General features: G+C 70.7%; 49 protein-coding genes (2 of these 49 cut by a window edge). 21 read left to right on the top strand and 28 right to left on the bottom strand.

Annotated elements, in window-relative coordinates; translation table 11 throughout:
- Positions 1-903 carry the 3' portion of a glycosyltransferase gene (locus AC3ENX_RS06855; RefSeq protein ID WP_434811146.1) on the top strand. Its footprint begins 198 nt before the window's first position, so the window shows 903 of its 1,101 coding nt (coding positions 199-1,101); its start codon lies off the left edge, out of view; its stop codon occupies positions 901-903.
- 9 nt (positions 904-912) lie between these two features.
- Here AC3ENX_RS06855 and AC3ENX_RS06850 read toward each other — a convergent pair whose 3' ends face one another.
- Positions 913-1,350, bottom strand: coding sequence for a hypothetical protein (locus AC3ENX_RS06850; RefSeq protein WP_434811119.1), 438 nt, complete (start codon positions 1,348-1,350; stop codon positions 913-915).
- A 196-nt stretch (positions 1,351-1,546) separates the two neighbouring features.
- Between AC3ENX_RS06850 and AC3ENX_RS06845 the strand changes: the two genes are divergently transcribed.
- Together AC3ENX_RS06845 and AC3ENX_RS06840 are read left to right on the top strand one after the other, a co-directional pair.
- A complete protein-coding gene (locus AC3ENX_RS06845; RefSeq protein WP_434811118.1) occupies positions 1,547-2,530 on the top strand; it encodes a GlxA family transcriptional regulator in 984 nt (327 codons plus the stop codon).
- Positions 2,531-2,620: 90 nt separating this feature from the next.
- A complete protein-coding gene (locus tag AC3ENX_RS06840; RefSeq protein ID WP_434811117.1) occupies positions 2,621-4,765 on the top strand; it encodes an ATP-dependent Clp protease ATP-binding subunit in 2,145 nt (714 codons plus the stop codon).
- On the opposite strand, the gene AC3ENX_RS06835 is transcribed toward AC3ENX_RS06840, so the two are convergent.
- Positions 4,762-6,069 carry an MFS transporter gene (locus tag AC3ENX_RS06835; RefSeq protein ID WP_434811116.1) on the bottom strand — a complete coding sequence of 436 codons (1,308 nt, stop codon included), beginning with the start codon at positions 6,067-6,069 and terminating at the stop codon, positions 4,762-4,764. The genes AC3ENX_RS06840 and AC3ENX_RS06835 overlap by 4 nt on opposite strands.
- A 58-nt stretch (positions 6,070-6,127) precedes the next feature.
- On the opposite strand from AC3ENX_RS06835, the gene AC3ENX_RS06830 reads away from it, so the two are divergent.
- Complete coding sequence (locus AC3ENX_RS06830; RefSeq protein ID WP_434811115.1) at positions 6,128-6,625, top strand: ArsR/SmtB family transcription factor; 498 nt, start codon at positions 6,128-6,130, stop codon at positions 6,623-6,625.
- A 161-nt stretch (positions 6,626-6,786) separates the two neighbouring features.
- On the opposite strand, the gene AC3ENX_RS06825 is transcribed toward AC3ENX_RS06830, so the two are convergent.
- Positions 6,787-7,368: a nitroreductase family protein gene (locus AC3ENX_RS06825; protein WP_434811114.1), complete on the bottom strand. Its 582-nt coding sequence runs from the start codon at positions 7,366-7,368 to the stop codon at positions 6,787-6,789.
- 171 nt (positions 7,369-7,539) lie between these two features.
- Here AC3ENX_RS06825 and rraA point away from each other — a divergent pair, with 171 nt between their 5' ends.
- Positions 7,540-8,007, top strand: a complete 468-nt coding sequence (rraA, locus tag AC3ENX_RS06820; RefSeq protein ID WP_434811113.1) for a ribonuclease E activity regulator RraA — start codon at positions 7,540-7,542, stop codon at positions 8,005-8,007.
- A gap of 105 nt (positions 8,008-8,112) precedes the next feature.
- Here rraA and AC3ENX_RS06815 read toward each other — a convergent pair whose 3' ends face one another.
- The 8 genes from AC3ENX_RS06815 to AC3ENX_RS06780 form a co-directional block, all read right to left on the bottom strand.
- A complete protein-coding gene (locus tag AC3ENX_RS06815) occupies positions 8,113-9,204 on the bottom strand; it encodes an ABC transporter permease (protein WP_434811112.1) in 1,092 nt (363 codons plus the stop codon).
- Positions 9,201-10,085, bottom strand: coding sequence for an ABC transporter ATP-binding protein (locus AC3ENX_RS06810; RefSeq protein ID WP_434811111.1), 885 nt, complete (start codon positions 10,083-10,085; stop codon positions 9,201-9,203). The genes AC3ENX_RS06815 and AC3ENX_RS06810 overlap by 4 nt, the downstream gene beginning before the upstream one ends.
- Before the next feature lie 246 nt (positions 10,086-10,331).
- Complete coding sequence (locus AC3ENX_RS06805; protein ID WP_434811110.1) at positions 10,332-10,997, bottom strand: response regulator; 666 nt, start codon at positions 10,995-10,997, stop codon at positions 10,332-10,334.
- On the bottom strand, positions 10,994-12,271 hold the full coding sequence (locus AC3ENX_RS06800) for a sensor histidine kinase (RefSeq protein ID WP_434811109.1): 1,278 nt from the start codon (positions 12,269-12,271) through the stop codon (positions 10,994-10,996). The genes AC3ENX_RS06805 and AC3ENX_RS06800 overlap by 4 nt, the downstream gene beginning before the upstream one ends.
- Before the next feature lie 81 nt (positions 12,272-12,352).
- A complete protein-coding gene (locus AC3ENX_RS06795) occupies positions 12,353-12,586 on the bottom strand; it encodes a PLDc N-terminal domain-containing protein (protein WP_434811108.1) in 234 nt (77 codons plus the stop codon).
- 31 nt (positions 12,587-12,617) lie between these two features.
- On the bottom strand, positions 12,618-13,457 hold the full coding sequence (locus tag AC3ENX_RS06790; protein WP_434811107.1) for an exodeoxyribonuclease III: 840 nt from the start codon (positions 13,455-13,457) through the stop codon (positions 12,618-12,620).
- A 40-nt stretch (positions 13,458-13,497) separates the two neighbouring features.
- Positions 13,498-14,901, bottom strand: a complete 1,404-nt coding sequence (pntB, locus tag AC3ENX_RS06785) for a Re/Si-specific NAD(P)(+) transhydrogenase subunit beta (RefSeq protein ID WP_434811106.1) — start codon at positions 14,899-14,901, stop codon at positions 13,498-13,500.
- Positions 14,898-16,445 carry a Re/Si-specific NAD(P)(+) transhydrogenase subunit alpha gene (locus AC3ENX_RS06780; protein ID WP_434811105.1) on the bottom strand — a complete coding sequence of 516 codons (1,548 nt, stop codon included), beginning with the start codon at positions 16,443-16,445 and terminating at the stop codon, positions 14,898-14,900. The genes pntB and AC3ENX_RS06780 overlap by 4 nt, the downstream gene beginning before the upstream one ends.
- Before the next feature lie 165 nt (positions 16,446-16,610).
- Between AC3ENX_RS06780 and pyrE the strand changes: the two genes are divergently transcribed.
- Together pyrE and AC3ENX_RS06770 are read left to right on the top strand one after the other, a co-directional pair.
- Positions 16,611-17,189 (top strand): orotate phosphoribosyltransferase, encoded by a 579-nt coding sequence (gene pyrE / locus AC3ENX_RS06775; protein WP_434811104.1) that lies wholly within the window; start codon positions 16,611-16,613, stop codon positions 17,187-17,189.
- Between the two features lie 144 nt (positions 17,190-17,333).
- Entirely contained in the window at positions 17,334-20,186 is a 2,853-nt protein-coding gene (locus AC3ENX_RS06770) for a glycosyl hydrolase (RefSeq protein ID WP_434811103.1), read from the top strand.
- A 128-nt stretch (positions 20,187-20,314) separates the two neighbouring features.
- On the opposite strand, the gene AC3ENX_RS06765 is transcribed toward AC3ENX_RS06770, so the two are convergent.
- Positions 20,315-21,133 carry an HAD-IIA family hydrolase gene (locus tag AC3ENX_RS06765; protein WP_434811102.1) on the bottom strand — a complete coding sequence of 273 codons (819 nt, stop codon included), beginning with the start codon at positions 21,131-21,133 and terminating at the stop codon, positions 20,315-20,317.
- Between the two features lie 41 nt (positions 21,134-21,174).
- On the opposite strand from AC3ENX_RS06765, the gene AC3ENX_RS06760 reads away from it, so the two are divergent.
- The gene (locus AC3ENX_RS06760) at positions 21,175-22,128 is read left to right on the top strand and encodes an SDR family NAD(P)-dependent oxidoreductase (protein ID WP_434811101.1); all 954 of its coding nucleotides are present in this window, start codon (positions 21,175-21,177) and stop codon (positions 22,126-22,128) included.
- Positions 22,129-22,140: 12 nt separating this feature from the next.
- Here AC3ENX_RS06760 and AC3ENX_RS06755 read toward each other — a convergent pair whose 3' ends face one another.
- From AC3ENX_RS06755 to AC3ENX_RS06740, 4 genes are all read right to left on the bottom strand, one after another.
- Positions 22,141-22,779 (bottom strand): metal-dependent transcriptional regulator, encoded by a 639-nt coding sequence (locus AC3ENX_RS06755; RefSeq protein ID WP_434811100.1) that lies wholly within the window; start codon positions 22,777-22,779, stop codon positions 22,141-22,143.
- Between the two features lie 8 nt (positions 22,780-22,787).
- Complete coding sequence (locus tag AC3ENX_RS06750) at positions 22,788-24,131, bottom strand: Nramp family divalent metal transporter (RefSeq protein ID WP_434811099.1); 1,344 nt, start codon at positions 24,129-24,131, stop codon at positions 22,788-22,790.
- Between the two features lie 131 nt (positions 24,132-24,262).
- A complete protein-coding gene (locus AC3ENX_RS06745; RefSeq protein WP_434811098.1) occupies positions 24,263-25,270 on the bottom strand; it encodes a DUF2332 domain-containing protein in 1,008 nt (335 codons plus the stop codon).
- Between the two features lie 10 nt (positions 25,271-25,280).
- Positions 25,281-25,550 carry a hypothetical protein gene (locus tag AC3ENX_RS06740; RefSeq protein ID WP_434811097.1) on the bottom strand — a complete coding sequence of 90 codons (270 nt, stop codon included), beginning with the start codon at positions 25,548-25,550 and terminating at the stop codon, positions 25,281-25,283.
- Between the two features lie 218 nt (positions 25,551-25,768).
- Here AC3ENX_RS06740 and AC3ENX_RS06735 point away from each other — a divergent pair, with 218 nt between their 5' ends.
- Genes AC3ENX_RS06735 through AC3ENX_RS06715 form a run of 5 tightly spaced genes read left to right on the top strand, consistent with a single transcriptional unit; the run spans position 25,769 to position 38,088 of the window.
- On the top strand, positions 25,769-28,528 hold the full coding sequence (locus AC3ENX_RS06735) for a DUF6603 domain-containing protein (protein WP_434811096.1): 2,760 nt from the start codon (positions 25,769-25,771) through the stop codon (positions 28,526-28,528).
- A complete protein-coding gene (locus AC3ENX_RS06730) occupies positions 28,525-31,632 on the top strand; it encodes a hypothetical protein (protein WP_434811095.1) in 3,108 nt (1,035 codons plus the stop codon). Before AC3ENX_RS06735 ends, AC3ENX_RS06730 begins: the two co-directional genes overlap by 4 nt.
- A complete protein-coding gene (locus AC3ENX_RS06725) occupies positions 31,625-35,701 on the top strand; it encodes a hypothetical protein (RefSeq protein ID WP_434811094.1) in 4,077 nt (1,358 codons plus the stop codon). The genes AC3ENX_RS06730 and AC3ENX_RS06725 overlap by 8 nt, the downstream gene beginning before the upstream one ends.
- Positions 35,698-37,440, top strand: coding sequence for a hypothetical protein (locus tag AC3ENX_RS06720; protein WP_434811093.1), 1,743 nt, complete (start codon positions 35,698-35,700; stop codon positions 37,438-37,440). Before AC3ENX_RS06725 ends, AC3ENX_RS06720 begins: the two co-directional genes overlap by 4 nt.
- Before the next feature lie 9 nt (positions 37,441-37,449).
- Entirely contained in the window at positions 37,450-38,088 is a 639-nt protein-coding gene (locus AC3ENX_RS06715) for a TrmH family RNA methyltransferase (RefSeq protein WP_434811092.1), read from the top strand.
- A gap of 108 nt (positions 38,089-38,196) precedes the next feature.
- Here AC3ENX_RS06715 and AC3ENX_RS06710 read toward each other — a convergent pair whose 3' ends face one another.
- Positions 38,197-39,516: an MATE family efflux transporter gene (locus tag AC3ENX_RS06710; RefSeq protein ID WP_434811091.1), complete on the bottom strand. Its 1,320-nt coding sequence runs from the start codon at positions 39,514-39,516 to the stop codon at positions 38,197-38,199.
- A gap of 53 nt (positions 39,517-39,569) precedes the next feature.
- Here AC3ENX_RS06710 and AC3ENX_RS06705 point away from each other — a divergent pair, with 53 nt between their 5' ends.
- From AC3ENX_RS06705 to AC3ENX_RS06685, 5 genes are all read left to right on the top strand, one after another.
- The gene (locus AC3ENX_RS06705; protein ID WP_434811090.1) at positions 39,570-41,360 is read left to right on the top strand and encodes a DUF308 domain-containing protein; all 1,791 of its coding nucleotides are present in this window, start codon (positions 39,570-39,572) and stop codon (positions 41,358-41,360) included.
- 20 nt (positions 41,361-41,380) lie between these two features.
- The gene (locus AC3ENX_RS06700) at positions 41,381-43,366 is read left to right on the top strand and encodes a M13 family metallopeptidase (protein WP_434811089.1); all 1,986 of its coding nucleotides are present in this window, start codon (positions 41,381-41,383) and stop codon (positions 43,364-43,366) included.
- 42 nt (positions 43,367-43,408) lie between these two features.
- Positions 43,409-44,329, top strand: a complete 921-nt coding sequence (locus AC3ENX_RS06695; protein WP_434811088.1) for a serine hydrolase — start codon at positions 43,409-43,411, stop codon at positions 44,327-44,329.
- A 312-nt stretch (positions 44,330-44,641) separates the two neighbouring features.
- Positions 44,642-45,445: a MerR family transcriptional regulator gene (locus tag AC3ENX_RS06690; protein WP_434811087.1), complete on the top strand. Its 804-nt coding sequence runs from the start codon at positions 44,642-44,644 to the stop codon at positions 45,443-45,445.
- Positions 45,446-45,560: 115 nt separating this feature from the next.
- Complete coding sequence (locus tag AC3ENX_RS06685; RefSeq protein ID WP_434811086.1) at positions 45,561-47,447, top strand: BCCT family transporter; 1,887 nt, start codon at positions 45,561-45,563, stop codon at positions 47,445-47,447.
- Positions 47,448-47,581: 134 nt separating this feature from the next.
- Here AC3ENX_RS06685 and purU read toward each other — a convergent pair whose 3' ends face one another.
- A complete protein-coding gene (purU, locus tag AC3ENX_RS06680; protein ID WP_434811085.1) occupies positions 47,582-48,460 on the bottom strand; it encodes a formyltetrahydrofolate deformylase in 879 nt (292 codons plus the stop codon).
- Between the two features lie 207 nt (positions 48,461-48,667).
- Between purU and AC3ENX_RS06675 the strand changes: the two genes are divergently transcribed.
- Positions 48,668-49,078: an NAD-dependent epimerase/dehydratase family protein gene (locus AC3ENX_RS06675; RefSeq protein ID WP_434811084.1), complete on the top strand. Its 411-nt coding sequence runs from the start codon at positions 48,668-48,670 to the stop codon at positions 49,076-49,078.
- Positions 49,079-49,160: 82 nt separating this feature from the next.
- Here the strand turns inward: AC3ENX_RS06675 and AC3ENX_RS06670 are convergent, their stop codons facing one another.
- Genes AC3ENX_RS06670 through AC3ENX_RS06630 form a run of 9 tightly spaced genes read right to left on the bottom strand, consistent with a single transcriptional unit; the run spans position 49,161 to position 56,013 of the window.
- A complete protein-coding gene (locus AC3ENX_RS06670) occupies positions 49,161-49,565 on the bottom strand; it encodes a PIN domain-containing protein (protein WP_434811083.1) in 405 nt (134 codons plus the stop codon).
- Positions 49,562-49,783 (bottom strand): type II toxin-antitoxin system VapB family antitoxin, encoded by a 222-nt coding sequence (locus tag AC3ENX_RS06665; RefSeq protein ID WP_434811082.1) that lies wholly within the window; start codon positions 49,781-49,783, stop codon positions 49,562-49,564. The genes AC3ENX_RS06670 and AC3ENX_RS06665 overlap by 4 nt, the downstream gene beginning before the upstream one ends.
- Positions 49,784-49,834: 51 nt before the next feature.
- Positions 49,835-50,914, bottom strand: coding sequence for a hypothetical protein (locus tag AC3ENX_RS06660; RefSeq protein ID WP_434811081.1), 1,080 nt, complete (start codon positions 50,912-50,914; stop codon positions 49,835-49,837).
- On the bottom strand, positions 50,908-51,693 hold the full coding sequence (locus AC3ENX_RS06655) for a hypothetical protein (RefSeq protein ID WP_434811080.1): 786 nt from the start codon (positions 51,691-51,693) through the stop codon (positions 50,908-50,910). Before AC3ENX_RS06655 ends, AC3ENX_RS06660 begins: the two co-directional genes overlap by 7 nt.
- A complete protein-coding gene (locus AC3ENX_RS06650) occupies positions 51,690-52,676 on the bottom strand; it encodes a vWA domain-containing protein (RefSeq protein ID WP_434811079.1) in 987 nt (328 codons plus the stop codon). Before AC3ENX_RS06650 ends, AC3ENX_RS06655 begins: the two co-directional genes overlap by 4 nt.
- Positions 52,673-53,650 carry a vWA domain-containing protein gene (locus AC3ENX_RS06645; RefSeq protein WP_434811078.1) on the bottom strand — a complete coding sequence of 326 codons (978 nt, stop codon included), beginning with the start codon at positions 53,648-53,650 and terminating at the stop codon, positions 52,673-52,675. The genes AC3ENX_RS06650 and AC3ENX_RS06645 overlap by 4 nt, the downstream gene beginning before the upstream one ends.
- A 2-nt stretch (positions 53,651-53,652) precedes the next feature.
- Positions 53,653-54,135: a hypothetical protein gene (locus AC3ENX_RS06640; RefSeq protein WP_434811077.1), complete on the bottom strand. Its 483-nt coding sequence runs from the start codon at positions 54,133-54,135 to the stop codon at positions 53,653-53,655.
- Positions 54,125-55,009 (bottom strand): DUF58 domain-containing protein, encoded by an 885-nt coding sequence (locus AC3ENX_RS06635; RefSeq protein ID WP_434811076.1) that lies wholly within the window; start codon positions 55,007-55,009, stop codon positions 54,125-54,127. Before AC3ENX_RS06635 ends, AC3ENX_RS06640 begins: the two co-directional genes overlap by 11 nt.
- A 2-nt stretch (positions 55,010-55,011) precedes the next feature.
- On the bottom strand, positions 55,012-56,013 hold the full coding sequence (locus AC3ENX_RS06630) for an AAA family ATPase (protein ID WP_434811075.1): 1,002 nt from the start codon (positions 56,011-56,013) through the stop codon (positions 55,012-55,014).
- A 120-nt stretch (positions 56,014-56,133) separates the two neighbouring features.
- Between AC3ENX_RS06630 and AC3ENX_RS06625 the strand changes: the two genes are divergently transcribed.
- Both AC3ENX_RS06625 and AC3ENX_RS06620 read left to right on the top strand, forming a co-directional pair.
- Positions 56,134-56,418 carry a type II toxin-antitoxin system VapB family antitoxin gene (locus tag AC3ENX_RS06625; RefSeq protein WP_434811074.1) on the top strand — a complete coding sequence of 95 codons (285 nt, stop codon included), beginning with the start codon at positions 56,134-56,136 and terminating at the stop codon, positions 56,416-56,418.
- Positions 56,415-56,819: a type II toxin-antitoxin system VapC family toxin gene (locus tag AC3ENX_RS06620; RefSeq protein WP_434811073.1), complete on the top strand. Its 405-nt coding sequence runs from the start codon at positions 56,415-56,417 to the stop codon at positions 56,817-56,819. Before AC3ENX_RS06625 ends, AC3ENX_RS06620 begins: the two co-directional genes overlap by 4 nt.
- Positions 56,820-56,847: 28 nt before the next feature.
- On the opposite strand, the gene AC3ENX_RS06615 is transcribed toward AC3ENX_RS06620, so the two are convergent.
- Positions 56,848-57,671: the 3' portion of an MFS transporter gene (locus tag AC3ENX_RS06615; protein WP_434811072.1), read on the bottom strand. It continues 610 nt past the right edge of the window; 824 of the gene's 1,434 nt are visible here — the last part of the coding sequence; its start codon lies beyond the right edge, outside the window; the stop codon is at positions 56,848-56,850.

The raw sequence follows: 57,671 nt of genomic DNA, 5'->3' as shown, positions 1-57,671 counted from the left end.
GCGGTGCGGGAGCCCTTCACGGCGTTCGTGCTGAACCGGCACCGACCCGACGTCGTGTTCTCGCCGATGCAGACGATCGGCGCACTCGGTCGCCGGTACCGCCTCATCCTGACGCTGCACGACATGATCTACTACCGGCACCGCACGCCGCCGAAGGACCTGCCCTGGTACGTGCGCGTCGGGTGGCGGCTGTTCCACCTCAGTTATGTGCCGCAGCGGCTCACGCTGAACGCCGCCGACCTCGTCGCGACGGTGAGCGAGGAGAGCAAGCGGCAGTTCGACGAAGTGCGCCTCACGAAACGCCCCGTCGTCGTCGTGCCCAACGCGCCGCAGCGGCTCGCCGACCTGCTGCCGGACGGCGTGTCGGTGCGGCGCGACGGCGAGGTGCGAAACCTCGTCTACATGGGCTCGTTCATGCCCTACAAGAACGTCGCGACGCTCGTGCGCGCCATGGCGACGCTGCCCGGCCGCACGCTGCACCTGCTCAGCCGCATCTCGCGCGAGCGCCGTGCCGAGCTCGAAGACCTCGTGCCGCACGGCGTCGAGGTGCGGTTCCACGGCGGCGTCACCGACGCCGAGTACGCCGCGGCGCTCGCCGACGATGCCGTGCTCGTCACCGCCAGCCGCGACGAGGGGTACGGGCTGCCGGTCGCCGAAGCGCTCGCGCTCGGGGTGCCCGCCGTCGTCACCGACATGCCGATCTTCCGCGAGGTCGCCGGTGACGGCGCGCGCTACGCAGACCCCGACGACCCGGCAGCGTTCGCCGCAGCCGTGCGCAGCCTCGACGACCCGTCCGAGCGCGCCCGCGTGATCGCCGCGGGCTCGGCCCACATCGCGCAGTTCACCTGGACGCGGTCGGCCGGCATCCTGCTCGACGCCGTGGCCGGGCTCGCGCGCCGCTGATCGAAGGCGTCAGAAGGCCGAGGCGATCAGGCTGGAGACGGTGTTCACGAGGAAGCCGAGCACCGTCGCCCCGCCCAGGCCGATGGCGATGCCGGCCCAGAGCCGATTGGCGCTCTTGCGGGCGGCGGCGATCCAGCCGAGGACGAGCGCCCCGATGCCGAAGATGAGCGAGACGATGTTGGCGACGCCGTAGACCAGGCTGTACACCTCGAAGCCGTTGCTGCTCACGAGTGCCGGAATGATGAACCCGAGCGCGAAGCTGACGACGAGCGGCACGAGTCCGAGTACCACGCCGATGCGGGCGAGGGCATCCGACTGGGCCGGCGCCGCAGGGGACTGCGCCTGGTAGTGGCCGGGGTACTCCGGCGCCTGTCCCGGCTGTGCCGGCGCGCCCGCGTACGGCGGCTGCGGTGCGGGCTGGGCGGTGGCGTCATCCGGCGTCGTCATGGCGCCCAGCCTCTCACGAATCAGGGGTGGGTTGGGATGCGGCGGTAGCCGTCGCGGGCGACGGTGACGATGGAGCAGACGACTGCGGTCGCGGCGAGGGCTGCGAAGAAGATGAGCGTGATCATGGCAGTAACGCTACGATTGATGTGATCCTGCCATGAGTGGCAGGAGAGTCACTCAACAAAGGAAAACTGCCATGAAGACGGTCGCCTGTGTCGTGCAGGACGGATTCGCACCGTTCGAGTTCGGGCTCGCCTGTGAGGCCTTCGGTCTGGATCGCAGCGACGAAGACATTCCGAACTTCGATTTCCGTATCGTCGCGCCCGACCCGGGCGCCGTGTCCAGCAACATCGGCTTCACGCTGAACGTCGACGCGGACCTCGCCTTCGCCGACGAGGCCGACCTCGTCGTCATCACCCCGATCCCGCGCGAGGGCTGGACGCACGTCGACGCCCGCGTCACCGACGTCGTCCGACGAGCCGTCGAACGCGGCGCGTGGGTGCTGACGGTCTGCAGCGGCGCGTTCGTCGTCGCCGCCGCCGGCGTGCTCGACGGGCGCCGCGCGACGACGCACTGGCGGTATGCGGCCGACATGATGCGCATGTACCCGAAGATCGACGTCGACCCCGACGTGCTCTACGTGCAGGACGGCCGCATCATCACGAGCGCGGGCACCGCCGCGGGCCTCGATGCGTGCCTCCACCTGCTGCGCATCGAGCTCGGGGCCGAGACCGCGAACAAGATCGCCCGCCGCATGGTGGTGCCGCCGCAGCGCGACGGTGGCCAGGCGCAGTTCATCGACCGGCCCCTGCCGATCACCGTGTCGCAGTCGCTGTCGCCCGTCACCGACTGGATGATCGAGAACCTCCGCGACGACCTCTCGGTCGACCAACTCGCCGCACGGGCCCACATGTCGCCGCGCACGTTTGCCCGCCGCTTCAAGGCCGACTACGGCACGACGCCCGCCGCCTGGCTCGGCCGTCAACGGCTCATCCAGGCGCAGCGGCTGCTCGAACAGACCGAGCTGGGCCTCGACGCGATCGCGTACGAATGCGGATTCGGGTCGGCCGCCGTGCTGCGCCAGAACTTCGCGCGGTCGCTCGGCATCACCCCCACCGCTTACCGCGCGCGCTTCTCGTGCGCCGACGCCGAGCGAATGCCGGACGCCGTCGCCTCGTGACGCGAGAGCCTGGGCCACGTGCCCTCGACGTGGTAAAGTTGAGCGCAAGCGACTCAAGTTTGAATTGCGCCATGGATTTCAGGAGTACACATGAACGCACAACCCACACCCGCGCAGGAGGAGCAGCAGAGCGCCCTCGAACAGTTCGGGATCAACCTCACCGACCGCGCACGGCAGGGCAAGCTCGACCCGGTCATTGGACGCGACAGTGAGATCCGCCGCGTGAGCCAGGTGCTCACCCGCCGCACCAAGAACAACCCCGTGCTGATCGGCGAGCCCGGCGTCGGCAAGACCGCCGTCGTTGAAGGCCTCGCGCAGCGCATCGTCGCAGGCGACGTCGCCGAGTCGCTCAAGAACAAAGAACTCGTCACCCTCGACATCTCGGCGCTCGTCGCCGGTGCCATGTACCGGGGGCAGTTCGAAGAGCGCCTCAAGAACGTGCTGAAGGAGATCACCGAGTCCGAAGGTCGCATCATCACCTTCATCGACGAACTGCACGTGCTCATGGGCGCGGGTGGTGGCGAGGGATCGGTCGCTGCATCCAACATGCTCAAGCCGATGCTCGCGCGCGGTGAGCTGCGCCTCATCGGCGCGACCACGCTCAACGAGTACCGAGAGTTCATCGAAAAGGATGCCGCCCTCGAACGGCGCTTCCAGCAGGTGTACGTCGGCGAGCCGAGCGTCGAAGACACCGTCGCGATTCTGCGCGGACTCAAGGGTCGCTACGAGGCGCACCATGGTGTCATCATCAGCGACGGTGCGCTCGTCGCGGCCGCAGCGCTCAGCAACCGCTACCTGCCGAGCCGTCAGCTGCCCGACAAGGCGATCGACCTGATCGACGAGGCCATGAGCCGCCTCAAGATGGAGATCGATTCGAGCCCCGTCGAGATCGACGAGCTGCGCCGGTCGGTCGACCGCATGAAGCTCGAAGAGCTCGCGCTGAAGAAGGAGAAGGATGCCGCCTCGAAGGAACGCCTCGTCGCCCTGCGCGAGCAGATGGCCGCGGCATCCGACGAGCTGGCCGCCCTCGAGGCGCGCTGGGAGCGGGAGCGCGCCGGCCTGAACCGGGTCGGCGAGCTCAAGAAGCAGCTCGACCAGGCCTACACCGAGCGCGACCGCGCGCTGCGCGAAGCCGACTACGCGCGCGCGTCGAAGCTCGAGTACGAGACCATCAAGCGCCTCGAGCAGGAGGTCGCCGACGCCGAACGCGCCGAGGCCGACCCGGCCGAGGAGCGCATGGTCAACGAGCAGGTCACCGATGAAGACATCGCCGCCGTCATCGCGGCGTGGACCGGCATCCCCGTCGGGCGACTGCTGCAGGGCGAATCCGAGAAGCTGCTGCACCTCGAGGCCGAGCTCGGCAAGCGCCTCATCGGGCAGAAGGAGGCGGTCGGGGCCGTATCGGATGCGGTGCGCCGTTCGCGCGCGGGCATCAGCGACCCCCACCGGCCCACCGGCTCGTTCCTGTTCCTCGGGCCGACCGGTGTCGGCAAGACCGAGCTCGCCAAGGCGCTCGCCGAGTTCCTCTTCGACGATGAGCACGCGATGGTGCGCATCGACATGAGCGAGTACGGCGAGAAGCACTCCGTCGCCCGGCTCGTCGGCGCCCCTCCCGGGTACATCGGCTACGAGCAGGGCGGGCAGCTCACCGAGGCGGTGCGGCGTCGCCCATACTCAGTCGTGCTGCTCGACGAGGTCGAGAAGGCGCACCCCGAGGTCTTCGACGTGCTGCTGCAGGTCATGGACGACGGGCGGCTCACCGATGGCCAGGGCCGCACGGTCGACTTCACGAACGTCATCCTGATCCTCACCTCGAACCTCGGCTCGCCGATCCTCATCGACCCGACCCTGTCCATGGATGACAAGCGCGAGCAGGTGCTGGCGCTCGTGCGGCAGGCCTTCCGCCCCGAGTTCGTGAACCGGCTCGACGACGTCGTGGTGTTCCAGCCGCTGTCGGAGGCCGACCTCGCCCAGATCGTCGAACTGTCGGTCGACGCGCTGCAGCGCCGGCTGGGGTCGCGACGGCTGACCCTGGCCGTCACGCCGGATGCCAGGGCGTGGCTTGCCGAGCGCGGCTACGACCCGATCTACGGCGCCCGGCCGCTGCGCCGCCTCATCCAGACCGAGGTGCAGGACCGCCTGGCCCGCGCGCTGCTGGCCGGCGGCATCCATGACGGCGACATCGTGCGCGTCGACGTCGCCCCGGACGGCTCCGCGCTGGTGCTCACGACCTAAGCCTCCCGGGCGTCGGGGAGGTTGCGGAGGCGCCAGAACGGGCCGATGACGACGGGGAGCGCTGACAGGAGCGCGCCGACGGTGCCGATCCAGAGGGTCGGGACCGTGCCGAGCCACGTGCCGAGCCAGCCGGCGGCGAGCGCCGAGAGCGGCATGACGCCCCAGACGCAGAAGCGGATGCTGGCGTTCATCCGCCCGAGCAGGCGCGGCGGCGTGATCCGCTGGCGGAACGTCACCTGCGTGATGTTGTAGACGAGCACCCCGAAGCCCATCAGCATCCCCTGCAGCACGAGCATGACGAATGCGGCGGGGGTCGGGAGGATCGCGGCGAGCGGGAACGGCACCATCGCGAGGCTGAAGCCGATCGCGCTCAGCGGGATGAGGCGGGCTTCGCCGAACCGCGAGACGAGCCGCGGCGTTGCGATCGCGCCGAGCAGTCCGCCGACCGCGCCGAGCGAGAACAACAGGCCCATCAGCTCGGGCGAGAATCCGAGGATGCGCAGGAAGAAGATCGGCGTCAGTGTGAAGACGAGGGTGCTGGTGAGGTTCGAGATCGCGGTGGTCGCCACGATGCGTCGCAGCAGCGGGTTGCCGAACACCCAGCGCAGGCCCTCCGCGATCTCGCGGTGCAGTGGTGCGCGGTCTTCGGGGGCGCGGCGCTCTTCGTGGTCGCGTGTGGACAGCAGCGCGATCATCGACGCGATGTAGGTGCCGACCGTCGCGAGGATCGCCATCGGTGCGCTGATGAGTCCTACCAGCCCGCCGGCGATCGCGGGACCGGTGAGCCCCGCGAGCTGTTGTGTCGACTCGAGCTTGCCGTTGGCGTCGGCGATCTGCTTCGGCTGCACGAGCGAGGGCACGAGTGACTGGTACGACACGTCGAAGAACACCGTCGCGATGCCGACGATCAGCGCCACCACGTACAGGTGCCACATTTCGAGGATGCCGAGCAGGTGCAGCGCAGGCACCGCGGTCAGCGCGAGGGCGCGCACGGCGTCGGCCCAGATCATGACGTGCCGCTTGCGCATGCGGTCGATCCACGCGCCGGCGGGGAGTCCCACGACGAGGAACGCCGCCATCGAGGCCGCGTTGAGGTAGCCGACCTGCGCCTCGGTGGCGTGCAGCAGCAGCACCGCGAGCACCGGGAGGGCGAGCTCGACGATCTGCGCACCGAACTGGCTGAGCGCCTGGCCGCCCCACATCGTGACGAAGTTGCGGTCGCGCCAGAGCGACGGGGCGGGCGCCGCGGCATCCGTTCCGTCGGGGCCGTTCGTGCCGTCCGCTGCATCGACTGATTGAGACATCTCGATCAGTATGCGCCGATCGATTGGGAAGTGTCAATCAGTCGGCTACGCTGGCCGCATGGACGATGCAGAGGCACGCGCGGCAGCCCGCGCGCTGAGTTCACCGCTGCGGATGCGGGCGCTGCGCCTGTGCCGGTTCGACGCGCGCACCAATAAAGAACTCGCCGACCTGCTCCAGGTCAATCCCGGCACGATGCTCCACCACGTGCGCACGCTCGTGGATGCCGGGTTCCTCGCGCCGCAGCCCGAGCGCACCGGCGCGCAGGGCGCTCGCGAGGTGCCGTACCTGGCGACGGGGCGTTCCTGGGACGCGCCGATGGAGAACGGCACCGCCGTGCTCATGGAGACGGTCCGCCAGCAGGTCGCGCTCGCCGACCCGGCACACGTCGAACTCGGCTGGCTCGGCCTCAAGCTGAACGCCGAGCACCGCGCCGAACTGCACGAGGCGGTGCAGGCGCTGTTCGCCCGCTACAAGGACGCACCGCCCGATCCCGACGGCGACCCCTACTCGCTGGTGGTCATCACCCACCCCGACCTCAACCCGCCCGGCGCCTGAGCCGGGCTGCCTGGCCGACGGACGCCGCCCCCCCGTGCACAACTGCGGGGATCCGCCGCGACACGCCGTCAGGCTCGATGGGTCGACGGCGTGTCGGGCGAGATCCCCGCAGTTGTGTTCGCGCCGGATGGGTCAGCGCGCGGGCCGGGCGGATGCCGGGGTCAGGCGTTGACGACGGCCGACTCGACGATCGGTCGGCGCACGCGAGGTGCCCGCTCGCCGTCGCGGCTGGCGACCGGAGCGTCGTCGATGGTGCCGGCAGCGCCGACGGCCATGACCGTGAAGGGGCGCAGGTCGCCGTCAAGGCCGAATGCGGCGGCGACGGCGTCGGGGTCGAAGCCGGTCATCTGGTGCGTGGCGAGCCCGCCCGAGTGGGCCTGTACGGTGAAGTGCGCCGCGGCCTGGCCGAGGTCGTAGAGCGCTGACGGAAACTCGCGGCCGTCGCGTGAGAGTTCGGCGACGAACACGACGAGCGCGCCCGCGGACGCAGCCCAGGCCTGGTTGAACGCGACGAGCGAGTCGACGACCTTGGCATGTGCGTCACTGCCGCGTCGCGCGACGATGAACCGCCAGGGCTGGTTGTTGAACGCGGACGGCGACCAGCGTGCCGCTTCGAGCGCTGCCGCGAGGGCGTCTTCATCGATCGCGGTGGCGCCATCGAACGCGCGGGTGCTCCAGCGCTGCGAGAGCACGTCGAGGATCGGGGTGTCGGTGGGTGCGGTGCGGTCGAGCAGATCGGTCATGGGAGGTCCTTCAAGGTGTCTGAACAATGCCGAGACACCGTCGTCCCGATCCATGCAACCGGATGCAGTGGCCGGATGTTCCCGGTGCGAGCTTTTGCGTCACAGAAGTCCGGCCGATCTTCGCAGCGTCGCGGAGTCCGCAACGCGTGCGGGCATGCGTACGGTGAACGCATGGGCATCGCGACGGCAGACCTCTACGACGAGCGCGGCGACGAGCTGGACTCGGTCGGCATCCAATTTCACGACATCGGCGGACACGTCGCGTTCGACGGGCCGGTGCGCACGATCCGCTGCCACCGCGACAACGCGCTCGTCAAGCAGACGCTCGCCACACCGGGAGACGGTGCGGTGCTCGTCGTCGACGGCGGAGGGTCGCTCGAGTCGGCGCTCGTGGGCGACCTCATCGCGGCATCCGCCGTCGAGCACGGCTGGGCGGGCGTCATCGTCAACGGTGCGATCCGCGACCGCGAGGCGATCGGGCAGTTGCCGCTCGGCGTGAAGGCGCTCGGGTCGAACCCCCGCAGGAGCGCGAAGGACGGCGTCGGAGAGGTCGACGTCGTCGTCGAGATCGGCGGGGTCGCGTTCCGCCCCGGCGCGCATGTGTGGGCCGACGCCGACGGCATCCTCGTCGAACGCTGAGCCGCGAAAACCACACCGACGTGAGAAACCACCCCTGCACGCGTGTGTCGCAGCAGGGGTGGTTTCTCGGCGGGCGGATGCCGGGGCAGGCGCGGACGCCGGGGTTCAGCCGGCGAGGGCCTCGCGCAGCTTGACCCGGGCGCCCATGCGCAGCAGCGAATTCTCGTAGATCTTCGCCCCGACCACGATCGCGGCGACGCACGTCGCGGCCAGGATCAGCAGCGAGAGCAGCGGCTCCCACCACTGCGCCTCGCCGAGGAACAGGCGCATCGGCATCCCGACCGGCGCCGAGAACGGCACGTACGACATGATCGTCATCACGAGCGGGTTGTCGTTGAAGAAGATGACCAAGAAGTACGGCGCCATGATGAGGAAGATCAGCGGTGTCGTGGTCGATCCGATGTCTTCCTGCCGCGAGACCATCGCGGCCGCGGCGGCGAACATCGCCGCCAGCAGCACGAACCCGAGCAGGAAGAACACCGCGAACCACGCCAGCGGCGCCCCGAGCCCGCCGAGCAGGGCGGTCTGCCCGGTGACGGTCAACCCCACCACGGCGATCGCCGCCAGGATGAGGATCTGCCCCATCGCGAGGATCGTGTTGCCGATGACCTTTCCGGCAAGCAGTGCCCGCACCGGGATCGCCGAGAGCAGCAGCTCCACGACGCGGGTCTGCTTCTCTTCGACGATCGACTGCGCGATGGTCGACCCGAACAGCTGCGCAGACATGAGGAACACGATGCCGAAGCCGAGCGCCACGAAGTAGCGCAGCATCGCGTCGGTCGACGACGGGTCGAGCATTTCGACCGGCGGCAGTTCGGCGAGCGACATCAGCAGGGATGTCGGGGCGGAGTCTTCGGCGAGCACGGCGAACCCGAGCGGCGATGCGCTGTCGGCGACGACCGCGGCATCCACATCGCCGGCGAGCACGAGCGCTTCGGCGTCGGCGCGGCTGCCGACCTCGGTGACCTCGAGGCCCTGCACACCGGCGACGTACTGCTCGGCGTCGGCCGTGACGGCGACGGGCGTGCCCGACGTGTCGCGTGCCTGGAGGCCTCCCCAGACCACCAGGGCGAGCGCCGCCAGGAACAGGATGGCGAACGAGATGATGAACGCCTTGCTGCGCAGCTTCGAGCCGATCTCGCGCTCGGAGACGAGCCAGACGCTCTGCAGGAACGACGGGGCGGGTGCGGTGCTCATCGGATGACCTCCTTGAAGATCTGCGAGAGGGACGGATGCTGCGGTGCGAAGCTCGCGACGTCGCCGCCGTCGATGGCACGGCGCAGCACGATCTGGGCGGTCTCGTCGCTGTCGACGTCGAACACGGCGTAGCCGCCGTCGAATTCGAGCACCTCGACCCCGGGCACGTCACGCAGCCAGCCGGCATCGCCTGCCGAGACGAGTTCGAACCGGTTCTGCGCGTGCTCGGCTCGCAGCCCGTCGCGGGTGCCGGCGGCGCGGATCGTGCCCCCGGCGATGATCACGAGGTCATCGCACAGGCGCTCGACGACATCGAGCTGGTGCGACGAGAACAGCACCGCGACGCCCTGCGCGGCGCGGGCCTGCAGGACCCCGGCGACCACCTCGACGGCGATCGGGTCGAGGCCAGAGAACGGCTCGTCGAGGATGAGCACCTCGGGATCGTGCACGAGGGATGCCGCGATCTGCGCGCGCTGCTGGTTGCCGAGCGACAGGGTCTCGACGTTGTCGTCGAGGCGCTCGCCGAGCCCGAGCTCTTCGAGGAGTGCGCGGGCGCGAACCGTGGCATCCGCCTTCGAGAATCCGTGCAGGCGGGCGAGGTACACGATCTGCTCGAGCACCTTCATCTTCGGGTACAGCCCGCGCTCTTCGGGCATGTAGCCGAAGCGGCGGCGGTCGGCGCTCGTGACCGGCTCACCGTCGATCGTGACGGTGCCGCCGTCGCGGCTGAGCAGTCCGAGCGCGATGCGCATCGTGGTGGTCTTGCCGGCGCCGTTGCCTCCGACGAAGCCGGTGAGCCGCCCGGGGGCGACCGTGAACGTGATGTCGTCGAGCACGCGGCGACCGCCGTAGCTCTTCGTGATGCCCGTCAGCTCGAGCATGGTGCCTCCTCGGGGATGTCGTGCCTCCACGCTACGAACCCCGCGCCCGCCACACATCCGTCCCGCGGCGGATCCCCCGGCATCCGCCGTCGGAGGGATGCCGGGGGATGCCGGGGGTGCCGGGGGAGACGCACGCCGAGGTCGCGTGCACAACGTCGCCATTCCGCAGCCCGGTGCCCTGGAACCGGGCCGCTCGACCGCTCAGCGCACCGGATTGGCGACGTTGTGCACGCCGGGGCTCAGCCCTCAGGCGAGGCCGTGGCGGTGGGCGTAGACGACGGCGGCGACGCGGTCGCGGGCGCCGAGTTTCTGCAGCAGGTTCGACACGTGGGTCTTCACGGTGGCCTCGCCGATGAACAGTTCCTTCGCGATCTCGCCGTTGCTGTAGGCCTGCGCGAGCAGGCGCAGCACTTCGCTCTCACGGTCGGTGAGGTCGACGGCGATGCCGGATGCCGGGGGCGCCGGCTCGGCAGCCCCGATGGGGTCGCTCGTTCCCGCGAACCGCTCGATGACCCGCCTCGTGACTGCGGGCGCCAGCAGGGCATCGCCCGCCGCCGCAACTCGCACGGCGGCGACCAGGTCTTCGGGGCCCGCGTTCTTCAGCAGAAAGCCGCTCGCCCCGGCAGACAACCCCTGGAACAGGTAGTCGTCGCGGTCGAAGGTCGTGACGATCACGACGGCCGACGCGACGGCCGGGTCGGCGACGATGCGCCGGGTCGCCTCGAGCCCGTCCATGTCGGGCATCTGCACGTCCATGCAGATGACGTCGGGGTGCAGTTCGGATGCCGCGGCCACCGCCGCCGTCCCCGTGCCCGCTTCGCCGACGACGGTGATGTCGTCTTCGGCCTCGAGGATCATCCGGAACCCCGCCCGCATGACGGCGTGGTCGTCGACCAGCAGCACGCGGATCACGCGGGTGCTCCCGCCGGGGCCGCGGCGGCGACGGGCACTCGTGCCCGCACGAGGAACCCGCCGCGCGGACGTGGGCCCGCCTCGACGGTGCCGCCGGATGCCGCGGCGCGCTCGCGCATGCCGACCAGCCCCAGGCCGGGGCGACCGCCGGCACGGTTGAGTCCCGTGTTGGTGACTTCGAGTTCGACCGCGTCGGTCGCGTAGCGCAGGCGCACGTCGGCGGTGGCTTCGGGCCCGCCGTGGCGGCGCGCGTTCGTGAGCGCCTCCTGCGCGATGCGATACAGGTTCACCTGCACGAGGGCGGGCACTTCGACCGGTTCGCCGACGACCGTGAGCGTCGTCGGGAGGCCGTTCTCGCGGGCATGCGCGACAAGGTCGTCGATCGTCGCGAGTGACAGGGTCGAGTCGTCGGGAGTGTCGGCATCCGGTGTGCGGAGCGTGTCGAGCAGGTGGTGCAGGTCGTCGATCGCCGCTCGCGCCGACGTCTCGATGCCGGCCAGTGCGGTGCGCGCGGCGGTGGGGTCACGGTCGAGCACGGTGCGGGCAGCGCCGGCCTGCACGCCCATCGCCGAGACGTGGTGGGCGACGACATCGTGCAGTTCGCGGGCGATGCGCACCCGGTCGAGCGCGACGGCCTGTGCTGCCGTCAGTTCGCGCTCCCGTTCGAGTTCAGCGGTGCGCTCCTCGATGACGAGGCGGGCGATCGCCTGCGCGTACGCGCGCTCGCCGAAGTAGTAGGCGCCGCCGAAGAAGGCGGCGTTGACGAGCAGGTTGATGAGCGAGAACGCGACGAACGGCGACATCGCACCGGCCTGCGACAGTGCGCCCTCCGCCGGGTCGGTCGCGGCCTGGAACATCGTGACGAGCAGCCACACGAACATGCCCGCGATGACGATGACGCGCACGACGGTCGCGCGCCGCCGGTCGTCGACCCACGCGCCGACGGTGTACATCGCGATGAACAGGGCGATCTGGCTGACGTAGAACTCGGGCACCCGTGCGCTCATCGCGACGAAGTAGGCGACCGCGACGACGATGAGCACGGTGCACGGAAAGCGACGTCGCACGGCCAACGGCACCGTCATGCCGGCGGTGTAGAGCAGCGCCCAGCCGAGGCCCGGCGTCTCCTCTTCGTAGAAGACGCCTGCGATCTGTCCGAGCCAGGCGCTCAGCACGGCGCCGAGCAGCAGCGCGCCCGCAAGCCACACGTCCGCCTGCAGTTGGCCGGACGTCGGGGGATGCCGTCGTGTGACGGCCGCATCCGTTATCGACATGGCTCCAACGCTACGGCGCACGGCGGGCACCGGCATCCCCCGCACGGCGGATCGAATCGGGGCCGGGCGACGGTGACGCGGTCAGGTGCGCGAGGGAGCGACTGCGCGGCGGCCGACGAACAGCCACGCGGCGGCGCCGACCAGCGGAACGAAGATCACCAGCAGGGTCCACACGAGCGCCTGAAGCGTCGTGAGGCGCTTCGCGGACCGGGCGAGCGACACCAGCGCGACCACGGCGAACACCGCGATCGCGATTGCGACGATCGACCAGGCGATGTCGTATCCGGCCGGCAGCAGCGGGTTCACGGTGTCCATGCCGTCAGCCTATCGACGCGGGTCCCGCCGCTCAGAAGATCATCGGGCGCTCGTCGTCGTCCTCGCCGTCGAGGTCGAGGTCGACCATCACCGGCACGTGGTCGCTGGGGATCTCGCCCTTGCGCTCGTTGCGGTGGATGACTGCACCCGCCACGGCATCCGCGAACGCGGGGGAGCCGAGGATGAAGTCGATGCGCAGCCCCTCGTTGCGGGGGAAGCGCAGCTGCTTGTAGTCCCAGTACGTGTAGCCGGTGGGCACGAGCGGCCGGACGGTGTCTGCCAGCCCCGCGTCGAGGAGCGCCTGGAACGCGGCCCGCTCGGGCGGTGAGACGTGGGTCGTCACGCCCTCGATGACGGTCGGGTCGCCGTTGTCGTCGTCGGTGGGGGCGATGTTGAAGTCGCCGGTCAGCGCGAGGGGCAGGTGGGGCTGCGCGGCCAGCGTGGTCGCCGTGTATTCGCGCAGGGCCTCCAGCCACGCCAGCTTGTAGGCGTAGTGCGGGTCATCGAGCGAGCGACCGTTGGGCACGTAGAGGCTCCACGCGCGGACGCCGCCGATCGTCGCGCCGATCGCGCGAGCCTCCTGCGGCGGATGCGGGTCGTCGGGGTTCTTGCTGAAGCCGGGCATGCCGGGGAAGCCGATCTCGAGGTCTTCGATCGGCTCACGGCTGGCGATCGCGACGCCGTTCCACTGGTTCAGTCCGTGCGCCTCGACGTGGTAGCCCGCCGCCTCGAACTCGGCGTACGGAAACTGCTCCGGCTTGCACTTGATCTCCTGCATGAGCAGCACGTCGACGTGCTCGCGCACCGCGAAGTCGACGGTGCGCACGACGCGCGCGCGGATGGAGTTCACGTTCCAGGTGGCAAGACGCATGCATCCAGCCTATTTCGCCCCGCCGACCCCGCCCGCCGGGTCACAGGACGCGGAGGATGTCCTCCACACGCTCCTTCGCGTCGCCGAACAGCATCTGCGCGTTCTCGCGGAAGAACAGCGGATTCTGCACGCCGGCGTAGCCGGAGGCCATCGACCGCTTGAACACGATGACGTTCTGCGCCTCCCACACGCGCAGCACCGGCATCCCCGCGATCGGCGACCCCGGGTCTTCGGCGGCGGCCGGGTTGACGGTGTCGTTCGCGCCGATCACGAGCACGACATCGGTGGATGCCAGGTCGTCATTGATCTCGTCCATCTCGAGCACGACGTCGTACGGCACCTTCGCCTCGGCCAGCAGCACGTTCATGTGCCCGGGCAGGCGACCGGCCACCGGGTGGATGCCGAAGCGCACGTCGACGCCCTTCTCACGCAACCGGTGCGTGAGCTCTGCGACGGGGTACTGCGCCTGCGCGACGGCCATGCCGTAGCCCGGAGTGATGACCACCGACGACGCGGATGCCAGCATCTCCGCCGCCGACTCGACGTCGATCTCGCGGTGCTCACCGTGGTCGGCGTCATCGCCCTTGGGCGCTTCGATGCCGAAGCCGCCGGCGATCACCGACAGGAACGACCGGTTCATCGCCTTGCACATGATGTACGACAGGTACGCACCCGACGAGCCGACGAGCGCACCCGTCACGATGAGCAGGTCGTTGTTCAGCAGGAAGCCCGCGGCAGCTGCCGCCCACCCCGAGTAGCTGTTGAGCATCGAGACGACCACCGGCATGTCGCCGCCGCCGATCGAGGCGACCAGGTGCCAGCCGAGCAGCAGTGCGACCGCCGTGACGGCGATGAGCAGGGCGAGCGAGGGGGTGATGACGTACCAGACCGTCAGCGCCACGAACACGACGAGTGCACCGAGGTTGAGGAAGTTCTTGCCCGGCAGCACGAGCGGCTTCGACGCCATCCGCGCCGACAGCTTCAAGAACGCGACGATCGACCCGGTGAAGGTCACGCCGCCGATGAACACGCCGATGAACACCTCGGCGTGGTGGATGTCGGCCAGCGCCCCGGTGAGGCCGGAGTCGTGCAGGTGGCCGTTCCAGCCCACCAGCACCGCCGCGAGACCGACGAAGGAGTGCAGCAGTGCGATGAGCTCCGGCATCCCCGTCATCTCGACGACGCGCGCGCGCCACAGGCCGATGATCGCGCCGACCACGACCGCTGCTGCGAGCAGGGTGAGGCCGATCGTGCCCGACGTGGTGCCCCACGCGGCCGATGCGGCGAGCCACACGGTCGCGACCAGGGCGATCGCCATGCCGACGATGCCGTAGACGACGCCGCGGCGGGCCGTCTCGTGCTTGCTGAGCCCCGCGAGGCTCAGGATGAACAGGAGCGCGGCGACGATGTAGGCCGCGGTGCTGATCGAGATCGCGAGACTCATCGGTCGCCCTCCTTCGAGAACATCGCGAGCATGCGTCGCGTCACGGCGAACCCGCCGAAGATGTTGATGGATGCCAGCAGCACAGCGGCCGCGGCGAGCACCTGCACGACGAGGTCATCGGCGGTGATCTGCACCATGGCGCCGACGATGATGATGCCGCTGATCGCGTTGGTGACGCTCATGAGCGGGGTGTGGAGGGCGTGCGCGACCTTGCCGATGACGTAGAAGCCGACGACGACCGACAGCACCAGCACGAGGAAGTGCTGCGGCAGCGGTGCAGGGGCGAACGCGCAGACGGCGAACAGTGCGGCGATACCGGCGGCGATGAGCCCGGTCTTCGCGCCCTGCGACATCGTCTTCTTCGGTGCGGGTGGTTCCGGTGGCGCGGCGGCTGCGGCGGCCGGCGCGGCAGAGACCTGCGCGGGCGGCGGCGGCCAGGTGATCGTGCCGTCCTTCACAACGGTCACCGAGCGCTGCACGATGTCGTCGTCGTCGATGGTCAGCGTGCCGTCTTTGCTGGGCGTGAGCAGCTTCAGCAGGTTGAGGAGGTTCGTGCCGTACAGCTGCGACGCCTGCTGCGGGAGCCGACCCGGCAGGTCGGTGTAGCCCAGGATCGTGACGCCGCCCGGCGTGACGGTGCGCTCGCCGGCGACCGACCCCTCGACGTTGCCGCCCTGGCCGGCGGCCATGTCGACGATGACGCTGCCGGGCTTCATGCTCGCGACATCCGCCGCCGTGATCAGTCGCGGTGCGGCCCGCCCCGGAATGAGCGCGGTCGTCACGATGATGTCGACGTCGGCGGCCTGCTCGGAGTACATCTCGGCGGCGCGACGGTTGTAGGCGTCGCTCGTTGCCTTCGCATAGCCGTCGGAGGAGACCTGCTTCTGCTCGTCGGGGACGACGACCTCGAGATACTCGCCGCCGATCGAGCGGACCTGGTCGGCGACTTCGGGGCGCGGGTCGGTGGCCCGCACGATGGCGCCGAGGCTGGATGCCGCGCCGATCGCAGCGAGCCCTGCCACACCGGCGCCGGCGACGAGCACCTTGGCGGGCGGCACCTTGCCTGCGGCGGTCACCTGACCGGTGAAGAAGCGACCGAACTCGTGCGCCGCCTCGACGACGGCGCGGTAGCCCGAGATGTTCGCCATCGAGCTGAGCACGTCCATCGACTGCGCGCGTGAGATGCGCGGCACGGCATCCATCGCGAGGGCGGTGACGCCGCGCCCCGCGAGCGCCTCGAGCAGTTCGGGGCGCAGTGCGGGGGCGAGCAGTCCGATGACGGTGGTGCCCGGCTGCAGCAGCGACATCTCGGCATCCACCGGCGCGGCGATCTTCAGCACGATGGCTGAGGACCACGCGGTCTGACGGTCGACGATCTCGGCGCCGGCGGCGACGTACGCGTCGTCGGGAAAGCTCGCGCCCGCCCCGGCCCCCTGCTCGACGACGACCTCATAGCCGAGGGCGATGATCTTCTCCGTGGTCAGGGGCGAGACGGCGACCCTGTGCTCTGCTGGCTGCTCAGCGACGATGCCGATGCGCGTCATGGTGGTCCTTCCGGTCGGCAGCGACGCCGACGGTGTGCGGGACTCCTCAATCTATTGGCGCGTCAAGGCCTGGATGGGAGCGTTTCGGTGAAAGATCCCCGGTTCTTGAGGAGTTCGGATGCCGGAGCGCGGTTGCCGGGCGGGGCCTTCCGTAGACTCGGGGGCATGACCTTCTCTTCGTCTCCCGAGCTCGAATCCGACCGCCAGGCGCTGATCACGCTCATCGGCGACGAGGCCGTCTTCCACGGTGACTTCACCCTGTCGAGCGGCAAGAAGGCGTCGTATTACGTCGACATGCGCAAGCTCACCCTGGACCACCGCGCCGCACCCGCGATCGGGCGCATCATGCTCGACCTGATCCGCGACGTCGACGGCATCGTGGCGGTCGGCGGGCTCACGCTCGGCGCAGACCCGATCGCCAACGCCGTCATGCACGAGTCGGTGCGCGCGGGCCGCCCCCTCGACGCGTTCGTCGTGCGCAAGGAGCCGAAGGACCACGGCCGAGGTCGCCAGGTCGAGGGCGCCGACGTGTCGGGCAAGCGCGTCGTCGTCGTCGAGGACACGTCGACGACGGGGCAGTCGGCGCTGAAGGCCGTCGAGGCGCTGCGTCGCGAGGGTGCCGAGCCGGTGGCCGTCGCTGTCATCGTCGACCGCAAGACCGGCGCGCAGGCCGCAGTCGAAGCCGAGGGGCTGCAGTGGCTGGCCGCGATCGACCTCGACGATCTCGGCCTCGCGCCGCAGTAGGCCCTGGGCGTCAGCAGCGACGGGTTCATGTCCGTCGTTGTCACAATCTGACTAAAGCGCTTTACAAACGGGACGGGGCTCGTCTAGCCTCGGCACGTCGGACACCCCGCTCCGGCCCTGCCGCCGCTTCAACGGAGAAGTCCCATGCGACGACGACCGCTGCACACCCGCATCCTCACCTCGATGGCTTTGGCCACCACGGCCATCCTGCTCGCTTCGGGCGCCCCGCCCGCGCTCGCCGCGGACGGCGACACGCACACCATGGTCGATCCGTCTGCGACCGCCCAGACTCGATCGCTCTTCGACTTCCTCGAAGAGCAGCAGGGGCAAGGCGTGCTGTTCGGCCAGCAGCACGCGACCGACTACAGCATCGGCGGAGGTGACTCCGATGCGTACGACGTAACCGGAGACTATCCGGCTGTCTTCGGGTTCGACACGCTGATCATCGACGGCGGCGAACGCCCGGGCATCGATTCGAACACGCCTGAACAGAACGCCGATCTGCTCGCGCAGGCGTTCGTCGACGCCGACGCCAAGGGCGGCATCCCGACGCTCAGCGCGCACTTCGACAACTTCGTCACCGGTGGTGCGTACAACGACGTCAGCAACCGTCCGGTCAGCCAGATCCTGCCCGGTGGCGACTTCAACGACGAGTTCCTCGCGTACCTCGACCTCATCGCGCGCGCCGCGCAGGGCGCCGAGCGCGCCGATGGCACGCTCGTGCCGGTCATCTTCCGTCCGTGGCACGAGAACACCGGTTCGTGGTTCTGGTGGGGTGCCTCGCACGCGACGACCGCGGAGTTCAAAGAGATCTTCCGCTACACCGTCGAGTACCTGCGCGACGTGAAGGGCGTGCACAACTTCTTGTACTCGTTCTCACCCGGCGGCACGTTCGCCGGCGATGCCGACCGTTACCTCGCCACCTACCCAGGCGACGAATGGGTCGATGTGCTCGGCTATGACACCTACGAGAACTCAAACGAACCCGATGACTCGTCGGTGTGGATCGATGAGGTCGTCACCGATCTCGGGATGCTGGCGCGTCTCGCCGAGACGCGAGGCAAGATCTCGGCGTTCACCGAGTTCGGGCGCAACGGTGATCGCACCATCCAGCCGACCGGCAACAAGAGCCTGACGTACTTCACCGACCTGTTGGCCGCGATCAAGGCGGATGCCGACGCTTCGAAGATCGCGTACATGCTCACGTGGGCGAACTTCGGCGGCGGGCAGATCTACGTGCCGCCGGCAGGCCACGAGATGGCGGATGATTTCGCCGCGTTCGCTGCCGACGAGCACACGGTGTTCGCGGGCGACCTGCCAGTCGACCTCTACACCCGGTCGATCTCGACGGCTGCTCACGATGCGTCGATCCGCATCGCCTCCCCGGCGGACGGGTCACGGGTCGAGGAGCTCCCCGCCACCGTTCGTATCAAGCTGACGGGCGTCGACGACGCCGATGTCTCCGGCGCCGCGTTCACCGCCACCGGCACCGACGCGCCCGTCGAGCTGGTGCTGGATGACGAGGGGTTCTGGTCGGCTGAGTGGGATGCTGCCGGTGTCGACGAGAACAGCGAGGCGACGATCACCGCGGCAGTCACGACGGGCGAGCGCGCGCTCACTGCGACGACGAACGTCATCGTCGGCGCCGCGCCAGAACTCGCGCCCGGCGTCATCGACGACTTCGAGACCTACGCGAATGACACCGCGCTGCGCACCGCGTACACGGCCGAGAACACCGCCGCCAGCACCTTCTCCTTGGCAGAGGTCGAGGGGCGCAGCCGCGCGCTGCAGATCGCCTACGACCTGAATGTGGGCGGCTACCTCGGATTCACGAAGGCCTACGCCCAGTCGCAGGACTGGTCGGCCGACAACGAGTTGCGACTCTGGCTTGATCCGGATGCGTCGAACCAGAAGCTCGTCATCCAGGTGACGGCCGGCGGGTTGGCGTTCGAGGGATACCCGTCGCTCGCTGGCGACGAGCCCGGCGAGGTCGCGCTCGCGTTCGAAGACTTCCGGACACCGACCTGGCAGAACCAGCCGGACGCGCGTCTGACACCGCAACTGCTCGACTCGGTGACGAAGTTCGCGATCTACATGAACCACGTCGGCGACGCGCCGACCTCAGGAACGATCCGCATCGACGACATCTCGACTGCGGGTGAGGGAGCCGAGCCGGAGGAGCCGGAGACCTCGACGGGCCCGATCTCGCTGGACGACTTCGAGGCGTATGCCGATACCGACGGGCTGCGCGCGGCGTGGTCGAATCGCAATGGGGCGCAGCAGCTGACGCTCGACCGCGACGCTGCGAGCGGATCGCAGGCGACCGAGTACGCCTACGACTTCGGTGCCGAGACCTATACGCAGGTCGCGCGCTGGATCGGCGGGCAGGACGCCGCGAACTGGGCGGGTCGCGACCGCGTGCGACTGTGGGTCGACCCGAACGGTTCCACCCAGAACCTGCTCATCCAGTTCCGCACGCCGGCGCAGCCGGGCCAGTCCGAAGACACGTTCTGGAACCTCGAGCACCGGCTCGACGGCGCGGAGGCCGGCACCATCGAACTGAACTTCGCGGATGCCGTCGTCGGCTGGCCCTCGGGCATCGACCCCGAACTGCGCCCGAGCGCGACGGACTTGGCCGATGTTCGCGAAGTCGTGCTGATGCTGACGCAAGCCGACACTGAGGCACCCGCCACCGGTTCGGTTGTGCTCGACGACATCGTCGTGACGGGCGAAGATGCCACCGAGCCCACCGAGCCCACCGAGCCCACCGAGCCCACCGAGCCGACCGAGCCGACCGAGCCGACCGAGCCGACCGAGCCGACCGAGCCGACCGAGCCCACCGAGCCCACGGAGCCGAGCGAGGCGCCGGTCGCGGGTTCGACCGGCGGGCTTGCCGCCACCGGTGGCACGACGGCACTCGTCACCGGAACGATCGCGCTCGCACTGGCGGCGCTGACCCTGGGCTTCGTGCTGGTCGTCCGCCGCCGCCGGGCCTGAGTTCTTCCGCGGCCGCGGCTACTCACCACCGCCGCGGCCGCGGAAGAACTGCACCGCGAACACGATGAGGGTGCCCAGGAGGATCACCGTCGTCGTGGCGAACAGCATCGTCTGTTCGAACTCGTTCATCAGAGGCCGTCCGCCAGTTCGGGCAGTTCTGTCTCGACCGGCTCGACCGGCAGCAGATCGGCCACCGAGTCGAGGATCTCGTCGGGCCGGAACGGATACTTCGCGATCTCGGCGTCATCCGAGATGCCGGTGCGCACCAGCACGGTGTGCAGCCCCGCCTCGATGCCGGCGACGACGTCGGTGTCCATCCGGTCGCCGATCATGCCCGTCGTCTCGGAGTGCGCCCCGATCTGGTTGAGCGCCGAGCGGAACATCATCGGGTTCGGTTTGCCGACCACGTACGGTTCGCGGCCGGTCGCCTTCGTGATGAGCGCAGCGAAGGCTCCCGTCGCGGGCACCACACCCCAGGGCGTGGGGCCGGTCGCGTCGGGATTGGTGACGATGAAGCGGGCGCCGTCGTTGATGAATCGGATCGCCTTCGTGATCGCCTCGAACGAGTACTGCCTCGTCTCGCCGACGACGACGTAATCGGGCTGCGTCTCGGTCATGATGTAGCCGGCCTCGTGCAGCGCCGTGGTCAGCCCCGCCTCGCCGATCACGAACGCCGAGCCGCCGGGCAGCTGCGACCGGAGGAAGTCCGCCGTCGCGAGCGCCGAGGTCCAGATGCGTTCCTCCGGAACGTCGAGGCCGGACGCCCGCAGTCGCGCGCTCAGATCGCGCGGCGTGAAGATCGGGTTGTTCGTCAGCACGAGGAACGGCGTGCCGGTGTCGCGCCAGTGCGCGAGCAGGTCGGCGGCGCCCGGAATCGGGCGGTTCTCGTGGACGAGCACGCCGTCCATGTCGGTCAGCCAGCAGTCGATGTCGGCGCGTGTCCGCATGGGACCAGACTAATCGGCTCGATGCCCGTAGTGTCGGTCTCGTGGCGCGCGACACCTGGGACCCCGAGCTGCTGCCCGACCTGTCCGGCAAGCGCTACCTGGTCACCGGTTCCAACGCGGGCCTCGGCTTCTTCTCGTCGCTGCAGCTCGCCGGTGCGGGTGCCCACGTCATCATGAGCGGCCGCAATCCCAACCGCCTCGCCGCAGCGCGCGGCGCCGTGCTGCGGCAGCATCCGGATGCCTCGGTCGAGACGCTCCTGCTCGACACCAGCAATCTCGGCTCGGTGCGCGCGGCCGCCGCAACGGTGAAGTCGCGCAAGGGGCTCAACGGCATCCTGCTCAACGCCGGCGTCGTGCACCCGCCACGCCACCGCGAGGTCACCCGCGACGGGCACGAGATGGTCTTCGCCACCAACGCGCTCGGCCACTACGCGCTGGCCGGCGCACTGTTGCTGCCGCTCGCCGCGGGCCGTGGGCGGCTCGTCTGGAACGGGTCGATCTCGACCATGCTCACCCCGATGGACCCCATCGACCCCGAGCTCGAGAACGGCTACACGCCGTGGCGGGCGTACGTGCAGTCCAAGATCGCCACCACCGCACTCGGATTCGAGGCCGATCGTCGACTGCGGGCCGCGAACGTGCCCGTCGCGAGCGTCGTCGCGCACCCGGGCTACTCGATCGGCGGGCGCACCCGCGGCATCGCCGGTGTGAACGCGCCGAACCGGCTCAAGCGGTTCACCGACAACCTGCAGGCGCCGATCACGCAGTCCAAGGAGCGCGGTGCCTGGCCGCTCGTACGGGCACTCGTCGATCCCGACGTCGAAGGCGGGCAGTTCTGGGGTCCGTCGCGGGTAGTGACCGGCATCCCGAAGCTGTCGACGCCGCCCAAGATCACGCGCGACGAGAACATCTGCGCGCGACTGTGGGACTACTGCGAGTACGCGACCCGCACCGAGTGGCCCTACCTCAAAGCCTCGCGCACCCGCGCTCGCTGAGCTGCAGGTCTGTCAGGCCGTGAGCCAGACGGCCTCGGCCGCGCCCTGCGGCAGGGTCACGGTGGGGGAGTCGTCGATCGCGACCGCGTCACGACCCGTGACGGTGAGGGTGTGGCCGACGTCGATGCCGGCCTCCTCCAGCGCGCGCAGCAGCTCGGGGTCGCGGTCGCTCACCCGCAGCACGCGACCGGCGTGCCCGATGCGCGCTTCGCCGAGCAACACGAACGGCACCCGCTCCACTTCGCCCGCGGCGTCGGGGATCGCGTCGCCGTGCGGATCGAACCGCGGATGCCCGAGCCGCTCCGAAATGCCCTCGAGCAGGCGGTCGCTGATCGAGTGCTCCAACACCTCGGCCTCATCGTGCACTTCGTCCCACGCGTAGCCGAATTCGCGCACCAGCCACGTCTCGATGAGTCGGTGGCGGCGGATGATGGATGCCGCCCGCAGACGCCCGGCATCCGTCAGTGTCACGGGGCCGTACGGGCGGTGCGAGACGAGGTCCTGCGCGGCGAGCTTCTGCACCATTTCGGTGACCGTCGACGGCGCGAGACCCAGCACGCCGGCCAGTTGTGACGGCGTGATCGGGGCGGTCTGCCACTCGGTGTGGTGGTAGATCGCCTTCAGGTAGTCGTCGATCGCGGCGGAGGGCACGCTTCAGGCTATCCGCCCGTGAACACGAGCCACAGCAGGACGCCGTTGAGGGTGATGAGGAACAGCGATGCGGCGATGCCGGCGGCGGTCGTCCACACGCGGTTGCGGAACCCGCCGAGCACGTCGCTGCGGGCCGTGAGTGCCACGAGCGGCACGAGCGCGAACGGGATGCCGAAGCTCAACACCACCTGGCTCAGCACGAGCGCGAGGGTGGGGTCGACCCCGATCGCCAGGATGATGAGCGCCGGGGCGAGGGTGAGCAGGCGTCGGGCGAGCAGCGGGATGCGCACCTTGAGCAGTCCCTGCATGATCTCGGCACCCGCGTAGGCGCCGACGGCGGTCGAGGCGAGGCCGCTGGCGAGCAGCCCGACGGCGAACAGGGTCGCGATGACCGGGCCGAGCCCCGCGCCCAGCGCTGCGTGCGCGCCTTCGAGGCTGTCGGTGCCGGGCGCCCCGGCGAGGTTCGCGGCAGCCAGCAGCAGCATGCACAGGTTGACGGTGCCCGCGATGGCAAGCGCGATGGTCACGTCCCACTTGGTGGCCCGCAGCAACCGGGCGGTCCCGATGCCCCGGCGACCTTCGAGCGCAACCGCATCCCGTTCCGCAGTCACGTGCGCCGGGCCGACGGCGCCGATACCCCGCGCACGTGACTGCGGAGTGGTCGATCCGGGGGCGAATCGGTCACGGGCGAGGGCGCTGTGCGCGTAGATGGCGTGGGGCATGATCGTCGCGCCCAGAATGGATGCCGCCAGCAGCACCGAGTCGGTGCCCTCGAAGCGCGGCACGAGCCCGTCCGCGACGCTCGCGGCATCCGGCGGTGCGACGAACACGCCGTACGTGAAGCCGAGCGCGATGATGAGCATGAGCCCGATGACGACGAACTCGAAGCTGCGGGCGCCGCGACGCGCCTGGATCAACAGCAGCGCGATCGACACGGTGCCGGTGATCACGCCGCCCCACAGCAGCGGCACGCCGAACAGCAGCCACAGCGCGACGGCACCGCCGATGACTTCGGCGATGTCGGTGGCCATCGCGACGAGTTCGGCCTGCAGCCAGTAGGCGCGTCGTCCCCAGCGGTTCTGGATGCGCTCGCCGAGCGTCTCGGCGAGGCTACGCCCGGTGACGATGCCGAGTTTCGCCGACAGGTACTGGATGAGCCACGCCATCGTGTTGCCGAGCACGACGACCCACACCAGCAGGTAGCCGTAGCGGGCGCCCGCCGTCATGTTGCTGGCGACGTTGCCCGGATCGAGGTAGGCGACACCGGCGACCAGCGCGGGGCCCAGCAGCCACGCTGCGCGCTTCGCCCGATTCGGGGCGGGGCGCGTGTCGACGGCCGCACTTTTCGGCATACCGAAAACCGTAGCGGATTTTTCGGCTACCCGAAATATGCCGACGGCCGGGCAGCCGGTCGAGTTGGTGGCACTCGTTGTCGCTCGCCGGTGCGCTGCGCGACAACAAGTGCCACGAAGTCGGCAGGGGGTCATCGGAAGGGGAGCACCTCGTACGTTGCGCCGTGCTGTCCGGCGAGGGCGACGGGGCGGGTGTCGACGGTCTGCACGAAGCGGTGGTGCGTGTCTAGGGCGTCGGGCACCGGCGGGTGGTAGACGGGCAGGGTGCCGATGCCCTCGTTCGACAGCCACACGAGATCGCGGCCGGCGCGCACCCGGTCGATCGTGGCGGCGAACTCGCGCCGGCCGTCGGCGTCGAGGTAGAGCAGCACGGCCGAATGGAAGACGACCAGGGTTGCGTCGGCGGGCGCCTCAGCGACGAGCGGCTCGAGCTGCTCGCGGATGTCGCCCGCCACGACCCGAGCCCGGTCGGATGCCGCGATCGCCGCCGCACCGCGCAACCGTGCGACCCGGGTGTCGTGGTCGGGGCCCGGCCAGATCAGGTTCGCGAGCCAGGCGACCGCATCGCTGTCGGCCGGATCGATCGGCGACAGGTCGATGCCGGCGCGCCACACGACCTCCGGCATCCGCTCGGGTGCGGCGGCGGCGTCATCCAGCCGGCAGTCGAGCACGACCTCGCTCGGGCCCGAGGCCGGGTCGAGAGCGCGCGGACCGTCCGGGGTTGCGTACCGGTAGCTGTACCGGTCCGGATGCAGGCAGAGTCCGGCCGCGGTGCCCGTCTCGAGCAGCGCGACCGGACCGTCGATGCGTGAGAGCACCGGCAGCAGCGTCGCGCAACGCGTCGCCTCGTTGGTCTGCGTCGCCCGCGTCGAGGCGAGCGCGGCGACGTCGTCGACGTGCGCCAGGAACCACTCGCGGAAGTCGCGATAGCCGGTGAGGGGACACCCCAGCCACCGCGCGCACGCGAACACGAGGTTCGGCTGCCGCTTCAGCCTCGGCAGCGCGACGATGTGCGCGAGCGCCTCGGCATCGTCCGCGATGCCCACCGCCCACTCCTCGTAGAGGGGCGATGTGCCGTGCGCCCATCGCCGACCGAAGTCGTCGTAGTGCGCGGCGTAGACCTCGAGGTCGGCGGTCACGGCACCTGCATCACCAGACGATGCCGCCGCCGAGCGAGATGCCGCCCCACGTGAGCGCGATGAAGATCGCGGCGAACACGACGGGGGCGATGCCCTTGCCGCCGCGGGCGAGGCCCTTGAGCAGCCCGATCACCCCGAAGATCGCAGCGACGACAGAAAGGCCACCGCCGAGGATCAGTCCGATGAAGAGGGGGATCGGCATGAGGATGAGGCCGGCCAGCCCCACCCAGAACGCCACCCAAGCAGACGGATTCGAACGGTTCGCGGCGACATCAGACATGGCCCGATTCTCGCAGATCGCGCCTGTGGCGCACCTGCAGGTCACCGCTGTTGACACCGGAACCCCGACCGGATCACACTGAGATGGCCTCGCTACCTGGTGGAGGCGGCATCGCACCTCATGCCTCGAGGCGTCGCCCTTCTGGACGGCGCCGCAGCCGACGGGCTGCGCCTCCGCGATTCACGCGGTTCTAGCGATCTGCACCGTGGTGGGGTCCCATGCACGAGGTTCCCGAGAAGCTCCTCAGCGCCGCACTCCAGTACGCCCTCGCGCGGGTGCGCGAGCATGCAACCGTGGCGCAGATCGAGGCCCTCGTTGGGGGCGCAGCACGCGACGCGGTCGCCGTGAAGACCCACCTCGACCAAGCCGCCGTCCACGCGCAGAACGCGGCAGCCGCGCTTGCCGTACCCGACGTCGTCACCGGCATCCGCGAAGCCCGGTCCGCGGTCGAGCTTGTGCTGCAGGCCATCCAGACCGCCGACCCCGACGCGGCGCCGGGGACACTCGTCGAACGGATCCTCGATGACGTGCAACCGGGCGCCCTCGTGCGCCAACTCGGCCTGCACGACCCGACCGCGAAGGTCACCGGCTCGCGGGTCGAACTGACCTGGAGCGCCAACGACGTCGACGTCGCGATCCTGCAGATCGGCGAGCTATCCCTCACGCTCGCGCTCGACCCGGCCGGACTCTCGATGACCCTCGCCGCAGAGCGCGCGAAGCTGGATCTCGGCGAGGGCACGAGCGGCCTCGTGCAGCTGCTGATCGGCGCAGCAGGCTCCGCCGAGACGAGCGTGTCGTTCACAGTGGATGCCGCCGGCCTCACCGTCGCCGGATCCGCCGGTCCGCTCACGCTCCCGGGACGCCTGGCAGCGCAGGTCGTCGACCTCGACGGCATCGAGCTGTCGCTCGCGCCGCGCGACGACGGCATCCGCATCGAGATCCGCAGCCGCCTCGCCGCCGACGTCGGCGGCGTCATCACGGCCCGCGTCGACGGCGCCGGACTCGCGCTGGTCCTCCGGCCCGCGGCACTCCTTCGCGGGGATGTCGCCTTCTGGCGCGACAGTGCCGCCCTCGTGCCGCTGCCACCGCACGGCATCGGGCTCGCGCTCGAGGTCGGCCCCGCCAGCGGTGGGGGATACCTCGGGACCGTCCCGGGCGGGTTCGGCGGCGCCCTCGAACTGAGCCTCGGCCCCGTGAAGGTATCCGGCTACGGCCTGTTCTTCAGCGAGGGCGGCGCGGTCGGCTTCGTCGCGGTCGTCTCGGTGCGCTTCGTCGTGCCGATCGAGCTCGGGTTCCTCTTCACCCTCAACGCGGTCGGCGGGGTCGTCGGGCTGAACGTGAACGTCGACACCGCACGGCTCGCCGCCGGCATCAAGGACGGCGTGCTCGACGCGCTCTTCTTCCCCGACGACGTGGTGCGCGCGGCCCCGACGATTCTGAAGACGCTCGCGAACGTGTTCCCCCGGCATCCGGGCGGCTTCGTCCTCGGTCCGATGGTGCAGCTCGGCTGGGGCCGGCCCATCAGCCTCGCGACGCTCGACGTCGGGGTCATCGTCGCGGTCCCCGACCCGGTGGTCGTCATCATTGGGCGCGCCCGCTGTGCCCTGCCGCACCCCGATGCCGCCATCATCGACCTGCGGGCCGCTGTGCTGGTGCAGGTCGGCCGTGGGATCATCCTGCTGCGAGCGGAACTGTACCAATCGCGCATCGCGTTCCTGTCTGTATCCGGGGGCATCGGGCTCCTGCTGCGGTTCGGCGACGACGCCACCGTCGTCTTCAGCGCCGGCGGATTCCACCCGACCTACGCCCACAAGCCCGCTGAGCTCGCCGACCTCAGCCGTATCGGCGCGGAGCTGTCGCCGCCGATCGGACTGCAGTTGCGACTGCAGGGGTACGTCGCGATCACCCCCAACACCCTGCAGTTCGGCGGATCGATCGAGATCGGGCTGTCGATCGGTGTCGCGGCCGTCCGCGGGCGGGCATCGCTCGACACCATCATCCAATTCGACCCGTTTCACTTCACCGCGAGCATCAGCGCGAGCGCCCACGTCGAGGCATTCGGCATTTCGCTCCTCGGCGTCAAGCTGGCGCTGGAACTGTCAGGGCCGGGTCCGATTCGCATCAGCGGCGCCGGAAAAATCAGCCTGCCGTGGCCACTGCCGGACCCGAGTCTCGACTTCGGCCCGATCGAGATCGGCGACGGCCCGCCGCCTGGACCCCCACCGCCCGCAATCAGCCCGCTGCCGCTCGTGGCGGCCGAGCTTCGCAAGCCCGAGGCGTGGCGCCGCATCGACCGCGCGGCGCAGCGCGTACCGGTGCGCCTCGCCCCGCTTCCCGAGGGCGCCGCCGGCGTCCTCGTCGAACCGTGGGGGCTGCTCGCGGCGACCCAGCGGGCATTCCCGTTCGAGATGACCCTCGAGCGGGTTGGGTCCGCACAGGTCGCCCCCGCGGGATGCCGGCTGCGCATCGCCAAGGTTGTGATCGGGTCGACGGTCGACCATTCGCCGCTGCCCGAATCCTTCCCGATCGGACAGTTCCTCGCGCTCACGAAGGACGAGCAGCTCCGCGCCCCCGAATTCGAGGACCGCGCCGGCGGCATCGCGATCGACCCGGCGGATGCCGTCGCCGGCGGCGCGGAGCTGCGCGCGCACGCGACCGAGGCCACGCTCTCCTACGAGGACAGTTGGGCAGATGACCCGTCTCGCTGGCCGGCGAGGAGCCTGCTGAAGTTCGTCGGATGGGAGGCCTCGGTACTCGGTGCCGGACCCGCTGGCGCGACTGCTTTGCGCACCGGCGACCGCTACGCGCCGGTCGAGGACGTCCGCCGGATCGAGGTCGTCGCCGCCAGCGCCAGTCGCGTCACCGACATCGACTCCGGCGCGGAGGTCGCCGGCATCCAGCCCTGGAGTGACGCCCTACAGGTCGCCCGTCGCAGCGCCGGTGGGTTCGGCGCCCTCACGAAGGTGGTGGCGCCGTGACGGATGACGTGACCGTCCGCCCCGATCCGATCTCGCCGACCGACGCGAACCCTGAGAGTTTCACGTTCGTCCCGTACGTGCGCGCCGGCGCCGCGGCCGGCATCACCGCCCGATTCACCGAGGGGATGCCGGCCCGCGCCACCATGCACGTGCAGGTCACCGTCGAGGACGGCGCCGGTGGGACGGAACTCGTCGACACGACGGACATCGTCGTGCGGGGTCCCGGGGATGTGACCGGGATCGATCCGGCGCAGGTCATCCGTCGCTACCCACAACCCGGGACGGGGTCGGCGAGCACCGCCGACCTGGTCCACGTCGAGTTCGACCAGCCCGACCTGCCGTGGATGTTCACGCCGGCGGCGCCCGTCGACGGGCGGCTGCCGCCGTGGCTGCGGCTGGTCGTCGTGCCGACCGATTCGATCCGCGCGGACCTGCCGCCCGCGGGCGCGGAGCTGCCCCCGGTCATCCGCGTGCCCGTCGCCGAACTTCCGCCACCGGAGGAGGGCTGGGCGTGGGCGCACGCGCAGCTCAGCGGTGCCGACCTCAACGAGGCAGCGCTCGTCGGCCGGGCAGGATCGGGCTCGCCGGCGCTCAACCTGTCGCGGCTGCTTTGCCCTCGGCGTCTCGAGCCGAATCGCGCGTGGACGGCGCTCGTGGTCCCCGCCTTCCAGCCTGGCGTGCGGGCGGCATTCGGCGCTGCCGAGCCGCCGGGAGAGACCCTTGCCTGGTCCTGGGGCAGCGGCGGCGGGACGGCCGACCTGCCGTTCTACGACCGATGGGAGTTCGCGACCGGCGATCCGAAGGACTTCGAGCAGCTCGCGGAGGATGTGGAGCCGGTGCCGCCGCCGCCCGGCATCGGGCGTCGCCTCGTCGACACGACGCATCCCGGTGCCGGCATCGACGCCTCCGCGACAGGCGGCCCCCGCCATGTCCGAGGCGCCCTCGTCCGGGCCGTGTTCGGCCCCGAGCCCGAACCGGTCTCGAACGCGGGCGTCTGGGACGCGACCGTCACCGATCCGCTTCGCGCCATCATCGACCCCCCGGCCGACGACGGTGACCCGGTCGTCGGGCCGCCGCTGTACGGCGGTGCCCACCTGCAGCGCGACCGGGTGCCCGCAGCGGGGGCCGAACCGGCGTGGCTCGTCGACCTCGCCCTCGACCCCGCCGACCGGATCGCCGCCGCCCTGGGCGCGGCCGTCGTGCGGATGGATCAGGAAGACCTGATGGCGGGCGCGTGGTCGCAGCTGGAGAACGTGCGCGCCGCGAACGCCGTGCTGCGTGCCGCCCAACTGTCGCTGTTCGCGCAAACCTCCCTCCACGCCCGGAGCCTCGGGCGGATGGCACCCGGGGCGGTCCTCGGCGTCACCGCCCGAGCCCATGCGCACCTCGCTGGAGCTCCGGGCGCGACCGCTCGGGGCGTCGTAGGCGCGAGCGCGTTGCCCCCGGCCGCGATCGGCGCCACCGCGCGGCGGCTGGTGCGTCCGCTCGGCCGCGCCGCCCGCTTCGGAGCCGTCGAGGAGCGGGCCGATCGCGCCGTCGCGGTCATCGCGGACGGGGACACGGGCGCCGACTGGGTGCTCCCCATCGCCGGCCCCCGCACCGCCGGCATCCGCGGGGCGCTCGACGCCCTCGAGCGCGGCGACCTCGATCCGGTCGTCTCTGCCGTCGAGGACGCGCCGCTGCAAGGGCTGCTCGACGCGCTGGACGCGCTCCCGACCCCCGAAGAGGTCGGCGCGATCCCCGGACACCCCGACGACGACCCGGAGGGGGAGCTCATCGCGACCGCCCTCGCGCTCGCGTTCGGGATCGTCGCCACGCGCAACGAATGGGCGGTGCCTGGCGCGGCGATCGCGCGATTCCCGGATGCCGGCGTGTCCGCCGACGACCCGGGCCCCTTCGAACAGGACCTGCTGACCTTCCGGGTGCTCATGCCGATCTGGGACGCCCTCGCCGGCGCCGGATTCAGCGGCTACAGCCCCTACGAGCCGGGCGATCGGCCCGACGGGGGGGAGCAGCAGCCGCTGCCCGGGACGGTGATCGAGGCGTTCGGGGAGGCCGTGCTCGACGCGGACGAGCCTGTCGAGCTGGCGCGGCCTCGACTCGACCTCGCCGCCCTGGACCTCGTCGGGAAGCTGCGCCCCGCCCTCACCGTGCCGCGCCGCGTGGCGACCCGCCTGCCGGGACTCGCGGCGCTGCTGGGCCGGCCGGAAGACGCGATCGACACCGTGATGGTCGCGCCGGAGTTCCGGCATCCGCTGTACGAGGCGCTCAGCCGTTACGACCAGGAATGGCTCATGCCGGGGGTCGCCGCGATCTCCAAGCCCGACATGGTGACGGCGCTGCAGACCAACGGACGATTCGTGCAGTCGTTTCTCACCGGAGCGAACCACGAGTTCGCACGCGAGCTCGTGTGGCGGGAGTACCCCACGGACGGCCGTGGCACGAGCCTCGCCCGGTTCTGGACGCCCGCCCCCGACCTACGCCCCCTCCACACCCTCACGACCGGAGGGCTGGGCGAGGGCATCGATCCGCTCCGCTCCGGCAAGCTCGTGCTCGTCGTGCGCGGCGAGGTGGTGCGCCGGTTCCCGCACCTGCTCGCGATCGCCGCGCAGGGTCGTGCCGCCCAGGGTGCGGTGCGCGGCTACCCCGTCGACTACCACAGCCCCGTCACCGAGCTCTTCCGCATCGCGCTGGTGCCGAACCTGCTGCTGGTCGGCATCGACCTCACCGCGAGCGCCGTCTCCGCCGCCGACGCGACCGTCGGCGCGCCGCCCCCGGACGGTGCCTACTGGTTCACGCTCGGCGAGCACGTCGGGGCGCCCCGGTTCGGGCTCGACGAGGCTGACCCTCGACCGGAGCCGAGGACGCGCGATGAACTGGGCTGGGCGGACTGGGCGCCCCTGGTCGGCGCGCACCTGCCGGCGACGCTCTCGGCGACCGTGCGCACAGTCGTCGACACTCCCGAACCCGACGTATACGCGGGCGCGTACGCGGGCCGGCCCGCCACGAGCGCGCTGCTCGCGTGGACCCTGTTCCAGAAACCGTCACGGATGGGGTTCCGCCTCGCACAGCTGCTCGGGAGGATGGAGGCCGGCGATGGCTGACCCGTGGGCGGACCTGGACCCCGGCGTGCCGCTGCTCCTCGTGCCGGTGCGCATCGAGACGCAGTCGCAGCAGACCCCTGACGGACTCGTGCTGCGGGTGCGCATCTCCCCCGACGACCTGTCCGTCGACCCCGTCACCGGTGCCACGCACCTGCTGCCCGAGCGCTTCCGCGTGCGCGTCGTGCAGGGAGGTGTCGTCACCGCGGAGCAGGAGGGCGCACCCGTCGACCTCGCGTCGGTCGGCGTCGCGCTCGGCGCGGCCGGGGACGACGCCGCGTTCGAGGCGGGGGCGACGGCCCTGCGCGCGCTCGCGGACGGTGACCCGTCCGGTCCCGCCTGGCTGCGCGACTACGCGGGGGCCGAGGCGGCGGGTCTGGCGATCACGGTGCCACTGCCGTCGGACGACCGCATCGATCTGCTCACGGTCACCGGCGCGCGCAGCGGGGGAGCGGATGCCGGCGCCTCCGCCGTGCGGGATGCGCTCGCCGCGCACCCCGGGCTCTCCCTCGTCGCCGCCGGCACCCCCACGAACAACACCGAGCGCGCCCGCGCGGACGATGCGCCTCCGGCCTTGTCGACCGCCGGTCCCCGTCTGCTCTCCCATGCCTTCGGGATACCTGACCCGGGCGGGCTGGCAGGCATGTCGGGCACGATCCTCGACCCCGACCTTCCGGGCGCCGCGAGCGACGCGCTGTGGCCGGTGACGTGGGAGCCGTGGCTGGCAGCGACGTGGCGCACCCGGGCGCTCGGCCCCTACGAGACGGCCGAGCTGCAGCAGTACATCGCCGCGCATGTGCGTCCCGCCGGCCCGCTCCCGGCGGTGCGGATCGGGGCGCAGCCCTACGGCATCCTCCCCGTCGTCACCGCCGCCGACTATCGGCCTGACGACGCCGCGGAGGCGCTGGTCGCCGCAGCGGTGCGCCACGCGGCGCCGATCTGGTCGGCCGCGGCCGCGCCCCCGACGGTCATGACCGGTGACCTGCGCGACACCCTCCCACAGATCCTCGGGCTCGCTCCGACGAGCCGGAACGTGCGGATTCGGCAGATCCTCCACCCCGGCGGGGTCGTCCTCGCCGGAGCGGAGGAGAGGGCGTCGGTCGCGCGCGAGATCGAGCGGGCCGCGGATCTCCCGCCGGGTGCGCTGAGGGGACTCCCCGATCTCGGCACACCCCGCGTGCTGGGGCTGCCGCTCGTCGCCGACGACGACCCTGACGTCCTGCGCCTGCTCGCCGAGCAAGCACCGTCCACCGCCGACGCGAGCGTGTTGCAGGTGTTGCTCTCGGCGGCACGCGCGCGCTCCCTCGCGACCGTGCGTGCGGCGCGGCGACGGCTGCTCGAGCTCACCGACTTCGTGAACGAAGCGCATGAGCGCGTCCTCGACGGCCCGCCCGGCGACGCCCAGGACCGACTCCGGCAGGACATCGTGCAACGCGTGCCGATTCTGGTCGAGGCCGTGCATCCAGATGCCGCGGGCGCCGTCGCCGACATCCTGTTTCCCGAGCTGTTCGACCTCGACATCGCCACGCGCGACCCGATCGCCGCCGACGCCCTCGCGCGGCTGCGCGAACACCTGCCGTGGATCACCCGTGCCGGACGCCTCGCGCCGCGGATCACCGGGCGGGGACTGTTCGGACCCGGTCCCCGCAGCGCCGCCCGTGAGATCCTGGCTGCCCTGGTCGCCTACCTCGCCGCGCTCGAGGTCGTCCGACGCGCCCGCCTCGGGATCGCGCGGCTCGCCGATGCGGAGGATGCCGACATCCGTGCCGCGGTGTTCGCCGGCGCCCTCGACGTGTGCTCGCATCGCTTCGACGCGTGGGCGACCGCGCTCGCGAGCGGACGACTGGCCCGGCTGCGGCGGGATGCGCCGACGGGCATCTCGATCGGCGCGTACGCGTGGGTCGAAGACATCACGCTCACCCCACGCGCCGCCGGCGACGACCCGCAGGAGGCGGGCGGCGTCGGGTGGGTGCAGGCGCCGTCGCCGCGGCACGCCGCCGCCGCGGCGGTGCTGCGAAGCGCCCGCCTCACCCACGCGCCCGCGGACGGCCCCGACGACCCGCTCGACCTCGACGTCAGCAGCACGCGCACGCGCGAGGCGACCGCGATCGTGCGCGGGATGCGCGCGGGGCAGGAGCTCGCGGCCCTGCTCGGCTACCGCTTCGAACGGTGGCTCCACGAGACGGACCCATCGTTGAACCGGTTCGTTCCGGCGCTGCGGGCCCTCGCCCCGCTCACCGTCGGCCGCGAGACCCCCACGGTCACCGCTGAGCCGTCGCTCGTGCTGACCGGGTCGGTCGTCGACGGCCGCGTGCTCCCCCAGAAAGCCGCCGAGCTCGGCGCGCAGCTCACCGACCCCGCTCGACTCGGCGGGGTGCGCGTCGCCGATGACGTCGAGATCGCGACCGTCAGCACGCTCGTGGCCAGGCTCGCCCAGGTCGCCGACGCCGTCGCAGACCTGCTGCTTGCCGAAGGCGTGCAGCAGCTCGTCACCGGAGACCGCGCCCGCGCTGCGGCGGCGATGGACGCGCTGTCGGGCGAGCTCCTGCCCGAGGAGCCCGAGATCCCCGTCGCCGCGGGCGAGCGCGCCGGCGCGACCGCGCGAGTCGCGATTCTCGGCGGCGCCGAGGCAGCCGGCGCGGCGGACGGGTGGCAGGCCGGCATCCGCGCTGCCGCGCACCCGTTCCTGGAGGCCTGGTGCCGGAGCGTCCTCGGACGCGCCGACCGGATCGTCGTCGCCCGCACCGCGGGCGGGCAGAACCGGCTGCTCGCGCCGTTCGGGCTCAGTGCCCTCGACCTCGTCGTCGCAGCCGACGGCACTCCCGAGGGTCTCGGTCGCCTGTGGGCGCGGCTACGGCGCCGACGGCCGACGCTGCCGCTCGCGCCGTTCCTGGGTCGACCGACCGGCACCGGGCGGATCAGCCTCGGCGAGGCGTGGCAGCTCGCGAGCGCCGCCCGGGCCGTGCTCGGCGGCGCGCGCGGTGCCGAACCCGACGACCTCGTCGCTGCCGGCGCACGAAGCGAACTCGCCCGGCACACCCTCGACACCGCCGCGCTCACGGCGCGGTTGGATGCGGTGCTGGACGGGCTCGACGCTGTCGTTGCCGCACTCCCGGATCCCGCGTCGGCGACTGTTCCCCGCCTGCGCGTCGCCGCCGACGCACTTGCCGCGATCGGGGTCGGCGACACGACCGACCCGGACGTCCTCGTCCCCGCTGACGGCGACGCCGACGGTGCGGATTCGGCGCTTCGCGCCTTCGTGGCCGACGGCGCCGCGACGCTCGACCGGCGCCGCGCCCGTGCCCGCACGCTCGCCGACGACGGGCGAACCGCCGAAGCCCTCGCGGACCTCCTCGGCCCGCTCCCGGTCGTACAGCGCCTGGTCCCGCCTCCGACGGGCGCCGCGATCGTCCACGCGCGAGTCCCGGCGGCGGCCAGCGCGGGCATCCGCCGATGGGTCGCCCGGATGGGGACGGTCCGTCCCCCGGTGGGACGCTGGACGACGCTCGCAGCCATCCGGCGCGCGACCGGGCGCGCCGGCGAACTCGCGGCTGCGGTGTTCGTCCCGCCGCCGCATCCGCCGGCGTGGTTCGGCGATGCGCTCCCACCCGACGGGGTTGCGACCTCGATCGTCTACGAGTCACTGCCCGGATTCGCGGCATCCGGCGCGATCGCCGGGCTGATCCTCGACGACTGGGCCGAGCACCGGCCGGCGCTGCGCACCGTCTCCAGCCCCGAGGAGGAGACCCCGTCGCGTCAGGAGTCGCTGGTGGAGACCGGGCTCGCGTTGCACGCGAACGCTCCCGCCGCGCGGGCGCCGCAGGCGCTCCTGCTGGCCGTCTCGCCGGACGACGGCGGGTGGAGCGAGACCCGGATCGACGCGGTGCTCGCCGAGGTGCGCGGCCTCCTGCGGATGCGCCTCGCGACGCCCGCCGACCTCCCGCTGGTCGGAGACGTGCTGCCTGCCATCGCCCTCGACCACTGGTCCGCCTTCGACGAGCCGACGATCGACCCGCGCGCTCTCCGCGCGCTCGCCGTCGACGTGCCGACGTTCGCGAGGAGCGAGCCGTGAGCGTGTTCCGCCGGTTCCTGCCGCCGCTGACCTCGATGCAGCCGCTGCGCAGCCGCGTCGAGCCGAACCCCGTCAGCGGGGACCCCGCCGTCGGCCTTCAGGCTGCCGTCGCCGATCCGCTGTGGCTCCTGGGTCGGCAGTGGCAAGTGGGGGAGTTCGCCGGCGAAGATACCGGCACCCCGCTCGCCATCGAGATCACCGCCGAGTTCGAACCGTTGACCGCCTGGCATCCCGGCCCCCTCTCTGTCGGCGGCGATTGGCTGCCGCTTCCTCCGGGCGCCCCCCTCGAAGCCCTCGTCGAACGGGAGGCCGGGGCCGTCGCCGGTACCCGGGCGCGGGATGCCGCCGCGTGGGCGCTGCATGACGAGCTGTCCCGGCTCGGCGAGGGTCGCGCGGTCGACGCGCTTCTGACCCACTGCCCGCTCCGGCCACCTGATATCCCGCCCGACGCCACCCCCGCCGCCGACGCAGTCGGCATGGGCACGTTCCTCGCGGGACGAGCGCTCGACCCGGACGCCGTCGCCATGGCTTTCGCAGACGGCGAGCCCGACTGGTTCGCCGCTGCCTTGCGCGCCGGTGCCGCCCGACGGGCGGCGGCCCGCGCCGCGATCACCGACTGGCTCGCGTGGTGGGGGGCGGAGTTCGGGGCGACCGGCGAGAGCAGCTGGGTCGCGGGCGCCCTCGAATACGGGTTCGCGCTGGCGACCGGGACCCGCGTCCTGGAAGCACCCGCGTACGCAGGCGGCGAGATCGGCTGGGCGAGCCTGGACGCGGTCCCTGACGAGCTCCCGCCCGGGCCTCCCGAGCCGCCGGTGACCTTCGTGCGTCACGTGCTCGCGTCACGGCTCGGGTTCGCCGGCATGCCGGCATCCCGGTTCTGGGAGTTCGAAGACGCCGCGATCGACCTCGGGGCCGTCTGGGCGGACCCCCACGAACTTGCCCGGGTCCTCGTGGTCGAGGCGGCGATCGTCACCGGCGACGACTGGCTCGTGCTGCCCGTGGACACGCCACCCGGCGGCATCCTGCGGGTCACCGAGGTCCGCTGGCGCGACACGTTCGGGTCGGAGTGGGTCGCGCCCGAGCGGCGCAGCGTCGCGGCGGCCGGGCGACGCCGTGCCCCGTGGCGGATCTTCACAACGACCGAGGGTGGTCAGCGCGACGGCGACGTCGGTGATGCGCGGCGCGAGATCGACGGGCTCGTCGTGCCACCGGCATCCGCCCCCACCCTCGAGGGGTCGCCCATCGAGGACGTGCGATTCGTCCGCGACGAGACCGCCAACCTCGTCTGGGCCATCGTGCAGACCGTCCCGGGCGGATCCGGTGATCCGGTGCCCGTGACCGCGCGCGCCGCCCCCGATCCCGCTCCCATCGCACCCGGGGATGCCGATCCCGGCGAGGTGCTCGGGTACGAACTGATGAGCTTCGTGCCCGACACGTGGCGCCCTTATGTGCCCCGCCTCGGTGACGACGGGGTGACACTCCACCGTGCTCGACTCGCCGCAGCCGAGGGTGCACCGCCGGGCGGTGTGCTGCTCGACGAGGAGGCCCAGCGCGTGATCCGAGCAGCCGAGGTGCCGCGGGAAGGGGTTCGCGTCCAGCGGGTGCCGCGGGTCGCGCGTCGCGCCGACGGCACCTGGGACGTGTGGATCGGCCGACGCGTTCGCCCCGGGTACGGGGAGGGGGAGAGCGCGTTGCGATTCGATGCGACGCGACGGCCGTCCCCCGATCGGGGTGCGTAGCCTGGTGCGGTGAGCGAGCACACCGTCGACCCGGAAGAACCCGTCCTGGCGGTCGGCGTGGGCCCCTGGCCGGGCGGTCCCGAGGCGTGGCCCGACGACCCCCGCTACGACCGCGAGCTGCTCGCCGCAGGCGACCGCCGCAACGTCATCGACGCGTACCGCTACTGGACGATGGATGCGATCGTCGCCGACCTCGACGCCCACCGGCATCCGTTCCACGTCGCGATCGAGAACTGGCAGCACGACATGAACATCGGCTCGATCGTGCGCAGTGCGAACGCGTTCGGTGCCGCAGAGGTGCACATCGTCGGAAAGCGCCGCTGGAACCGGCGCGGCGCGATGGTGACCGACCGCTACCAGCACGTGCGTCACCACCCCGACGTCGAGGCGTTCTCGGCGTGGGCGCGGGATGCCGGCATCCCCGTCGTCGCCGTCGACAACGTGCCGGGTTCGGTGCCGGTCGACCGCGCCGACCTGCCCGAACGCTGCGTGCTGCTGTTCGGCCAGGAGGGGCCGGGGCTCTCGCCGGAGGCGGTGGCTGCCGCATCCGGCGTCGTCGAGATCACGCAGTACGGCTCGACCCGCTCGATCAACGCGAGCGCCGCCGCCGCGGTCGTCATGTACGAGTGGTGCCGCCGCTGGGCGTAGGCGCGCGCTGAGTCCAGGATTTCAGCGTGACTCGGCCGTTCAGACGGCTGGACTCGTGCGCGAATCCCGGACACGCGGAGTGGATGCCGAGAACTGGAACGCCGAGGCTCACGCGCCCGCGGTGAGCCACTCCGGGCGGCGCACGCGCCAGCCGAGGGTCACGAGGCGCGCGAGCATGTAGATGCCGAAGAAGCAGGCGGCGAGCCACGCGAGTCCGGACGCGCCCGTCGGCAGCACGATCCACAGCACGATGAGGGCGGGCAGATACGGCACGAGGTTCAGCAGGCCCGCGATCGCCAGGTACTTCGCGTCGCCTGCGCCCATGAGCACGCCGTCGAGCACGAACACGACCCCGCACACCGGCTGGGCGATGGCGAGCACGATGAGCGCCGGCTGCACGAGTGCCGCAACCTCGGGGTCGCCCGTGAACGCGAGTCCGATGACGCCTGACAGCGCGGCGATCAGCCCGCCGACGAGCACCCCGAACCACACGCCCCACGCGGCCGTGCGGCCGAGCACCCGGCGGACGAACGGCTCGTCGCCGGCACCCAGGCCCTTGCCGATGAGCGCCTGCGCGGCGATCGCGAGGGCGTCGAGGGCGAACGCGGCCGTTGCGAAGATCGTGAACGCCACCTGCCATCCGGCCAGTTCGTCGGTGCCGATCGCGGTGGCGACGGCGACCGTCGCGAGCAGTGCCGCCCGCAGTGACACGGTGCGCAGGAACAGCCAGCCACCCGACCGCGCCGACCCCCGCACGCCGTCGCGTTGCGGTCGCAGCGACGCCGCGTGCTGCGTGGCGAGCCGCCCGATCACGAGCGCGTACGCGGCCACCATGCCCCATTGCGCGACGACGGTGCCGGCGGCGGACCCTGCGATGCCCCACCCGAGCCCGTAGATGAACAACCAGTTCAGGAGCGCGTTCGCGGCGAAGCCGAGCCCCGCGATCCACAGCGGCGTGACCGTGTCTTGCATGCCGCGCAGCAAGCCCGTCGCGGCGAACACGATGAGCATCGCCGGGAGCCCCCACATCGACAGTCGCAGGTAGATCTCGGCTTGCAGGGCGACGTCGGCAGGTGCGCCGAACATCGCCACGAGCGGCGTCGTCGCGAACGAGCCGACCGCCGCCAGCACGGCACCGATGCCGAGCGCGAGCCACAGGCCGTCGATGCCGGCGCTGACGGCACTCTTCGGGTCGCCGGCGCCGAACCGCCGCGCGACGGCCGGCGTCGTCGAATACGCGAGAAAGACCATCAGTCCGACGATCGTCTGCAGGATCGCCCCGGCGATGCCGAGCCCCGCCAACGGTACGACGCCGAGGTGCCCGACGAGGGCTGAATCGACGATGAGGAACATGGGCTCGGCCACGAGTGCCCCGAGCGCCGGAACCGCCAGCCGCAAGATCTCACGGTTGAGGGTCACGCTCGCCATGCGTCGAGCCTATTCCTGCGCGCCGACGACGAGCCGCCTCGTACGCTGGATCGATGGCCCGCACCGCGATACTGCAGCGCCTGGCGCTCGTGCGCCTGCACGCGCGCCTGCCGTCGTGGCTGCGCATCGCGATCGCGATCGTCGCGATTGCGCTCGGTGCCGTGATCATCATTCGCCCGACGACGGCGCTCAATGTGCTCGCGGTGTTGCTGGGCGGCGGCATGATCCTCACCGGCGTGCTCGAACTCACCGGCCGAGCCGACGACGCCGAGCATCCGCGGTGGCGAGCGCTCACCGGGATCGGCTGGCTCGTCGGCGGCACGTTCGTGCTGCTGTGGCCGGCGCTCACCGTGAGGGCGGTCGGCGCGCTGGTCGGCGTGCTGCTGATCGTCAACGGCGTGCTCGGTGTCGTCGCGGCGTTCCAGCGCGGTCGCGGGTGGGATGCGCGCATCGCCGACGTCGCGTTCGGCGCGACGGGCGCCCTGTTCGGTGTGCTGGCGCTCGCGTGGCCTGACATCACGCTGCTCGTCGTGGCGGTTGCGTTCGGGGCACGCCTGATCTGGGGCGGGGTCGCCGACCTGTGGACGCGGTTGCGAGGACGGCGCGACCGCACCCGTCACCGTGACCCGTCGCGCCGCCGCTGGGGTCGAGCGGTCATCGCGATCGCATCGGTCGCCGTCGCGGTCGCCGCCACGATCGTCACCGCCCCGCTGCGTGCCGGGTCGCCCGTCGTCGATGACTTCTATGCCGCCCCCCGCGACATGCCGGATGAGCCCGGACGCCTCATTCGGTCCGAGCCGTTCACCGCCGGCATCCCGGTCGCCGCCGAGGCGTGGCGCATCCTGTACACGACCACCGGGGTGGACGGCGAGGTGCGTGCGGCGAGCGGTGTCGTCGTCGTGCCGCGCGAGGGCGACGGCCGGTGGCCCGTCGTCGACTGGAACCACGGCACGACCGGGTTCGCACAGGATTGTGCGCCGTCCCTGCAGGAGCGGGGCCTGTGGTCGGGTGCGCTCTACATCTTGCCGACGATGATCCAAGAGGGGTGGGCGGTCGTCGCCACCGACTACATCGGCTTGGGCACAGAGGGCCCGCACCCGTATCTCATCGGCCCGCCCAGCGCCTATGCCTCGTTGGATGCCGTGCGCGCGGCGCGCGAGCTGCCCGAAGCCGATCTGGGTGTCTCCACGGTGGTGTGGGGGCATTCGCAAGGTGGCCATGCGGCGTTGTGGACGGGGGCGCTCGCCCGCGAATACGCACCCGAGGTGTGGATCAAGGGTGTCGCGGCCCTCGCCCCCGCGGGCGACCCGCCGGCGCTCGTGCAGCGCGTGTCGAGGGTGACGGGCGGCAGCATCTTCGCGTCGTTCGCGATCGCGTCGTACACGCAGATCTACGACGACATCGACCTGCGCGAGGTGGTGCGGCCGGGCGCACAGGAGATCGTCCAGCGCATGTCGCAGCGGTGCCTGTCCGACCCGGGTACGGTTGTGTCGGTCGCCGCGGCGCTGGGGATGAGCGGCGACCCCGACCTGTTCGCGAGGCCGCCGACGAGCGGTGAGCTCGGCGTCCGTCTGCGTGAGAACATCGCGCCTGCCGGCACCACCGCACCGCTGCTGATCGGCCAGGGCGGCTCCGACACGGTCGTCTCGCCGACGCTGCAGAGCTACTACGTCGACACGCTGTGCGCCGCCGGGCAGCAGGTCGATTACCGCGTCTACGACGGATACGAGCATGCCCGCGTGATCGAGCGCCCCTCGCCGCTGCTGCCCGAACTCGTCGAATGGACGCATGCGCGCTTCGCCGGCGAGCTCGTCGAACCCGGCTGCACCCGTACCGATCGCTGACGACCGCCTATCCTTGTCACATGACCGAGAACGCCCCCCGCTCGGGGATCGACCTCGCCGAACTGAGCGAGTCCATCCGCCCGCAGGACGACCTGTTCCGCCACGTCAACGGCGCGTGGCTGGAGCGCACTGAGATTCCAGACGACAAGGCCCGGTGGGGTTCGTTCCACCTGATCGCAGAGCAGGCCGAGAAGGACGTGCGCGCGATCATCGAGGAGTCTCAGGATGCCGAGGCCGGCACCGAAGAGCGCAAGATCGGTGACCTGTACGCGAGCTTCATGGACACCGAGCGCATCGCCGAACTCGGTGCGCAGCCGCTCGCCGAGCAGCTCGCGCGCGTCGACGGGATCGACTCCATCCCGACCTTCCTGCGCACCGTCGGCGAGCTGGAGCGCGAGGGTGTCGGCGGCGTCATCGCGGCCTACATCGAGCCCGATCCCGGCAACCCCGAACGCTACGTCGTGTTCTTCTTGCAGGGTGGGCTGTCGCTGCCCGACGAGAGCTACTACCGCCTCGAGAACTTCGAGCACACGCGCACGGCCTTCCGCGGCTACGCGAAGACGATGCTCGAGCTCGCCGGGTTCTCGGCCGACGAGGCGAATGCCGACGCCGACCGCATCTTGGCGCTGGAGACCGAGCTGGCTACCCACCACTGGGACAACGTGCGCAGCCGTGACGCGGTCGCCACCTACAACCTGAAGACGTGGGCCGAGGTGCAGGAGCTCACGGGGCTTGATCTGCAGCCGTGGCTCGACGGTGTCGCACCCGACCACGCCGACGGGTTCGCCGAGATCAACGTCAACCAGCCGTCGTACTTCGAGGGCCTCGGCACGCTGCTCGTCGAAGACCGTCTCGACGACTGGAAGGCGTGGCTCAAGCTCCACATCATCCGCGCCAACGCCGCGTTCCTGTCCGACGAGTTCGTCGACGCGAACTTCGCGTTCTACGGCACCGAGCTCACCGGCGTGCCCGTCAACCGCGAACGTTGGAAGCGCGCGGTCGGCCTCGTCGAGGCGGCGATGGGCGAAGCGGTCGGCAAGGTGTACGTCGAGCGGCACTTCCCGCCGCAGGCCAAGACCGAGATGGACGAACTCGTCGCGAACCTCATCGAGGCCTACCGGCAGTCGATCACGAGCCTCGAGTGGATGACGCCCGAGACCCGTGAGCGCGCGCTCGAGAAGCTCGACGCCTTCACCCCGAAGGTCGGCTACCCGGTGCGGTGGAAGGACTACGCCGCCCTCGAGGTCGACCCCGGCGACCTGATCGGCAACGTCCGCCGCACCAACGCGTGGGAGCACGACCGCCAGCTCGCGAAGCTCGGCGGCCCGATCGACCGCGACGAGTGGCACATGACGCCGCAGACGGTCAACGCCTACTACCACCCGCTGATGAACGAGATCGTGTTCCCCGCGGCCATCCTGCAGTACCCGTTCTTCGACATGGAGCGCGACGCGGCAGCCAACTACGGCGGCATCGGCGCGGTCATCGGGCACGAGATCGGCCACGGCTTCGACGACCAGGGCAGCGCCTATGACGGCACCGGCGCCCTCAACAACTGGTGGACCGATGCGGACCGCGAGGCGTTCACCCAGCGCACCTCGGCCCTCATCGAGCAGTACAACGCCCTCACTCCGCAGGGGCTGAGCGAGGAGTACAAGGTCAACGGCGCCCTCACGATCGGCGAGAACATCGGCGACCTCGGCGGGCTCGGCATCGCGATCAAGGCGTACCGTCTGCACCTCGCGGCAACCGGCGAGACCGGTGACGGCCCCGAGATCGACGGGTTCACCGGCATCCAGCGACTGCTCTTGAGCTGGGGGCAGGTCTGGCAGCAGAAGGCGCGTGATGCCGAGACCATCCGGCTCCTGACGATTGACCCGCACGCGCCGAACGAGTTCCGTTGCAATCAGATCGTCCGCAACGTCGACGCGTTCTACGATGCGTTCGAGGTCACCGACGGCGACGAGCTGTGGCTCGCGCCGGATCAGCGCGTCACCATCTGGTAATCACCCCCTGCTGCGCCCTGCCCGGCGCGGAAAGGATCAAACGTGGGCACCCCCGAGCCCTCGAATGACACGACGCTCCGGCGTGGTGCCCGCCGCGCTCCGGCGGGCGCCCGCACGCGTCGTTCGTCGTCTGCGCGCCGTTCGTTCACGTCGACCCTGACGGCGCTCGATGCGCTCTCGGTGGCCGGCGCGCACGTCTCGCTGAAGGTTATCGACCTCGACTCCGGGTCGGTGGTGCTCAGCGGTGACGAGCACGTCACCCTGCCGGTGGGCGGCATCGGCATCGTGCCCCTGCTCATCGAGGTCGCCGCACGCATGGAGTCCGGCTCGCTCGATCCGTTCGAGATCGTCGACCGTGCGAGCGTGGATGCCGTCGCTGTCGCAGGCGTCTGGCGGCACCTGAAGGCCCCGGCCCTGCCGATCGTCGATCTCGCGGTCCTCGCCGCGGCGACGGGCGATGCACTGGCCGCCAACGCGCTGCTCGATCGGGTCGGGCTCGACGCCGTCCGCGAGCGACTCGGTTCGCTCGGGCTGCGTCGCACCGCGCTGCTCGATCGGTTCCGTGACGAGCGCGGGCCCGACGATGCGCCGCAGGTCGCGCTCAGTTCGCCGGGAGAGCTCGCGGAGCTGTTCGCCGGACTCGTGAACTCCGATGTCGTCTCGGCGGCGGTCAGCACGCAGGTGGCCGAATGGCTGAGTCTCAATGAGGACCTGTCGCTCGTGGCGTCCGCGATGGGGCTCGATCCGTTCGCCCACGACGACGACCCGGGCGGACTGCTGTTCGTCAACAAGACCGGCCGCGGCGACGGTGTGCTCGCCGAAGCCGGCGTGGTCGCCGGTCCCCGCGCGGGCGTCGCCTACGCCCTGCTGGTGGGCTTCGACGACTTGTCGGTCGCGCATCGGCTGCGCGCTCACGATGCGTTCCGCACGCTCGGGGTCGATCTGATGGAGTACGTGCACTGACGAGACCGGCGCATGCCGGTTGCGGAATGTCTGGGGATGCCTGGCGGCGAGTCCGCTGACCGCTCGCTGTGCGGGTGTGGATAGCCGGCGACACCCGAGTCGCGTTCGGAGTACATTCACCTCAGCATCGGGTTCGCCATGAGCCTGTTCGCCGTCGTCGCCGTGCAGAAGAACGTGCGCGACATCGCCGCCTTCAACGCGGCGCACCCCGAGTTGGCGCACGCCCGCATCGACCCGCAGGACGCGTAGCGAGTCGATCTCGCGGCTCGCGCTTGACCCTCACACGGTGTCAGGCTGTCGAGTGGGATCACCATGTTGAACATCGGAGAGTTCGCCCGCCTGGCCGGCGTGTCGGTGCGGATGCTGCGTCACTACGACCAGCTCGGCCTGCTGCGCCCGCAGCAGGTCGATCCGCACAGCGGCTACCGCTCGTACTCCACGGCGCAGCTCGAACGCGCCAATCAGCTGATCGCCCTGAAAGACCTCGGGTTCACGCTCGAGCAGGTCGGCCGACTGCTGGATGACGGGCTGTCGGCCACGGCGGTCACGGCGTTGCTGCGAGAGCGCCGGCACGAACTGCGCGAGCAGCTCGAGGCCGACCAGCGGCGACTGCGGTCGGTCGAGGCGAGACTCCGAGCAATCGAGAAGGAGCATCCCATGTCCGCATTCATCGAGACGTCTCTGCCTGCACTGCGACTGGTCCAGCAGTCGGTGCGCATCGACGAGATGAACGAGATCGAAGACGCGATGGGCGGCATGTTCGGCCGCGTCAACGCCGCGATCGACGCCGCCGGCGCGTCCCGCACCGGGCCCGGCATCGCGACTTACACGGTCGACGGTGACGGCATGATCGCTGCGGCTGCCGAGCAGATCGCCGGGGACGACGTGCCTGCCGGGCTGGAGGCGGCGACCGTCGACGCGCAGCCGCGAGCGCTCACCGTCCGCTACACCGGCGCGGATCTCTCCGGCATCCAGAGTGCGTGGCAGGAGCTCGTCGCCGAGGTCGAGGCGCGAGGGCTCACACCGTCGGGCACGTGCCGCGAGGTCTACGAGTCGACGCCCTTCGACGGCCCCGGTGCCGAATGGTCGGTCGACCTGCAACAGCCCGTCGCGTGACCGGTGGCGTGCCGGTCACGCCACGCCGAACGGCGCCCGCAGCCTCCGAGGCCGCGGGCGCCGTTCGCTAGCATGGGGCCGCACCTTGCCCGAGATCACGCATCGGAGGACCGACATGGCCGCCCACTCCACCTCGCCGTTCCGCAGAGACTGGCATCCGGGGGAGGTGTGGGCTCAACTGCGCAAGCCGGTGTTCGTGCCGGCCGTCCTCGTGATCGCCGCGCTGATCGTCGTCGCGATCATGTTCTCCAGCGAAGAGGGCGACGCGTTCGCGGTGCTCAAAGACGCGATCACACAGGGCGTCGGCTGGTGGTACATCCTGGCGGCGACCGGCTTCGTCGTCTTCGCGTTGTACTGCGGACTCTCGCGCATCGGCAACATCAAGCTCGGTCGCGACGACGAAGAACCCGAGTTCTCGACCGTGTCGTGGTTCACGATGCTCTTCTCGGCGGGCATGGGCATCGGCCTCGTGTTCTACGGTGTCGCCGAGCCGCTGTCGCACCTGATGGTTCCGCCGGGCAACGCCGGGGTCGATCCTGAGACGACCGCGTCGGGCCGCCTCGCGATGGACCTCACGCTCTTCCATTGGGGACTGCATGCGTGGGCGATCTACGTCGTCGTGGGCCTCGGGCTCGCCTACATGACCTTCCGCCGCGGGCGACCCCTTTCGATCCGCTGGCTGCTCGAACCGATGATCGGACGCAAGCGCGTCGAAGGCTGGATCGGGCACACGATCGACGTCGTCGCCATCGTCGGCACGCTGTTCGGCGTCGCGACCTCGCTCGGCTTCGGCGTGCAGCAGATCAGTGCCGGTCTGACGTTCCTGGGTTGGGTGGAGCCGTCGCCGACGTTCACCGTCATCCTCATCGCCGTCGTCACCGGGCTTGCGACGCTGTCGGTCGTCTCCGGGCTCGACAAGGGCCTGAAGTGGCTGTCGAACATCAACATGTCGCTGGCCGCGCTGCTCGCGATCTTCGTGCTCGTGCTCGGCCCCACCCTCGTGCTCATCCAGGGCATGATCGCCAACACCGGCAGCTACATCGCCGCGCTCCCCGGGCTCATGCTCGAGACCTGGCCGCTGGCGACCGACACCTGGGCGGGCGATTGGACGATCTTCTACTGGGGCTGGTGGATGAGCTGGGCGCCGTTCGTCGGCATGTTCATCGCGCGCATCTCGCGCGGCCGCACCATCCGCCAGTTCGTCATGGGCGTGCTGCTGGCGCCCACGCTCATCGGCGTGATCTGGTTCACGATCTTCGGCGACTCCGCGATCCTCCGACAGCTGACCGAAGGCGACATGCTCACCGATGGCGCCGTGAACACGAACACGTCACTGTTCCAACTGCTCGAGACGTTCCCGATGGCGGTCGTCACGAGCGTGATCGCGATCGCGATCATCGTGTTCTTCTTCGTGACGTCGTCCGACTCGGGGTCGCTCGTCATCGACATCCTCGCCACCGGCGGTGCCACCGAGACGCCGCGGCTCACGCGCGTCATGTGGTCGGTGCTCGAGGGAGTCGCCGCTGCGGTGCTGCTGCTCGTGGGAGGGGCGGCATCCCTCACTGCGTTGCAGACCGCGTCGATCGCGACCGCCGTGCCGTTCTCGATCATCATGGTGCTCGCGTGCATCTCGTTGCTGCGCGCCTTCCACTGGGAGGTGCAGAACGCGCCGCAGTACGTGCGGGCGCGCCTGGCGACGCCGCCCGGCGGGGACGCGGCATCCACGACCGACGTGCCGAGATCGCGTCGTCGCGAGGTGATGACGACCCTCGCCGCGGGCCTGGGCATCGCGCGTCCCGAGCAGGTGACGCCCCTCGGGGACGGCGAGTTCCTCGTGTCGCTGCAGACGGTGCCGATCGATGCCGTCGACGTGGATGCCGCCGGTGTTGCGACCCTCGATGAGGAGCGCATCGCGCAGGACCCGATCGCCGGTGAGGTCTTCGACACCCCCGAGTTCGAGGCACTGCACGGGGCCGACGGCGACCACCCGCGCGGCGGGTAGCGCGCGCCGCGGCGTCGGCGCGCGTCACCAGATTCGGAGAATGCCTGCAGATTCGGGTGGATCCGGGCTCGGGATCCGAATCCGGCGACAATCTCCGAATCTGATGACGCCGCGGCGCCCGGCAGACCGGGGCGTCAGAAGATGATGGTGTGGTTGCCGTGGCGGATGACGCGGTCCTCGGCGTGCCAAAGGACCGCGCGCGAGAGCACCTGACGCTCGACATCGGCGCCGCGGCGGGTGAGCTCGGCCGATGAATCGGCGTGGGTGACGCGGACGGTGTCCTGCTCGATGATCGGGCCCTCGTCGAGGTCAGTCGTGACGTAGTGCGAGGTCGCGCCGATGAGCTTGACGCCGCGCTCCTTCGCCTTCTTGTACGGCTCGGCGCCGATGAAGGCGGGCAGGAACGAGTGGTGGATGTTGATGACCGGCACCCCGAGCTGCTCGAGGAAGTCGGCTGACAAGATCTGCATGTAGCGGGCGAGCACCACGAAGTCGACGTTGCCGACGAGCAGCTTCAAGATTTCGGCTTCGGATGCCGACTTGTCAGGCCCGGGCGTCGACGGCACGTGGAAGAACGGCACCCCGAACGAGCGCACATCGTCGGCCGCCGTCGTGTGGTTCGAGACCACCATCGGAATCGTCACCGGCAGGTCGCCTCGACGGTGCCGCCACAGCAGGTCGAGCAGGCAGTGGTCCTGCTTGGACGCGAGGATCGCCATGCGCTTGGGCACCGACTGGTCGGTCAGCGACCACTCCAACTCGAACGGCCGCAGTGTGCCGTCGATCTCCGCTTCGATCTGCGGGCGGTCGGCCGCGAAGTCGGGGCGGTGGAACACGACCCGCTGAAAGTACGCGCCGCCCGTCGGGTCGTCGGAGTACTGGTCGAAGGCGACGATGTTGCCGCCGATGCGGGTGATCATCGCCGAGACAGCCGCAACGATTCCCGGGGTGTCCTTGCCGTGCACGATGAGGCAGGCGTGGGCGGGGTGCAGCTGCGGGCTGGGCGACGTCATGCATCGATTCTGCCGTGTCCGAACCGGTGCACCGGCATCCGCACGCCTTGCGCCGTGCACAACTGCGGGGATTCTCGACGGCACGCCGGGCCTTGCACACGGTGCACGGCGTGTCGTTCTTGATCCCCGCAGTTGTGCACAGGCGGGGCCGCACGCCGAGAGCGAAACCTGATGCGGCGGTAGTCGGCTCCCGCGCAGGATGTGGGCATGCGCATCCTCATCCTCGGCGGCACGGTCTTCCTCTCTCGCGAGATCGCGCGGCAGGCGCTCGAACGCGGCCACGAGGTCACCTGCGTGAGCAGGGGCGACGGCATCCCCGACGGCGCGACGCACGTGCGCATCGACCGGGCGGCAGTTATCGACCCGGCGGCGCCGGCGTGGCAGGCGCTCGCCGCCCAGCGGTGGGATGCCGTGGTCGACGTCGCGCGCACACCGTCATGGATGCGCACGGCCTCGACGGCATTGGCGGATGCCGCGAAGCACTGGACATTCGTGTCGACCATCAACGTCTACGCAGACCTGTCGCACCCCGGTGCGTCGGCCGGCGGTGCGGTGCTCGTCGAACCGTCCGCCGCAGGAGACCTCGACAAGCTCGACTTCGTCGACGCTTCCGCGTAGCCGCCGCGAGGTCGTAGCCTGGCGCCATGAGGGCGCCCGTCACCGCACGCCGCCGGAACAGAGATCGCACCGGGCCGAAATCCTAGGGCGCGACGTACTCCTGGCGGACCGCACCGCGGGTGGCGCTCTCGATGTGCCCGAAGTCGCGATCCGAGTTGAGGATGACCGCGTCGTTGACGACCGCGTAGGCCGCGATGAGGCAATCGAAGGCTGCAGCCGCGCGCACGAGCCCTGAGCCCCACAGTGCCTGTTGGACGTCCAGGGCGTGCTGCTCGTCGGGGTGTTCCCAGGCGGGCAGGAGCTGCGCCATGTCCGAGCGGAGCTCTTCGTACTCCTGAGGTGTCCGGGCCGAGTGGCAGTACTCGAGCACCTGAGGAGGACAGGTGATGATCAGGTGAGCAGGTGAGAGCTCTCGGAGCTTTGTCGCGATTGTTTCGCTCGTTGACGCCTTCTGCCAGATGCTGTTGTCGACGAGGTAGGTCGTCACCGGTCGGCAGCTGTCGACGCGGGCGGGATCGTCGGTGCGTTGATCTGGTCGGGCTCGAACGTGCGCGCGATGATCCGCTCGACAGCTGCCGGTTGGCGACGGACGGCGATGAGCGTCCGCAGGGCGAGATCCACCGTTTCGCGATTGGAGGTCGTCCCGGCGAGTTCCTTCGCGTGGCGCAGCTCGTCTGGGTCGATATCGATTGACGTGACGGCCATGATTCCCCCTCCGTTGTATAGAGCAGTATATAAGGACACTGCCCCGTAGGCCTACGACCCCGCCGGGTACGGCTCCATCGCCTCGATGAACGCGTCGCGGTCGCTCTCGCTGAGTACCTCGCGCGACAGCATGAACAGCGTCAGGCCCTCCAAGGGCGCGTCGGTGCCGGCGACCTGGGCTTCGCGCGCCTGGCGGAACTGGCCGGTCGGGTCGCGGGTCAGGTCGGTGATGGTGGAGTAGCTGCTGAGCACGCCCGGCCAATCGTCCGCGTAGTACTCCCACACCGCCTGCTCCGAGGGCTCGGCGCTGCCGTAGAACTTCTCGGCGGTCTCGGGCGTAATCCCTGAATCGACGGTGTTGAACGCGGCGAAGTACTCGAATCCGTGACGGGCGAGCACGTCTTCGACCCGCGCCATCACCTCGGCCTTCAGACCCAGTTCGGTGATCGGCTCGAGCGTCGACCAGGATGCCGATGACGCGACCACGAGCATTGACTCACCGCCGTACCCGTTGCGCGCCGACCGGGTCGACGCGTCACCTGCCGGCACCCATCCGAAGCCGTACTCGGCGGTGAGCGTCTCGCGCACATCCGCCATCGCGGCATCCGCTGCGGCCGTCGTCTCTTCGAGCGACGGCTGGGCGAGCACCTCGTCCGCCGGCAGGTCCTTCACGCCGGGGAACGCCTCCCAGAACCGGTCCTCGTCCGAGACCGGTCCGAGCCCGGTCGTCGCGGCGCCCAACGCACTCATCGCTCCGACGGTGCCGACATTGACCAGCAGCGCGATCGTCAACGCGACCGCGGCGAGCTTGCGCCCGTCCGCCATCACCAGGCCCGCGACGATCACGCCGACCACGAGCAGCTGCAAGATCACCGTCGTGCCGTTCAGCAGCGCGGCGGGTGGCGCGAGCAGCAGGAGCACCAGCAGTGCGAGCGCGAACACCCCTGCCGCCACCAGCGCGACCCATCCGACGATGCGCCCGGCCGGTGTCGGCTGGGGCGGGGGAGGCAGCGGCACCCCGGACGGTGCCGGGCGGGGGATGCGGGTCGCGCCACGGTATCCGCCGGCGGGCGGCAGCGGCGGCGGCGCGGCGTCGTTGGTGAGCACGGTCTGCCCGTCGTCGGTCACCATGGGCGCTCCACCCCTCCGCCGGTGCCGTCGTCTTCTTGCTCGCGCTCGTCGCGCTCGGACTGCCCCTGCTCCAGCCGCTCCTTGATCTCGTCGAGCTCGTCTTCGGGCGGCGGCTGCGGCGACTCTTCGGCATCCTGCTCGTTGTCGTCGGGTACCGGCGGCGGCGGTTGCAGCTTCTCGCGCAGGCGCTGCTCCTGCTCGTCCAACGTCGTTTTGAGGCTGCGCTGCGGGTCGGGCGATTGCTCGTCGGCCTCGGCGGTACCGCACTCGGGCGGGGTGCCCAGCACGAGGTCGAGCGCCTCCTGATACAACGCGGCCGCGGCATCCGCATCACCCGCCGCCCGCGCGCGATCGCCCTGCCACTCCACGACCAGCGCCAGGTTCGACCGCACCGCGCACGCCTGCAATCCGTCGACCAGCACCACCGCCGTCTCGAGCGACGATCGCGCGGCGTCGAGGTCGCCCGCCGCGGCCTGGCCCACCCCGCTGTTGTAGTGCGCAAGATACGGCTCGAACCAGTTCAGTGGATGCTGCCCGCGCGCCGCCGCGATCGTGCCCTGCGCGTCCGCGGACTCGTGCGCGGCGATCGCCTGGTTCGCGAAGGTGTACATGCTCAGCAGCTTGACGACGAGTACGGCCGCCGCGAGCAGGATCGGGATCGACGCGAACCCGACGATCCGGCGGATCCGCTGCCGGCGCCTGTTCGCGGCGACCAGTGCAGCCGCCGCGGCAGCCGGGTCAGCCGGTGCGGGGGTGGATGCCGGGAGCGTCGCGGTCATGGTCGCCTCCCCGTGCGGGTGATGGCGCCGGCCTGCACGAACCGGCGGGTCGCGAGCGCGATCTCGACGCCCAGCAGCACCAGGACGGGAACCGCCAGCATCCACGTCAGCTCGGTGCGGGTCGCCGCCGTCCCCGACGCCGTCACGGTCTGCGTCGGCGCGGGCGGATAGTCCGGTTCGGTCGCGGCGTCGCGTCGCTGGTAGTCGACGCCGAGCTCGTCCGCGATCGTCTGCAGGGCCGCGTCATCGATCGTCGACAGCGCGGGTGCGCCCTGGTACTCGATGTATTCGCCTGCCGGGTCGCCGCCGACCGCGGTCGTGCGCATCGGGCCGCCTGCCTCGGTGCCGTAGCCGAAGACCGCACCCCCTGCCACCAGGGCGGCCGATGCATCGAACGACTCCGGGTCGTCGGATGCCGTCTGTTCACCGTCGCCGAAGTAGAACACCATCCGGGTGCGATCCGGAGACCGGTCGGCGGCATCGGCGAGCAGGTCGGCGACCGTGTCGGCGGCCACGCCGATCGAGCTTCCGCGTGACTGCGCGGTGGCCTCCGGGCGCAGCACCTCCACGGCCGTCATGACCGCGGTGGTGTCGGTGGTCAGCGGCAGTCGCACCTGCGCCGACGCGTCGAATGTGACCAGGGCGAACCGCGCGCCGGGGTACGCGTCAAGGAGCGCCGCGATGTCGCTGCGAACCCCTTCGATGCGGGGTCGGTCGCCGTCCCAGTCCTCCGCGACGATGCTTGCGGTGGTGTCCACGGCGAGCACGATGTCGGTCTGGGTGGCCACGGTCGTCACCTGCCCGTCGGGGATGCCGGGGCGCAACAGTATCGCGCCGCACAGCACGACGAGCAGCATCCTTCCCGCCCACACGGCTCGCGCCGTCGTGTCGCGGGCACGCACGAGCGCCATCACCGCGACGGCGAGCACCGCCGCGGTGAGCACGGCTACCAGCAGGGCGGGGATGATCGGCAGAAAGCTCATGCGCGCACCCTCCACGCGACCACGACCAGCCCTGCCACGAGCACGAACAGCACCGCCGGCCACACGCCGGGGTCGTCGGCGATCACGATCTCAGCCTCACCGCGCAGGAGCGTCGCGTCTTGCCGTTGCACCTCGGCGACGATGTCACCCACCGTTGTCGTCTCGCGCAGGCCGAACGCGTCGCCGCCGGTGGATCGGGCGGCCTCGGCGAGGGCGGCGCTCGTCGGGTTGGCGGGGTCGAAGATCGGATCGATCGAGTACAACCGCACGCCCAGCGATCGCGCGAAGTCGGCGGCCTGCTGCAGCGTGACCGTCTCGGCGCCGTTGATCTCGTTGTCGGTGGCGAAGATGATCGAGCGCGACCGGTCGTCTTCGGGGCGGTCGAACCCGAGCGTGCAGGCGGCCAGGCCGTCACCGATCAGCGATCCGCCGGGGCCGTTGAGCGTGCCTACCCAGTGCTCGGGCACCGACTCCACGAAGTCGAAGCTGTCGCGCATGTCAGTGAGGTGCGCTTCGATGAAGTCGTAGTCGTCGGTGAGGGGAAAGATCTGCACCGGCGAACTGTTGAAGATCGTCAGACCGATCCGCTCACCCTCGAACCCGGGGAGCAGCTCCTGGAACACGTCGAGCACTTCGGCGTCGACCTCGGTCATCGAACCGGACACATCGAGGCACAGGACGATGTCGCGATTGCGCGTCTCGGGCTCGATCGACTGGACCGACATCGGCCGTGCCGCGACGAGGCCCCCGATGGCCACGGCGACGACCGCCAGCGCGACCAGCGCGCTCGCCGTCAGGCGGCGTCTCCGCACGGCGGCACGCACGCCGGGCAGCGATCGGATGCGCTCGGCCCGCGCAATCGGAGCCGCCCCGGCGCCGCCAGCCCGTCGGCGACCCGACAGCACCCCGGCCACGATCCCGCCCACAGTTCCGCCCACGATGGCGACCGCGGCGAGCAGCAGCATCCACGGCATTGCTAGCTCCACGACTGCACCACCTGACGTGCCGCAGCCGCACCGGCTGTCGGGTCGATGGCGGGGCCGCGTCGGAACAGCGACGGGTAGTAGTGGCGCTGCAGGGCGTCGACGAGGCTCGGGTGCACCCCGCGGTCGGCGAGGTCGCGCAGGCTCAGCACCGGCGCTTCGAGGCCGCTGTATTCGTTGACGTACCCGCGGGCGAGGCGGCTGAGTTCGAGGTTCGCGTGGCGGGCGTCCAGTGCCCCGGCGCGGTACGCGTGCTCCACGGCGTCGATGCGGGTGAGGTACTCGCCGCGCAGGTGCGCGATCGCCGCGCCGACCACGTCGAACGGTTCGACCTCGCGCGGTTGCGGGCGCGGGCGCTTCGGCGCCGTGAGCGCGAGCACGATCCATGCCAACACCACCACGAGTGCGATGATCCCCACGGCCAGCACGATCCAGCCCCAGCCGTACTGCGCCGGCGGATACAGCTCACCCGACATGCGACCTCCGCTCGAGCATCGCCAACAGTCCGGCGACGGCGTCATCGCGACCGCCGATCTCGGCGTGCGAGACCGCGACGCGGTCGAACAGCTCGCGGCGGCGGGTGTCCTCGGCATCCCGCATCGCCCGGATCTCGGCCAACACCTCACGGTCGCCGTGCAAGAACGCCGGCACCTGCCACGCGCTGTCGACATCGACCCGCGGGCGTGCCGAATCGGTCTTGAGCACCGGGGCGCCGTCGCGGATCGTGACCCACAGCAGGTCGTGCTGCACCCGCAGCCGCCGGATGAGCCGTTCCTCGTCGGCGGTGACGGGGGCCTCGTCGGTGACCACGACCATGATCATGCGACGCGACACCGAGCGCACCACGGCATCGAGCAGTCCCGGCCGGTCGCCGTGATGCTGCGACGTCGCCATGGCGGCATCCACGGCACGCAGTGCGCGCTCCAGGCCGCTCTCGCCCGAGGTGGGCCGCTCACGACGGATGCCGCCGGCATCGCCGTGCACGATGGCGACCTCGTCACCGTGCCGCACTGCGAGCAGCCCCAGTACGCCCGTGATCAGAATCGCGAGGTCGCGCTTCGGGATGTCGTCCTCGGCCAGCGCGCGCATCGACGCGCTGCTGTCGACCGCGAGCAGCACGGTGTGGCGACGCGTCGTGCGCATGCGCTTGACGAACGGCTCGCCGTAGCGTGCGGTCGCCTTCCAGTCGATGTCGCGCACCTCGTCGCCCGGCTGATACTCCCGCAGATCCTCCACGTCGAGGCTCCGCCCGTGATGCAGCGACGCGTACGCGCCGTCGAGCGGATGCATCGAACGGTGCGTCGAGCGGATGAACAGGCGGCTGCGCACCCTGGCGAGGAGGCCGGCCATGATCAGGGCGTCGCGACGGCGCCGAAGATCTCGTCGATCAGCTCTTCGCTGCGAACGCCCTCGGCCTCGGCCTCGTACGTCAGCAGCACGCGGTGGCGAAGCACCGGGTACCGCAGCTCCCGGATGTCTTCGGGCAGCACGTGGTCGCGCCCTGCCAGCAGTGCCAGCGCGCGCGACGCCTGCAGGAACGCGATGCTCGCGCGCGGGCTCGCGCCGTATTTGATGAGCCGGGCGCGGTCTTCGCCGATGTACTGCGCAGCGTTGCGGGTGACGTAGGCGAGGCCCACGATGTAGTTGCGGATCGCGGCGGAGACGTGCACGCGTCGCGCGATGTCTTGCAGGGCCGCGACGTCGTCGACGGTGACCGCACCGGGCACGTGCACATCGGGGTCGAGCACGCCGGTGTCGAGGCGGTCGAGCACCTCGCGCTCCTCCTGCGGGGTCGGATAGTCGACGATCTCTTTGATGAGAAAGCGGTCCATCTGCGCCTCGGGCAACGCGTGCGTGCCCTCTTGGTCGATCGGGTTCTGCGTCGCCATCACCAAGAACGGGCGGGGCACCCGGTGGGCCTCCCCACCGATCGTCGTCTGGCGCTCCTGCATCGCCTCGAGCATCGCCGACTGCGTCTTCGCGCTTGACCGGTTGATCTCATCGAGCAGCACGAAGTTGGCGTGCACGGGTCCGAGCACCGTGCGGAACGACCCGGACGACGCGTCGTACACCTGCGTGCCGATGATGTCGCTCGGCATGAGGTCGGGCGTGCACTGGATGCGGTGGAAACTCGCGCGGACGGTGTCGGCGAGCGTGCTCGCCGCCGTGGTCTTCGCCAAGCCCGGGACGGATTCGAGCAGCACGTGACCGCCGGCGATCAGCGCGATCAGCAGGCTCGTGCGCAGACGGGTCTGCCCGACCACCCGGGAGGAGAACGCGGTGGTGACCGTCGAGATGACCGACGTCGCGCGGGCGAGCTCGTCGGGCGTCAGGTCAGAAGCGGATGCAGTCACTGCGGCCCTTTCGCCGGGGACGGGGCACACGCGGCGTGCAACCCCCAGGGCAAGCGTAACCACTCGTTCGGAGAGGGTAGACATCTACCGGTTCCTGATCTACCGCGGTAGAATCGGCCTATGAGCCTGAATATCAAGAACGAGCAGACGCACGCGCTCGTCCGCGAACTGGCGCAGCTGACCGGCATGAGCCAGACCAGCGCGGTCGAAGACGCAGTCCGCCGCCGACTCGACGAGCTGCGCGGCGGCGGTCAGCCGCGGCGGTTCAGCCCGGCCGAGGAGGCGCGCAAGCTCGCGGCGATCGAGCGGATCGTGGCCGCGTTCCACGCCGAGACGACACCCGAACAGCGCGAGAACATGGTCGACCACGGTTGGCTCTACGACGAGATGGGGCTGCCCAAGTGATCGTCGACACCTCGGCCCTCCTCGCCATCCTTCAGAACGAGGAGTCTGCGGATGCGGCAGTCGCGACGCTCATCGCATCTGCGCCCCGCATTGCTGCGCCCACGCTGGTCGAGGCAAGAGTCGTCGTCGGTGCGCGATACGGCGTGGTCGGGTTGCGTCGACTCGAGGCGCTGCTCCGACAGTTCGAGATCGAGGTCGCCGCCTTCGACGAGCGACATGCCGATGCGGCCGCGCTGTCCTACAGGGAGTTCGGCAAAGGATCCCGGCACCCCGCCCAGCTCAACCTCGGCGACACGTTCAGCTACGCACTGGCATCCGTCGAAGACGAGCCGCTCCTGTACGTCGGCGACGACTTCTCGCGCACCGACATCCGTTCCGCGCTGGAGGAGTACGGCGGCTGAGGGCGCTCGCCGGAACCAGCCCTTCGCCTCACTCCGGCAGCGAAGGATGCCGCTCGATCGTGGGGCGCTGGGGGATGAAGGCGGCGAGCACGAGCGCGATGACCGCAGCGGCGCCGCCGAGCACGAACGACAGGTCGTAGGCGACGTGCGTCGGCACGTTCACGCCGTTCTGCACGGTGGTGAAGGTGGCGAGCACGGCGCCGATGACGGCGGCGGCGGTCGAGGTGCCGAGCGAGCGGAACAGGGCGTTCAGCCCGTTCGAGGCGCCGGTCTCGCTGGGCGGCACCGAGCGCATGATGAGCATGGGCATGGCGGCGTACCCGAAACCGATGCCGACGCCGACGAGCAGGTTGGCGACGAGCACATGCCACACCTCGTCCGACCACAGCAGCGAGAAGCCGTAGGCGACGATGAGGGCGATCGCTCCCATCACGAGCAGTCGACGCGGGCCGACCGTGCGTGCCAGGCGCCCCGAGTACGGCGAGAGCACCATCATCACGAGGCCGGCCGGTGCGATCACGAGGCTCGCGGCGAGCAGGGTGAGTCCCATGCCTGCCGGGGCGGGCAGTTCGAGCAGCTGCGGGTACGACACGTTCGAGCTGAAGAGCGAGAAGCCCATCGCCATCGACGCGATGTTCGTGAGCAGCACGGGGCGCCTGGCCGCGACGCGCAGGTCGAGGAGTGGCTGCGCGATGCGCAATTCGTACCAGCCCCACACGAGCAGCACCGCGAGTCCGCCGAGCCCGCACGCGAGGACGGCGGGGGAGGTCCAGCCCCATTCGTTGCCGCGTGAGACGGCGAGCAGGATGCCGGTGAGTCCCGCCGCGAGGCCCGCGGCGCCCACGTAGTCGA

It is taken from the genome of Microbacterium sp. bgisy189 (assembly GCF_057707225.1).
This window is presented reverse-complemented; position numbering and strand designations above follow the sequence as displayed.

Excerpts from the sequence above, each read along its gene's own strand:
- AC3ENX_RS06660 (WP_434811081.1), bottom strand. The coding sequence starts at position 50,914 with ATGGTGACCGACGACGGGCAGACCGTGCTCACCAACGACGCCGCGCCG.
- AC3ENX_RS06650 (WP_434811079.1), bottom strand. The coding sequence starts at position 52,676 with ATGAGCTTTCTGCCGATCATCCCCGCCCTGCTGGTAGCCGTGCTCACC.
- AC3ENX_RS06640 (WP_434811077.1), bottom strand. The coding sequence starts at position 54,135 with ATGTCGGGTGAGCTGTATCCGCCGGCGCAGTACGGCTGGGGCTGGATC.
- AC3ENX_RS06635 (WP_434811076.1), bottom strand. The coding sequence starts at position 55,009 with ATGGCCGGCCTCCTCGCCAGGGTGCGCAGCCGCCTGTTCATCCGCTCG.
- AC3ENX_RS06645 (WP_434811078.1), bottom strand. The coding sequence starts at position 53,650 with ATGCCGTGGATGCTGCTGCTCGCCGCGGTCGCCATCGTGGGCGGAACT.
- AC3ENX_RS06750 (WP_434811099.1), bottom strand. The coding sequence starts at position 24,131 with ATGCCGAAAAGTGCGGCCGTCGACACGCGCCCCGCCCCGAATCGGGCG.
- AC3ENX_RS06700 (WP_434811089.1), top strand. The coding sequence starts at position 41,381 with ATGACCGAGAACGCCCCCCGCTCGGGGATCGACCTCGCCGAACTGAGC.
- rraA (WP_434811113.1), top strand. The coding sequence starts at position 7,540 with ATGGGCATCGCGACGGCAGACCTCTACGACGAGCGCGGCGACGAGCTG.
- AC3ENX_RS06655 (WP_434811080.1), bottom strand. The coding sequence starts at position 51,693 with ATGACCGCGACGCTCCCGGCATCCACCCCCGCACCGGCTGACCCGGCT.
- AC3ENX_RS06685 (WP_434811086.1), top strand. The coding sequence starts at position 45,561 with ATGGCCGCCCACTCCACCTCGCCGTTCCGCAGAGACTGGCATCCGGGG.
- AC3ENX_RS06705 (WP_434811090.1), top strand. The coding sequence starts at position 39,570 with ATGGCCCGCACCGCGATACTGCAGCGCCTGGCGCTCGTGCGCCTGCAC.
- AC3ENX_RS06840 (WP_434811117.1), top strand. The coding sequence starts at position 2,621 with ATGAACGCACAACCCACACCCGCGCAGGAGGAGCAGCAGAGCGCCCTC.
- AC3ENX_RS06810 (WP_434811111.1), bottom strand. The coding sequence starts at position 10,085 with ATGCTCGAGCTGACGGGCATCACGAAGAGCTACGGCGGTCGCCGCGTG.
- AC3ENX_RS06815 (WP_434811112.1), bottom strand. The coding sequence starts at position 9,204 with ATGAGCACCGCACCCGCCCCGTCGTTCCTGCAGAGCGTCTGGCTCGTC.
- purU (WP_434811085.1), bottom strand. The coding sequence starts at position 48,460 with ATGACGTCGCCCAGCCCGCAGCTGCACCCCGCCCACGCCTGCCTCATC.
- pyrE (WP_434811104.1), top strand. The coding sequence starts at position 16,611 with ATGACCTTCTCTTCGTCTCCCGAGCTCGAATCCGACCGCCAGGCGCTG.
- AC3ENX_RS06845 (WP_434811118.1), top strand. The coding sequence starts at position 1,547 with ATGAAGACGGTCGCCTGTGTCGTGCAGGACGGATTCGCACCGTTCGAG.
- AC3ENX_RS06825 (WP_434811114.1), bottom strand. The coding sequence starts at position 7,368 with ATGACCGATCTGCTCGACCGCACCGCACCCACCGACACCCCGATCCTC.
- AC3ENX_RS06790 (WP_434811107.1), bottom strand. The coding sequence starts at position 13,457 with ATGCGTCTTGCCACCTGGAACGTGAACTCCATCCGCGCGCGCGTCGTG.
- AC3ENX_RS06780 (WP_434811105.1), bottom strand. The coding sequence starts at position 16,445 with ATGACGCGCATCGGCATCGTCGCTGAGCAGCCAGCAGAGCACAGGGTC.
- AC3ENX_RS06795 (WP_434811108.1), bottom strand. The coding sequence starts at position 12,586 with ATGGACACCGTGAACCCGCTGCTGCCGGCCGGATACGACATCGCCTGG.
- AC3ENX_RS06740 (WP_434811097.1), bottom strand. The coding sequence starts at position 25,550 with ATGTCTGATGTCGCCGCGAACCGTTCGAATCCGTCTGCTTGGGTGGCG.
- AC3ENX_RS06725 (WP_434811094.1), top strand. The coding sequence starts at position 31,625 with ATGGCTGACCCGTGGGCGGACCTGGACCCCGGCGTGCCGCTGCTCCTC.
- AC3ENX_RS06770 (WP_434811103.1), top strand. The coding sequence starts at position 17,334 with ATGCGACGACGACCGCTGCACACCCGCATCCTCACCTCGATGGCTTTG.
- AC3ENX_RS06830 (WP_434811115.1), top strand. The coding sequence starts at position 6,128 with ATGGACGATGCAGAGGCACGCGCGGCAGCCCGCGCGCTGAGTTCACCG.
- AC3ENX_RS06835 (WP_434811116.1), bottom strand. The coding sequence starts at position 6,069 with ATGTCTCAATCAGTCGATGCAGCGGACGGCACGAACGGCCCCGACGGA.
- AC3ENX_RS06665 (WP_434811082.1), bottom strand. The coding sequence starts at position 49,783 with ATGGCCGTCACGTCAATCGATATCGACCCAGACGAGCTGCGCCACGCG.
- AC3ENX_RS06850 (WP_434811119.1), bottom strand. The coding sequence starts at position 1,350 with ATGACGACGCCGGATGACGCCACCGCCCAGCCCGCACCGCAGCCGCCG.
- AC3ENX_RS06710 (WP_434811091.1), bottom strand. The coding sequence starts at position 39,516 with ATGGCGAGCGTGACCCTCAACCGTGAGATCTTGCGGCTGGCGGTTCCG.
- AC3ENX_RS06625 (WP_434811074.1), top strand. The coding sequence starts at position 56,134 with ATGAGCCTGAATATCAAGAACGAGCAGACGCACGCGCTCGTCCGCGAA.
- pntB (WP_434811106.1), bottom strand. The coding sequence starts at position 14,901 with ATGAGTCTCGCGATCTCGATCAGCACCGCGGCCTACATCGTCGCCGCG.
- AC3ENX_RS06800 (WP_434811109.1), bottom strand. The coding sequence starts at position 12,271 with ATGTCGATAACGGATGCGGCCGTCACACGACGGCATCCCCCGACGTCC.
- AC3ENX_RS06690 (WP_434811087.1), top strand. The coding sequence starts at position 44,642 with ATGTTGAACATCGGAGAGTTCGCCCGCCTGGCCGGCGTGTCGGTGCGG.
- AC3ENX_RS06735 (WP_434811096.1), top strand. The coding sequence starts at position 25,769 with ATGCACGAGGTTCCCGAGAAGCTCCTCAGCGCCGCACTCCAGTACGCC.
- AC3ENX_RS06765 (WP_434811102.1), bottom strand. The coding sequence starts at position 21,133 with ATGCGGACACGCGCCGACATCGACTGCTGGCTGACCGACATGGACGGC.
- AC3ENX_RS06675 (WP_434811084.1), top strand. The coding sequence starts at position 48,668 with ATGCGCATCCTCATCCTCGGCGGCACGGTCTTCCTCTCTCGCGAGATC.